General features: G+C 67.1%; 48 protein-coding genes, 1 pseudogene and 1 riboswitch (1 of these 50 running past the window's edge). Of the genes and pseudogenes, 25 read left to right on the forward strand and 24 right to left on the reverse strand.

Annotation, left to right across the window (positions count from 1 at the left end; genetic code table 11):
* Positions 1 to 213: 213 nt before the first annotated feature.
* Positions 214 to 5,064 (reverse strand): cation-translocating P-type ATPase, encoded by a 4,851-nt coding sequence (locus A5645_RS05360; protein WP_065128758.1) that lies wholly within the window; start codon positions 5,062 to 5,064, stop codon positions 214 to 216.
* 85 nt (positions 5,065 to 5,149) lie between these two features.
* The gene (locus A5645_RS05365) at positions 5,150 to 6,088 is read right to left on the reverse strand and encodes a sigma-70 family RNA polymerase sigma factor (RefSeq protein WP_065128940.1); all 939 of its coding nucleotides are present in this window, start codon (positions 6,086 to 6,088) and stop codon (positions 5,150 to 5,152) included.
* A 150-nt stretch (positions 6,089 to 6,238) separates the two neighbouring features.
* Between A5645_RS05365 and A5645_RS05370 the strand changes: the two genes are divergently transcribed.
* Positions 6,239 to 6,985 (forward strand): SDR family NAD(P)-dependent oxidoreductase, encoded by a 747-nt coding sequence (locus tag A5645_RS05370; RefSeq protein ID WP_065128941.1) that lies wholly within the window; start codon positions 6,239 to 6,241, stop codon positions 6,983 to 6,985.
* A gap of 29 nt (positions 6,986 to 7,014) precedes the next feature.
* Entirely contained in the window at positions 7,015 to 7,749 is a 735-nt protein-coding gene (locus A5645_RS05375; protein WP_065128760.1) for a DUF899 domain-containing protein, read from the forward strand.
* Between the two features lie 91 nt (positions 7,750 to 7,840).
* Here the strand turns inward: A5645_RS05375 and A5645_RS26860 are convergent, their stop codons facing one another.
* Positions 7,841 to 8,065, reverse strand: coding sequence for a hypothetical protein (locus A5645_RS26860; RefSeq protein ID WP_080697031.1), 225 nt, complete (start codon positions 8,063 to 8,065; stop codon positions 7,841 to 7,843).
* An 87-nt stretch (positions 8,066 to 8,152) separates the two neighbouring features.
* Here A5645_RS26860 and A5645_RS05385 point away from each other — a divergent pair, with 87 nt between their 5' ends.
* Entirely contained in the window at positions 8,153 to 9,004 is an 852-nt protein-coding gene (locus A5645_RS05385) for a rhomboid family intramembrane serine protease (protein ID WP_414467435.1), read from the forward strand.
* Between the two features lie 125 nt (positions 9,005 to 9,129).
* Complete coding sequence (locus A5645_RS05390) at positions 9,130 to 9,591, forward strand: SRPBCC family protein (protein ID WP_065128766.1); 462 nt, start codon at positions 9,130 to 9,132, stop codon at positions 9,589 to 9,591.
* A gap of 1 nt (position 9,592) precedes the next feature.
* On the opposite strand, the gene A5645_RS05395 is transcribed toward A5645_RS05390, so the two are convergent.
* Genes A5645_RS05395 through A5645_RS05410 form a run of 4 tightly spaced genes read right to left on the reverse strand, consistent with a single transcriptional unit; the run spans position 9,593 to position 14,301 of the window.
* The gene (locus A5645_RS05395; protein WP_065128768.1) at positions 9,593 to 10,366 is read right to left on the reverse strand and encodes an SDR family NAD(P)-dependent oxidoreductase; all 774 of its coding nucleotides are present in this window, start codon (positions 10,364 to 10,366) and stop codon (positions 9,593 to 9,595) included.
* A gap of 1 nt (position 10,367) precedes the next feature.
* Positions 10,368 to 11,960 carry an AMP-binding protein gene (locus A5645_RS05400; protein ID WP_065128769.1) on the reverse strand — a complete coding sequence of 531 codons (1,593 nt, stop codon included), beginning with the start codon at positions 11,958 to 11,960 and terminating at the stop codon, positions 10,368 to 10,370.
* Positions 11,953 to 12,702, reverse strand: coding sequence for a GntR family transcriptional regulator (locus A5645_RS05405; protein WP_065128771.1), 750 nt, complete (start codon positions 12,700 to 12,702; stop codon positions 11,953 to 11,955). Before A5645_RS05405 ends, A5645_RS05400 begins: the two co-directional genes overlap by 8 nt.
* A gap of 12 nt (positions 12,703 to 12,714) precedes the next feature.
* Positions 12,715 to 14,301 carry an NHL repeat-containing protein gene (locus A5645_RS05410; RefSeq protein ID WP_253866854.1) on the reverse strand — a complete coding sequence of 529 codons (1,587 nt, stop codon included), beginning with the start codon at positions 14,299 to 14,301 and terminating at the stop codon, positions 12,715 to 12,717.
* Positions 14,302 to 14,436: 135 nt separating this feature from the next.
* Between A5645_RS05410 and A5645_RS05415 the strand changes: the two genes are divergently transcribed.
* The 6 genes from A5645_RS05415 to A5645_RS05440 are packed head-to-tail and all read left to right on the forward strand — an operon-like array spanning position 14,437 to position 21,788.
* Positions 14,437 to 15,321 carry an SDR family NAD(P)-dependent oxidoreductase gene (locus tag A5645_RS05415; RefSeq protein ID WP_065037287.1) on the forward strand — a complete coding sequence of 295 codons (885 nt, stop codon included), beginning with the start codon at positions 14,437 to 14,439 and terminating at the stop codon, positions 15,319 to 15,321.
* The gene (locus A5645_RS05420; protein ID WP_065037288.1) at positions 15,314 to 16,687 is read left to right on the forward strand and encodes an aromatic ring-hydroxylating oxygenase subunit alpha; all 1,374 of its coding nucleotides are present in this window, start codon (positions 15,314 to 15,316) and stop codon (positions 16,685 to 16,687) included. The genes A5645_RS05415 and A5645_RS05420 overlap by 8 nt, the downstream gene beginning before the upstream one ends.
* Positions 16,684 to 17,862, forward strand: a complete 1,179-nt coding sequence (locus tag A5645_RS05425; protein ID WP_065037289.1) for an LLM class flavin-dependent oxidoreductase — start codon at positions 16,684 to 16,686, stop codon at positions 17,860 to 17,862. The genes A5645_RS05420 and A5645_RS05425 overlap by 4 nt, the downstream gene beginning before the upstream one ends.
* Entirely contained in the window at positions 17,859 to 19,700 is a 1,842-nt protein-coding gene (locus tag A5645_RS05430) for a flavin-containing monooxygenase (protein WP_065037290.1), read from the forward strand. The genes A5645_RS05425 and A5645_RS05430 overlap by 4 nt, the downstream gene beginning before the upstream one ends.
* Entirely contained in the window at positions 19,697 to 20,632 is a 936-nt protein-coding gene (locus tag A5645_RS05435; RefSeq protein WP_065128773.1) for an SDR family NAD(P)-dependent oxidoreductase, read from the forward strand. Before A5645_RS05430 ends, A5645_RS05435 begins: the two co-directional genes overlap by 4 nt.
* Positions 20,625 to 21,788: a CaiB/BaiF CoA transferase family protein gene (locus A5645_RS05440; protein WP_065128774.1), complete on the forward strand. Its 1,164-nt coding sequence runs from the start codon at positions 20,625 to 20,627 to the stop codon at positions 21,786 to 21,788. The genes A5645_RS05435 and A5645_RS05440 overlap by 8 nt, the downstream gene beginning before the upstream one ends.
* Position 21,789: 1 nt before the next feature.
* Here A5645_RS05440 and A5645_RS05445 read toward each other — a convergent pair whose 3' ends face one another.
* Positions 21,790 to 22,341, reverse strand: coding sequence for a hypothetical protein (locus A5645_RS05445; RefSeq protein WP_253866855.1), 552 nt, complete (start codon positions 22,339 to 22,341; stop codon positions 21,790 to 21,792).
* Positions 22,342 to 22,505: 164 nt separating this feature from the next.
* On the opposite strand from A5645_RS05445, the gene A5645_RS05450 reads away from it, so the two are divergent.
* Together A5645_RS05450 and A5645_RS05455 are read left to right on the forward strand one after the other, a co-directional pair.
* Entirely contained in the window at positions 22,506 to 23,279 is a 774-nt protein-coding gene (locus A5645_RS05450; protein WP_065037293.1) for an enoyl-CoA hydratase-related protein, read from the forward strand.
* A 263-nt stretch (positions 23,280 to 23,542) separates the two neighbouring features.
* Complete coding sequence (locus tag A5645_RS05455) at positions 23,543 to 25,546, forward strand: acyltransferase family protein (RefSeq protein ID WP_065128943.1); 2,004 nt, start codon at positions 23,543 to 23,545, stop codon at positions 25,544 to 25,546.
* Between the two features lie 9 nt (positions 25,547 to 25,555).
* On the opposite strand, the gene A5645_RS05460 is transcribed toward A5645_RS05455, so the two are convergent.
* Positions 25,556 to 26,215 (reverse strand): O-methyltransferase, encoded by a 660-nt coding sequence (locus A5645_RS05460; protein ID WP_065128776.1) that lies wholly within the window; start codon positions 26,213 to 26,215, stop codon positions 25,556 to 25,558.
* A gap of 73 nt (positions 26,216 to 26,288) precedes the next feature.
* Positions 26,289 to 26,462, forward strand: a riboswitch (M-box (ykoK) riboswitch).
* A 448-nt stretch (positions 26,463 to 26,910) separates the two neighbouring features.
* Here A5645_RS05460 and A5645_RS05465 point away from each other — a divergent pair.
* Positions 26,911 to 28,580: pseudogene (locus A5645_RS05465) on the forward strand (NRAMP family divalent metal transporter).
* 15 nt (positions 28,581 to 28,595) lie between these two features.
* Here A5645_RS05465 and car read toward each other — a convergent pair.
* Positions 28,596 to 32,111 carry a carboxylic acid reductase gene (gene car / locus A5645_RS05470; RefSeq protein WP_065128778.1) on the reverse strand — a complete coding sequence of 1,172 codons (3,516 nt, stop codon included), beginning with the start codon at positions 32,109 to 32,111 and terminating at the stop codon, positions 28,596 to 28,598.
* Between the two features lie 107 nt (positions 32,112 to 32,218).
* A complete protein-coding gene (locus A5645_RS05475) occupies positions 32,219 to 32,974 on the reverse strand; it encodes a L,D-transpeptidase (RefSeq protein ID WP_065037316.1) in 756 nt (251 codons plus the stop codon).
* A gap of 191 nt (positions 32,975 to 33,165) precedes the next feature.
* Between A5645_RS05475 and A5645_RS05480 the strand changes: the two genes are divergently transcribed.
* On the forward strand, positions 33,166 to 34,098 hold the full coding sequence (locus A5645_RS05480) for a LysR family transcriptional regulator (protein ID WP_065128944.1): 933 nt from the start codon (positions 33,166 to 33,168) through the stop codon (positions 34,096 to 34,098).
* Here A5645_RS05480 and oxc read toward each other — a convergent pair.
* Positions 34,082 to 35,776 carry an oxalyl-CoA decarboxylase gene (oxc, locus tag A5645_RS05485; RefSeq protein WP_065128780.1) on the reverse strand — a complete coding sequence of 565 codons (1,695 nt, stop codon included), beginning with the start codon at positions 35,774 to 35,776 and terminating at the stop codon, positions 34,082 to 34,084. The two genes, A5645_RS05480 and oxc, sit on opposite strands and share 17 nt — an antisense overlap.
* Before the next feature lie 173 nt (positions 35,777 to 35,949).
* Between oxc and A5645_RS05490 the strand changes: the two genes are divergently transcribed.
* The gene (locus A5645_RS05490) at positions 35,950 to 37,542 is read left to right on the forward strand and encodes a FadD7 family fatty acid--CoA ligase (RefSeq protein ID WP_065128782.1); all 1,593 of its coding nucleotides are present in this window, start codon (positions 35,950 to 35,952) and stop codon (positions 37,540 to 37,542) included.
* Here the strand turns inward: A5645_RS05490 and A5645_RS05495 are convergent.
* The 3 genes from A5645_RS05495 to A5645_RS05505 form a co-directional block, all read right to left on the reverse strand.
* Positions 37,523 to 38,008, reverse strand: a complete 486-nt coding sequence (locus tag A5645_RS05495) for a DUF2231 domain-containing protein (protein WP_065128784.1) — start codon at positions 38,006 to 38,008, stop codon at positions 37,523 to 37,525. The two genes, A5645_RS05490 and A5645_RS05495, sit on opposite strands and share 20 nt — an antisense overlap.
* Positions 38,009 to 38,014: 6 nt before the next feature.
* A complete protein-coding gene (locus A5645_RS05500) occupies positions 38,015 to 40,183 on the reverse strand; it encodes an elongation factor G-like protein EF-G2 (protein ID WP_065128786.1) in 2,169 nt (722 codons plus the stop codon).
* A gap of 129 nt (positions 40,184 to 40,312) precedes the next feature.
* Positions 40,313 to 40,729 (reverse strand): TIGR03668 family PPOX class F420-dependent oxidoreductase, encoded by a 417-nt coding sequence (locus A5645_RS05505; protein ID WP_065128788.1) that lies wholly within the window; start codon positions 40,727 to 40,729, stop codon positions 40,313 to 40,315.
* Between the two features lie 265 nt (positions 40,730 to 40,994).
* Here A5645_RS05505 and A5645_RS05510 point away from each other — a divergent pair, with 265 nt between their 5' ends.
* From A5645_RS05510 to A5645_RS05525, 4 genes are all read left to right on the forward strand, one after another.
* On the forward strand, positions 40,995 to 42,047 hold the full coding sequence (locus A5645_RS05510) for a S1C family serine protease (protein ID WP_065037301.1): 1,053 nt from the start codon (positions 40,995 to 40,997) through the stop codon (positions 42,045 to 42,047).
* A gap of 119 nt (positions 42,048 to 42,166) precedes the next feature.
* Positions 42,167 to 43,963, forward strand: coding sequence for a maltose alpha-D-glucosyltransferase (gene treS, locus A5645_RS05515; protein WP_065037318.1), 1,797 nt, complete (start codon positions 42,167 to 42,169; stop codon positions 43,961 to 43,963).
* Entirely contained in the window at positions 43,960 to 45,339 is a 1,380-nt protein-coding gene (locus tag A5645_RS05520) for a maltokinase N-terminal cap-like domain-containing protein (protein WP_065128790.1), read from the forward strand. The genes treS and A5645_RS05520 overlap by 4 nt, the downstream gene beginning before the upstream one ends.
* 38 nt (positions 45,340 to 45,377) lie before the next feature.
* Positions 45,378 to 46,058 (forward strand): YoaK family protein, encoded by a 681-nt coding sequence (locus tag A5645_RS05525; RefSeq protein ID WP_065128945.1) that lies wholly within the window; start codon positions 45,378 to 45,380, stop codon positions 46,056 to 46,058.
* Positions 46,059 to 46,198: 140 nt separating this feature from the next.
* Here the strand turns inward: A5645_RS05525 and ag85C are convergent, their stop codons facing one another.
* From ag85C to A5645_RS05550, 5 genes are all read right to left on the reverse strand, one after another.
* A complete protein-coding gene (gene ag85C / locus A5645_RS05530) occupies positions 46,199 to 47,242 on the reverse strand; it encodes a diacylglycerol acyltransferase/mycolyltransferase Ag85C (protein ID WP_065037303.1) in 1,044 nt (347 codons plus the stop codon).
* Positions 47,243 to 47,427: 185 nt separating this feature from the next.
* Positions 47,428 to 48,255, reverse strand: a complete 828-nt coding sequence (locus A5645_RS05535) for an ABC transporter permease (RefSeq protein WP_065037304.1) — start codon at positions 48,253 to 48,255, stop codon at positions 47,428 to 47,430.
* On the reverse strand, positions 48,255 to 49,046 hold the full coding sequence (locus A5645_RS05540) for an ATP-binding cassette domain-containing protein (protein ID WP_065128792.1): 792 nt from the start codon (positions 49,044 to 49,046) through the stop codon (positions 48,255 to 48,257). Before A5645_RS05540 ends, A5645_RS05535 begins: the two co-directional genes overlap by 1 nt.
* Complete coding sequence (locus A5645_RS05545) at positions 49,043 to 49,507, reverse strand: MarR family winged helix-turn-helix transcriptional regulator (RefSeq protein ID WP_231123270.1); 465 nt, start codon at positions 49,505 to 49,507, stop codon at positions 49,043 to 49,045. The genes A5645_RS05540 and A5645_RS05545 overlap by 4 nt, the downstream gene beginning before the upstream one ends.
* A gap of 31 nt (positions 49,508 to 49,538) precedes the next feature.
* Positions 49,539 to 50,480: a GlxA family transcriptional regulator gene (locus tag A5645_RS05550; protein ID WP_065037306.1), complete on the reverse strand. Its 942-nt coding sequence runs from the start codon at positions 50,478 to 50,480 to the stop codon at positions 49,539 to 49,541.
* A gap of 59 nt (positions 50,481 to 50,539) precedes the next feature.
* Here A5645_RS05550 and A5645_RS05555 point away from each other — a divergent pair, with 59 nt between their 5' ends.
* Positions 50,540 to 51,649 (forward strand): lipocalin-like domain-containing protein, encoded by a 1,110-nt coding sequence (locus tag A5645_RS05555; RefSeq protein ID WP_065128794.1) that lies wholly within the window; start codon positions 50,540 to 50,542, stop codon positions 51,647 to 51,649.
* Here the strand turns inward: A5645_RS05555 and A5645_RS05560 are convergent.
* A complete protein-coding gene (locus tag A5645_RS05560; RefSeq protein WP_065037308.1) occupies positions 51,630 to 52,133 on the reverse strand; it encodes a metallophosphoesterase family protein in 504 nt (167 codons plus the stop codon). The genes A5645_RS05555 and A5645_RS05560 overlap by 20 nt on opposite strands.
* A 34-nt stretch (positions 52,134 to 52,167) precedes the next feature.
* Here A5645_RS05560 and A5645_RS05565 point away from each other — a divergent pair, with 34 nt between their 5' ends.
* Positions 52,168 to 52,623 (forward strand): MaoC family dehydratase, encoded by a 456-nt coding sequence (locus A5645_RS05565; RefSeq protein ID WP_065037309.1) that lies wholly within the window; start codon positions 52,168 to 52,170, stop codon positions 52,621 to 52,623.
* A 79-nt stretch (positions 52,624 to 52,702) separates the two neighbouring features.
* Here the strand turns inward: A5645_RS05565 and A5645_RS05570 are convergent, their stop codons facing one another.
* On the reverse strand, positions 52,703 to 53,998 hold the full coding sequence (locus A5645_RS05570) for an acyl-CoA dehydrogenase family protein (RefSeq protein WP_065035749.1): 1,296 nt from the start codon (positions 53,996 to 53,998) through the stop codon (positions 52,703 to 52,705).
* A 140-nt stretch (positions 53,999 to 54,138) separates the two neighbouring features.
* Here A5645_RS05570 and A5645_RS05575 point away from each other — a divergent pair, with 140 nt between their 5' ends.
* Positions 54,139 to 54,582, forward strand: a complete 444-nt coding sequence (locus A5645_RS05575) for a hypothetical protein (protein ID WP_065128797.1) — start codon at positions 54,139 to 54,141, stop codon at positions 54,580 to 54,582.
* Here A5645_RS05575 and A5645_RS05580 read toward each other — a convergent pair.
* Complete coding sequence (locus A5645_RS05580; RefSeq protein ID WP_231123123.1) at positions 54,557 to 55,261, reverse strand: GAF and ANTAR domain-containing protein; 705 nt, start codon at positions 55,259 to 55,261, stop codon at positions 54,557 to 54,559. The genes A5645_RS05575 and A5645_RS05580 overlap by 26 nt on opposite strands.
* A gap of 151 nt (positions 55,262 to 55,412) precedes the next feature.
* Here A5645_RS05580 and A5645_RS05585 point away from each other — a divergent pair, with 151 nt between their 5' ends.
* From A5645_RS05585 to A5645_RS05595, 3 genes are all read left to right on the forward strand, one after another.
* Complete coding sequence (locus tag A5645_RS05585) at positions 55,413 to 56,018, forward strand: GNAT family N-acetyltransferase (protein ID WP_065128799.1); 606 nt, start codon at positions 55,413 to 55,415, stop codon at positions 56,016 to 56,018.
* A 21-nt stretch (positions 56,019 to 56,039) separates the two neighbouring features.
* A complete protein-coding gene (locus A5645_RS05590; RefSeq protein WP_065128800.1) occupies positions 56,040 to 56,645 on the forward strand; it encodes a GNAT family N-acetyltransferase in 606 nt (201 codons plus the stop codon).
* Positions 56,646 to 56,758: 113 nt separating this feature from the next.
* Complete coding sequence (locus A5645_RS05595) at positions 56,759 to 57,115, forward strand: hypothetical protein (RefSeq protein WP_065034331.1); 357 nt, start codon at positions 56,759 to 56,761, stop codon at positions 57,113 to 57,115.
* Here A5645_RS05595 and A5645_RS05600 read toward each other — a convergent pair whose 3' ends face one another.
* Positions 57,116 to 57,671 carry the 3' portion of a TetR family transcriptional regulator gene (locus A5645_RS05600; protein ID WP_065034330.1) on the reverse strand. 143 nt of this gene lie beyond the right edge of the window, so the window shows 556 of its 699 coding nt (coding positions 144-699); its start codon lies beyond the right edge, outside the window — the gene reads right to left on this strand; its stop codon occupies positions 57,116 to 57,118. It lies immediately after the preceding gene.

A 57,671-nucleotide genomic window follows, 5' to 3' on the forward strand; every position in this document is an offset into this window, starting at 1 on the left:
CCACCGCATGCCCGGGCACGCGCAACTTACGCACCACCCGCTGCATACCCTCGATGATCGACAGCAACTCACTCGTATCACAGGCGTCAAAATCCAACGCCCCCAAGCGATCCGCAAACGCCTCAAGCCCGCCGAGAAACTCGACGATCTCTTGCGGCGTGCTCGCTGACATACCCCTATCGTAGGGAGGGGCACTGACAACCCGGCCCAAAGCTATTGGGCCGCTGAGCCTTCCTCCGGTTCGGGTGTCACCGCGCCGACCGCCTTCGACAGCCATTGCGGTGCGAGCACCGAGACGGCGGTGGTGCCGGCGGTCGCGCCGATGACACCAGTCCAGGCGACCGGGCCCAGTGGCGTGCAACCGAAGAACTGGCTCAGCACGGGTGTTTGGATGATGCCGACCAGCACTCCGGCACTGCCCAACGCCGTGGCCACCACCAGCGGGCTGTGCCGGCGGGTCAGCAGCGTCTGGGCCAGCTGCGTGGTCACCAGCGCGGTCAGACCCATTGTGGCCGTTCGCCGTTCGGTGCCGGGAGTCCACCGTCCGATGGCCCACGCGGTGGTGGCGCCGGCGGCGGTGACGACCCCGCGGCTCACGATGTCGCGCATCAGCGAATCGCCGAGCGACGGTTTGGGCTGGGTGAGCACCTCGAGCTGACGGGTCAGGCGCGCGTCGTCGACCTGGTCCTCGGTGAGCCCCTCGTCCTCCTCGGGGTCGTCGTACTGCGAGGTGACCGCCACCGCCAGCGCCGGGAACATGTCGGTGAGCAGGTTGACCAGCAGCAACTGGCGGGTTCCGATCGGCGCACGGCCCTGGCCGAATGCCGTGCCGAGGATGGTGAACAGCACCTCACCCACATTCCCACCGACCAGGATGGTGACCGCGTCGCGCACGCCGGCCCACATGTTGCGACCCTCGACCAGCGCGTCCACCAGCACACCGAGGTCGTCGTCGGTCAGCACGATGTCGGCGGCGCTACGGGCGGCCGAGGAGCCGCGGCCACTGACCCCGATGCCAACGTCGGCCATCCGGATCGCGGCGGCGTCGTTGGCGCCGTCACCCACCATCGCGGTGACCCGGCCGCAGCGCTGCAGCGCCCCCACGATCTGCACCTTCTGCTCCGGGCTGACCCGGGCGAAGACCTGTACGTCGGCGGCGAGCTTGGCGTGCCCCTCCTCGTCGAGGCTGGCGAGCTCGGCCCCGGTCACCACGCGGACGTCCTCGGGCAGGCCCAGTTGCCGTGCGATGGCCCGTGCGGTGATGGGGTGGTCACCGGTGATCAGCACGACGTTGCGCTCGGCCGCCAACAGCGCCTCGATCAGCGGTCTGGCCGACTCCCGCGCGGTGTCGGCCAGGCCGACGTATCCCAGCAGTTCCAGATCATGGGCCTCGGCGTCGACGGCATCAGCGTCAGTCTCCTCTTCCTGGCTGGTCCCGTTCGCCCACGGGCGCTGCGCCACCGCCAGCACCCGCAGGCCTTGCTCGGCCAGGCTGCGTACCAGCGAATCCGCCTGGGCCTGATCGTATTCGGCATTGTCGAACCGGCAACGCGGCAGGATCACTTCGGGTGCGCCCTTGACCATCAGCATCGGTGCCGAGTCACTGGCGGTGCCAATGCCGATCGAGGCGGCGTAGCCGCGGCTCGATTCGAAGGGCACCTCGGCCAGGATCGTCCAGTCCCCGTTCTCGTGCCCGTTCAGCGACAGGGACGCGTTGATGATCGCTTCATCGGTGGCGTGCGCGTGACCCTCACCGTCCTGCGGCTGCGTCGACGCGCGCGCCGCGGCCCGCAGCACGTCGGCGTAGCTCTGATCGGTTGGCTCAGGGAACGGATCCTGCGGTGCCGAACCGCTCGGCACGGCGCGCACCACCCGCAACCGGTTTTCGGTGAGCGTGCCGGTCTTGTCGAAACATATGGTGTCGACCCGGCCCAAAGCCTCGATGGTGCGCGGCGAGCGCACCAGCACCCCGCGCGCGGTCAGCCGCTGCGCGGCGGCCAGTTGGGACAGGGTGGCCACCAACGGCAAGCCTTCCGGCACCGCGGCCACCGCAATCGCGACGCCGTCGGCCACCGCCTGACGCAGCGAGGCGCGCCGCAGCAACGCCAAACCGGTCACCGCAGCGCCGCCGGCCAGCGTGAGTGGCAGGACCTTGCTGGTCAGTTCCCGCAGCCGCGCCTGCACCCCGGCCGACGTCTCGACGTTGGCGACTGCCGAGATCGCGCGCTGCGCGGCGGTGCCGACCCCGGTGGCCACCACGATGGCGCGCGCACGTCCGGCGACGATGGTGCTGCCCTCGAACAGCATTGACGCCCGTTCCGGGTCGTTGACGGCGACGGGGTCGACCTGTTTGTCGACCGGCAGCGACTCGCCGGTCAGGAACGACTCGTCCACCTCGAGGTCCTCGGCCACCAGCAGGCGCGCATCGGCCGGCACCACTTCCGGTGCGGCCAGGTCGATGACATCGCCGGGCCGCAGCTTCTTGGCCGACACGGTGGCAGTGCGGGTGGCGTGCTGAGCGGCCTCCAGCCTCCGTCGCGTGGTCGCCACCGCCGGTACCACCACGCGACGCACCAGCTGGTCCTGCTCGGCGAACAACTCCGCGGCGGCGGCTTCGGCGCGCAGCCGCTGCACGCCGCCGGTCAGCGCGTTGACACCCATCACGCCGGCGACCAGCAGCGCGTCGACGTTGCTGCCGACGATCGCCGAGGCCGCGGCGCCGACCGCCAGGATCGGGGTCAGCGGGTCGCCGAGCTCGACCCGGGTGGCGGCCGCCAGCCGCGCCAGCATCTGAGCCGGCCCGCGCAGCGGCGCCACCAGCGGCTCGTAGGACAGGTCATCGAGGCGGCGCCGCCAGGTCGGGGTGGCGGACTCGACCGCCAGTGGGCGCTTGCCGCCGGCGAGGCGCGAGTACACGATCTCCGGATCCAGCGCATGCCAGGCGGTGAGCGGTTGCGGCGACGGGTCGGGTAGCCGCAGCACCCGGCTGGCCGACCAGAAGCCGGACAGCAGCGCCGTGGCCGCGGCGGCGTTGACCGGGTTCAGCCAGCGCCGCAGGGTTGCCGGGTTGCTGGTCCGGTTGTCCTCGCCGGTGACCAGTAGCAGGCCCGCCAGTGTGGTGCCGCCCTGCGCCAGGTGAACGCCTGATTCGCTGGCCGCGCGGGCCACCGGCAGCGCCGAGAGGATTCGCACCGCGGCGGCCAGGTCGGTCCCGGTGATGATGTCCGCGGTCCACGGCGTGGCCGCCCGCGGGTCATCGAGGGCAATGCCGACGTCGGCGATGGCCAATGCGGCCAGCGTGTCGGTCGACGCGAAGTCGCGGTGGAGCGCGGTGATCAGCAGCACCGGTCCGCGATCGGTGCGCAGGTCGCGCACCAGCTTGAGCAGTGGTGTTCCGGGCGGATGTGTGGAACCGACGCTGGCCGAGAGGTCTTCGGTGCCGGCCACATGCCGCAGCACCACCCTGGCGCCGGTGCGGTGCGCGGTCTGCAACAGCGGGATGGCGTAGGGGTCGACTTCCCACCCGACGTCGACCCGGCCCACCTGCCGGCCTTCGCAGACCAGTTCGGCGTGCTCCAGGCCCTGCGCGGGTGTCGCTGAAGATCCTTGCGCGCGTTGCCATTTCAACCGCGCCCCGGTGGCCGGCAGCTCGTCGGGATCGGGTTCGGGCGCCTCTTCGCCGTGCAGCAAGGCGTCGGCGACCTCGTAGACGCGGTCGTCGTCCCAGCCGGTTTCCTCGCCCTGGGCGCGCAAGACCGCGCGATGGTCGCCGCGCAAGGCGGCGCCGTCGATGACGACCACCTTCACCCGGTCCAGCCGACGCAGCGCACCGGGGTCGAGCACCAGCAGTCCGGAATTGGCCAGCCCGCGGCCGAGGGTGGTGGCGAACGCCTGACGGCTGAGGTGGGCGGCCTTGGGCACGCCGGCCAGGATGGCCTCGGCGGCCTCGGCGGCGCCCCCACCGGCGAACAGTGCACCCGCCGCGGCTATTACCGAGCCGCTGGCGGCCTGCGTCACGTAGTCCTCCACCGGGCCGTGCATCGAGCCCTTTTCGGTGTCGATGGCGGAGTCGATCGCGCCGTCGACCACCACGTGCGAGGCTTCACCGGCCGCGGCCGCCGCCCAATTGTGGCGGGGCACTTGAGATTCGGCTCCCGCCGAGGACAGGATCGGGACCACCGGCGCCTGCGGCCGGGTGGGGGAGGCCAGTTCGGGTTCGCGTTCCCGCCACCGCTGGCGGTGCGCCGCCGCCTCGGAGAGCTGCAGGCCCCGCTGCAGCAGGTCCAACACCGGCGTTCCCACCGACTGGCTCAGCCCGTAGGCCAGCGCCGTCGATCCGCTGAGCGCGATGTCGGTGCCGACGCGACCGAGCCGGGACTCCAGCACCGCTACGACACGGGGTTGGTAATTGATCAGCGCCGCCGCGGCGCGGGCACTGCGCGGTGCCACCGGCAGCCGCGTGAACCAACCTGTCACCGCGGCGCCCACGGCGACGACATCCATCGCGGCAGCGGTCAGCGGCACCAGGATCGCCAGCGGATTGCCTGGATCGGCGAATGGGGCGGCCTGCGGCGCCACGACATCGCCCGAGTCGCTGAGGTCGGCAGCCACCGCCGAGGCGGTGTCGCGCACCTCGTCCAGGACGGCGTCCGCGTCTGCGGCAGCGGCGATTTCCAGGACCAGCCGGCCCAGCGCCCCTTCGACATGGGCCTCGGCGACGCCCGGAATCCGGCGGACCGGCTCTTCGATCACGGCGGCGTATTCGTGCCAACTGGGGAAGGGCAGCAATGGGTCGAGGTCCAGATGCACGCGTCGCCCGCTTTGCCAACGCACCGGCGGAGTGACGGGTTCGGGAGCGCCGTCGAGGGACCCGCCCAGCCCGATCGCGCGGCCGGTGGTGTGCGCCACCGCTTGGGCCACCGGTCCGACCAGTTCCGTCATCGGGCTGGTCAGCGATTGCATGACGCCGGCTGCGCCGGCGGCGGTCTGCACGCCGGCACGCACGACCTGTGTGGCCCCTCCGGTGAGAGTGCCGACGATGTCGGCCACACCCGGAATCTTCATCCGTCACCCTTCGACTGCATCTACCGCGCCAATCCTTCCGGTGCCGTCGAGACCTGTCCACACGGCCCGCGGAGTTGCTTCTGGGCTACCCCGTCAGTGGCAACCCGAAAGCGGGAAAGAGCGTCGGATCGAGAAAGACGGTCAGCGCGGCCAGCCCCGCACCGCCGCCCCGGCGAACAGAGGTGAGCACCTGGATGGAGTGGGCTGCCATGATGCTATCGGTGTTGCACCGGTATTCGGCGACGGCGGGCTGGCCGTTGGCGGCCGTCTGGACCATCACGATGTCGCCGGGCGGGGCGAGGGCACGAGTAGTCAGGAAGTTCAGCACTGCGTCTCGGCCACTGAACCACATTGGCATCGGCGGCATTTCGAGCCTGACATCGTGCTGCAGCAAATCAGCCAGGGCGGCCATGTCCGCATTTTCAAAAGCCGCGCAGTAACGGTCGAGCAGTTTTCTGCGCGCGTCGTCATCGGGTTCGGCGGGTCGGTCCTGGTCGGCGGACACCTCGGCGAGGCGGGCGCGGGCCCGCTGCAAGGAACTGTTGACGGCCGCCGGTGTCGTCTCGAGGAGTTCGGCTACTTCGGCGGCGCTGAATTGGACGACCTCGCGCAGCACCAACACGGCGCGTTGCCGTGCCGGCAGTTCCTGCAGCGCCGTCATCACCGCTAGCCGGACGGTTTCGCGGGCGGCGACGATATCTTCCGGCGCTTTCGGTAGATAGGCGTCGGGGATGGGTTCGAGCCACTCATAAGCGGGGTCGGAGTCCGGGCCCACGCCGGCCGGCAACACCCGGCGGGCGCGGTTTTCCAAGGCGCGCAAACAGGCCGTCGTCGCGATCCGGTACAGCCAGGTGCGCAGCGCCGCGCGCTCCTCGAACGCCGAATAGCCGCGCCAGCCGCGCAGATAGGTCTCCTGCACCAGGTCCTCGGCGTCGTGCACCGACCCGAGCATCCGGTAGCAATGGGCAATCAGCTCGGCGCGATACGGCGCCGCGCGCTCCATGAACTCGTCCTGCTCCGGCACAGCCAACTCCTCGCGATTGCCCAACTAGATCGCCCTAATGGATAGATAACTCCTGCCGTCAAAAGTCATCGACCTGCGCGGCGATGAATCCTGGGGCCGCGACGTATCTGCATTGGGAGAACACCACCCGATACGGAAGTGAGCACCACCATGAACGAACTTGACGGCACCACGGCGATTGTGACCGGCGCCAGCCGCGGATTCGGCCGAGCCATCGCCGCGCAGCTGGCGGCGGCCGGCGCGCACGTCGTCGGCATCGCCCGTAACCGCGCTCATCTGGACCTGGTGCGCGAGGAACTGGGCGACAAATTCGAGGCGCTGGCAGCCGATGCCGCCGATCCGGCGGTGGCGGGCCGGGCCGTCGCGACGTATCGTCCCGGCACCATCGTGCTGGCTGCCGGGCTGGCGCCCCGGATGGCCGCCCTGACGGACCAGACCTGGGACACCTTCACCGAGAATTGGAATGTCGATGTCGCGCAGGCATTTCACTGGGTCCAAGCCGCGCTGCGACTTCCGCTCGCGCCGGGCAGCTCGGTGATCGCGATCTCCAGCGGCGCCGCGGTAAACGGGTCACCACTCAGCGGCGGCTATGCGGGCGCCAAGGCCACCGTCAGGTTCATCAGCGGCTACGCCGCGCAGGAATCGGCGCGCGCGGGGCTGGGCATCGACTTCGTCTCGTTGCTGCCGCGCCTGACCCCGGCGACCGATCTGGGCGCCAAGGCGGTGGCGGCCTACGCCGAGCGACAGGGTGTCGACATCGATGCCTATCTCGAGTCATTCGGGCCGATACTGACTCCTGAGCAGGTCGGGCAGTCGGTGCGCGACATCCTCGGTAAGGGAGCAGGAGATCAGGACGCCTACCTGCTCAGTGCGGCAGGCTTGGCGCCTCTGCGATGAGACGGTCCAACGGAAGAATGAGGAGCACAATGAAGACACCGGAGATCGTGTCCCCGCAGGAATGGGCCGCCGCCCACGCGCGATTGTTGGTCAAGGAGAAGGAGCTGACCCGCGCTCGTGACGCGCTGGCCGCCGAGCGCCGGCGTATGCCGTGGCTGCCGGTGGACAGGGACTACGTGTTCGACGGGCCCGACGGCAGGGCCGCCCTGCTGGACCTGTTCGCCGGCCGGCGCCAACTGCTGGTGTACCGCGCCTTCTTCGGGCCGGACATCCACGGCTGGCCCGATCACGGTTGCCGAGGGTGCTCGATGATGGCCGACCACGTCGGCAATCTGGCCCACCTCAACGCCCGGGACACCACGCTGGTCTACGCCTCGCGCGCGCCGCAGCCGGACATCGAGCGCCTCAAGGCGCGGATGGGTTGGCAGATGCCGTGGTACACGATCACCGACGACTTCGACGCCGACTTCGGTGTGGACGAATGGCACGGCACCAATGCGTTCATCCGCGACGGCGATCGGGTGTTCCGTACCTACTTCGTCAACAACCGGGGCGACGAGGCGCTGGGCACCACCTGGAGCTTCCTGGACATGACCGCGCTGGGACGGCAGGAGGACTGGGAGGACTCCCCGGAGGGCTACCCCCAGACCAAGCCGTACGAGTGGTGGGACTGGCACGACGAGTACGGCCAACACGAGCCGTCCCGGTGGTTCGGTGAGCCGGATCCGAATGATCCCAACGATCAACGGCCACCGCGAAATTGATTGTGGAATAACGTGACGTGAATGACTGGTAGCCGTCCGAAACGGCTACTGACGGCAATATCCTCCCGGCAATGCCGGTCCGCGGAATTGCCTACAGAATTCGGTGGTGAGCCCTTCCGACGTGGTATCCGGTCGGAAAGGATTTTTCGATGACCTGCAGCTGGTGATCGACCCTGGACTCCAGCTCAAGGACCACACAACTGTCGCCGACAGTCTTGGACTCGAGAACTATGTAGCGTTGACCGCCATCGGTGATGGGGTCACCGGAGTGCAAATGTTCGACGGGCACCAATTCAGGGTTTCCGTGTGATTCCACCCGAATCACAGTAGGTCAACTCGGCGGGTGAGGGAATAGCCTCGCCAGCGGGTCACCCGCGGCGGCAAACTGGCGAGGCGGGCAAGATTGGGTGCGATGAGTACACCCGACGCACCGACCTGTTACCGGCATCCGGACCGTCAGACCTACGTTCGGTGCACCCGCTGCGAGCGTCCGATCTGCGGTGACTGCATGCGCAGCGCGGCTGTCGGGCATCAGTGCGTGGAGTGCGTCCAGGCGGGTGCCCGCACCATCCGGGAGAAGCGGACGCCGTTCGGGGGACGGGAACGGTCGGGCGCGCCGGTGGTCACGATCGCGCTGATCGTTGTCAACGTGCTGGCGTTCATTGCCGAAGTGGCGGTGCCCGACGTGCAGAAGCAGTTCACGCTGTGGCCGCCGGCCGTCGCGGACGGACAGTACTACCGGCTGGTGACGTCGGCGTTCCTCCACTACGGCGCGCCGCACCTGCTGCTGAACATGTGGGCGCTGTACGTGGTGGGTGCACCCTTGGAGCGATGGCTGGGCCGGCTGCGCTTCGCGGCGCTGTACGCGGTGAGTGGCCTGGGCGGGTCGGTGTTGGTGTATCTGCTCGCGCCGTTGAACACCGCCACCGCGGGCGCCTCGGGCGCGGTGTTCGGTCTCTTCGCGGCCCTGTTCGTGGCGGCCAAGCGGCTCACCCTCGACGTCCGGGGCGTGGTTGCTGTGATCGTGATCAATCTGGTGTTCACCTTCCTGGTGCCGGCGGTCAGTTCCCACGCGATCAGCTGGCAGGCGCACGTGGGCGGGCTGGTCGCCGGTGGGCTGCTGGCGGCGGCCTACGTGTATGCGCCGCGCAAGCAGCGGGACACCGTCCAGGCCGCGGCGACGGCGGCGGCGTTGACGTTGTTCGCTGTGCTGGTCTGGTGGCGCACGGGTCAGCTGCTGGCTCAGTTCGCCTAGGCCTCCCTTTCGCCCCGGGAGCCCCCCGCGAGCAGACGCAAAAGCGCCCCAAGAAGGCACTTTTTGGGTGCTTTTGCGTCTGCTCGCGCTATGGGGTGACCCCTCGGCGCAGTAGGTTGGCTGCAATGAGCTGGTGGACTGCCCGCGCCGAGCGGACGCTGAGCGAAGAGGTGCCCGCGGCGCCGGAGCGGGTGCGCGACTACTACGTCGACCTGGACAACATCAGGCTCGTGCACCCGCTGATCGTTTCGGTCGAAGTGCTTTCGCGCACCGAGACGGCCGACGGCTATCAGCAGAGCTACCGCGTGGTGGACCGGATCCCACTGGGGCCGGTCACCATGAGGGTGACGTACCTTGCGCGGCTGCATGTTCCGGCCCACGGCGACGTGCTGACCGAAGCCGACCAGTCACCGGGGGTGCGGCTGCGCGGGACGGTGAGCTTCCTACCGATCGAGGGCGGCACCCGCATCACCGAACGGATCCGGTTCGAAGCGCCCCGTCCGCTGGCCGCGATCACCGTCCGGGAGGCGGTCAAGGCGCACGCCAAGATGCTCTACGGCATCCGGCGGCATTTCGAATCACGCTGAGCTAACGGACGTTCCACTCCGAGTTCAGGGCCCGATCCGACAGGTACTTCGTGGAGCTCCAGCCGCCGTCGACGACGATGGTCTGCCCATTGATGAACGCGCCCCCGGGCGAGCACAGGAACGCCACCGTGCTGGCGACATCCTCGACGGTGCCCAGGCGTTGATGCGGGGTCATCTCGGTGTTGATGCGCCGGAATCGCTCGTCGGCCAGCCGGTGCTCGGTCATAGCTGTCTGGATGACCCCGGGAGCCACGGCGTTGCAACGGATTCCCTGCGCGCCGTACTGGCAGGCGATATGTGTGGTCATCGCGGTCAGCCCGCCTTTGGCGGCCGAGTAGGCACCGCCGCGCATGCCGCCGACGACGGCGAACGTCGAGGTGATGTTGACAATGGCCGATCCGGGCTGCAGATGCGGCAGCACTTCGCGGATAAGCCGGAACGGCGCGCGCAGCATCAATCCGAGGAAATGGTCCAGGGATTCGTCGTCGGTCTCGTGCAGCGGTCTGGGGCTACCCACGCCGGCGGTGTTGACCAGGAAGTCGATGCGGCCCCAACGGGCCAGGGCGGCCTCGGTGATCCGCTCGGGCGCCGCGTCGTCGGTGAGATCGGCGGCGTGGGTGGCCACCCGCTGCGGATCGCCGATCGCCTCGGCCAGCGTGTCGAGCTTGGCTTGGTCGCGCCCGGTGGCGAAAACCGCGATACCGGACTCGGCAAGCTTTGCCGCGCAACCGGATCCGATGCCGCCGGTCGCCCCGGTCACAATCGCTACCTGCATGTCATTGCCCTGCCTTTTCCAGCGTCGCCTTGATCCGGTGCTTGAGCACCTTGCCGGCGTCGTTCTTCGGGAGGTCATCCCAGATGACCACCTGCTCGGGCGCTTTGAAGCGGGCAACGCCGGCGCTCTCCAGGAAGGCACGCAGCCCGGCGACATCGGGTGCCGCCGGGCCGGCCGCCACCACCACCGCGCACGCCCGCTCACCGGTACGGGCATCGGGCAGGCCGACCACGGCGACCTCGGCCACGTCGGGATGGTTCACCAGGACGTCCTCGATTTCCTTCGGTGAGATGTTCTCACCATTGCGGATGATGATGTCCTTGGCTCGCCCGGTGACGACGAGATAGTCACCGTCGACCCAGCGCGCCAGGTCGCCGGTGCGGAAGTAGCCTTCGGCGTCGAATGACCCGTCCTCGTCCTCCCGATGCAGGTAGCCGACCAGCATTTGGGGTCCGCGCACCCGGATCTCACCGTCGACCAGCTTGACCGCGGCCACACCAACGCGTCCGTCGGTATCGCAGGCGTGCTCGCGGTGCCCCGGGGAGCCGATCGTCGTCACCGGCACCTCGGTGGAGCCGTACACGCGCGTCACCACGGCCGACTCGAAATACGCTGCCGCGGAACGTATCAGCGACGGCGATACGGAGGCGCCGCCGCAAATGAACACCTTCAGATCCGGCAATCGGGTACCGGCACGCTGTGCCGCCGCCAGCAGTTGCGTCAGGAACGGTGTCGCGCCGGCCATGTGGGTGCAGTGTTCGGCCGTCATCAGGCGGACCGCCTCGTCCGCGTTCCAGCGCTCCATCAACACCGCGGTGGCGGAGAGCAGGTAAGGCGCCTCGAAAGCGTAGATGGAACCGCCGATGTGAGCTATCGGTGAGGCGACCAGGAACGAGTCGCCCGGCTCGGCCAGCCAATGCCGGTGAATCTGGCGCAGCAGCGCATAGATCGAGTTATGGCTGTGCAGAACCCCTTTGGGCCGGCCCGTGGTACCCGAGGTGTAGAGGATCATGCGCACCGCATCGGGATCGAGCGTGGGCAGCGGTAGGGACACTCCGCCGTTGTCGCTGACCGCCTCGAACGGGGTCTGGCCCGGCTCGCAATCTCCCCGCAGCACAATCACTTCTGGTGGCGACTCCAATTGCGCGGTGACCCGGCTCAGCATCGCGGGATAGTCGTACCCGCCGAAGCCGGCGGGAACGAAGATGATTCGGCTGTCGGCATCCTCCAGGATGAACCGCAGTTCCCGGTCGCGCAGCGACGGCAGGATCGGATTGGCCACCATGCCGGCCAGCGTGGTCGCCAGATAGATGACCGCGGCCTCGTGCCAGTTGGGCAGCATGAACGACACCACGCTGCTCGGCGGGACACGCTGCTGCAACGCGTGGGCCAACGCGGTGGCCCGCCGGTGCAGGTCGGCGCAGGTGATCCGAATATCGCCGTCGATCAACGCAATCCGGGCCGGGGTGTCCCGCGCGGCCGCATCGACGGCGTCGGCCAGCGTGGTCTGGGTCCACCAGCCGTGCGCGTAAGCCTCGGCGGCGCGCTCGTCGTCCCAACGAACCGATCGCCCGGCCTTGAGCCTCCTAGCCACGCACTCGTCGCATCGTCATCGAATGCCGGAACCGCGACGCCGGGTGGGTGTTGATCGTCACCTGGGCAACCTGGCCGTCGGAAGCCCGGTAGGTGCGTTGCACCTGCAGCGCCGGCGTGCCCGGGTCGGCGTCGAGACCAGCGGACAGTTCGCGCGTCAGCAGCACGGCGACGATCTCCTGGTGCACCTCAACGATATTGAGCCCGAACAGGTCCTCGATCAACGGGAAGATGGGGCCCTGGTGGCGCTGCAGCAACCTGCCCACCGCCGCGAATGCGCGGTTGATGTAGTACTCGGTGCGGCACAGCGCGGGGCCGGTGTCCTCGACGCCGTCGGTCTGCCGGAAGCCCCGCACCGTCAGCCACTGGTCACCGATCCCCAGACCGGTGCGCGCGGCAAGTTCGTCGTCGATGGTGACCATCGCGACCGATTCGATCGCGAACCTGGTACCGGTCGCGAACTCCAGCAGGTCGTTGATCGACATGACGTGCTGGACGTAGGAGTCCGCCGACGGCCGCGGCACCACCAGGGTGCCGGCACGCGGACGCGACGACACCAGATTGTCGTCGCGCAACCGTCGCAGTGCCTCCCGGACCGTGTAGCGGCTGACCGCGAATCGTTCGCATAACTCGTGTTCGGTGGGCAGCTGGGACCCCACCGGGTAGACCCCGTCGACGATCTCCTTGCGCAGCGTGCGCGCCACTTGCAGGTAGCGGTGGTCGGCGACCTTGGTATCGGACAACGCGGTGGCCCTTCAGAATTCCCGGTGCAGGGCCAAGACGCTGCCGTCGGCATCGGCCGAGACGTACAGGGTGCCGTCGGGTCCGGCGGCGATGCCGGCGAACGGTCCCTGCGGTCCGGAGAAGGGCGGCATGCCCCGCAGCGGTTTGGGGCTGACACCGGGCGGGGCGCCGACCGGCAGGTCGGTGGCGATGGTGCGCCGGGCGCCGCCGGTCAGGTCGACGGAGACGAGTTCCTTTGCGCCCGCGTCGACTACGTAGACCCGGCCGTCGAGCACCAGCAGACCCTGGGGTCGTTGCAGTCCCTCGATCAGCGGGGCGTTGTCGCCGACCCGCACCACGCGTCCGGCGCCGGCCTCGGAGACCAGGATCGTCCCGCCGGGTGCGACCGCCACTCCGATCGGCTCGGCCAGTCCCGTCGCCAACACTTCGACACCACCGGCGCCGATGCCCAGCACCCGCCCGGCGCCCAGTTCGGCCACCACGAAACTGTTCGGGCCGGCCACCGCCACCCCGTAGAGTTGGTCGAATCCCGTTGCCAGGAAATCGCTTTCGCTCGCCGCGGGCCGGTAGCGGGCTACCTCACCGTTGGAGGTCGTGACGACGAATTCGCCCGGCCCGGTGCTGGCCACCCCGCGCAGGAAGCCCGGGTAGCCGGGACTGAACAGCATGCCGGCGGGACGCAGAGTGCCATCGGCACCCAGCACGTAGAAGTAGGTGCCGTCCGCGACGTAGAGGTTGCCGTCGGCGGCCACAGTCAGGTCCAGCGGCCAGTTCAGCCCACCGGGCAGCACCGGCCGGGTGCTGCCGTCGCTGAGGATCTCGGTGATCTCGCCGGTGAAGTTGGACACGAACAGCCGCTCGCCGACGAAGGTCAGGTTGTCCAGCCCCGGGTTCAGATTGGCCAGCACGCTGCGCGCGCCGCTGCGCGGATCGATGCGCAGTACCTGACCGCTGTGTACCTGCGTCGAGACGATCTGGCCCGCGGCGTCGAACTTCACCGCGTCGGGGACCCCGAGATCAGCGGCAACGCATTCCGGTTCGCCGCCCTCGGGGTCGATGCGCCAGATCTCGTTGGCGCCCATCACCGGGAAGTACAGCAGCCCGTCGGAACCCACCTCCATCGCGTTCGGCGACGGGACCTCGTCCAGCAGCACGCGGGGTGCGCCGCCGTTGCGGTCGAGCTCGAGCAGGCGACCGCCCGCGCGGCATTCTCCGATGAACAGCCGGCCCCGGTGCACCGTGATGCCGTTGGCCGAGGGGACGTCGTCACGCAGCACGCGGGTGCGGCCGGCGGGGTCGCGCACGCTGACCCGCCCGTCCATCACCTCGGTCGCATAGAGGTTGCCCGCCGCGTCGAAGGCCACGTCGTCGGGCGCGATGATCTCGCCGCCCTTGGCGCTGACCGTGTCGAGTCGGCCGGTCTGAAGGTCCAGCGCACTGATCTGGCTGCCCGTCACCTGTGCGATGTACACCCGCCCGTCCGGGCCGGTACGCAGGCCGTTCGCCCCGAACAGCCGGCTGGGCTCGGTGAGGCGGGTCAGGGTCCAGCCTTCGGCGACGCCCGGGGGCCGTGCGGCGCGATAGCGAGCAGCCTCCACCGCTCGGACGATAGCAACCCTGCTTTGTCCAGACAATAGCCTTGCCGAAAGCGTCGGCGGCCTTGACGTGCAGCCAGCCGGTGGAGAATCATGCTCTCTAATGAATGCACGTCATTATCTTGTCCGGACAAATAGGTGACACGCGATTTCTTGGGACTGGCCGGGCGGGTCGTGGTGGTCGCCGGGGCCGCCGGGGGCGGGATTGGCACCACCGTCACGCGGACGGTGGCCGAGGCGGGGGCGACAGTGGTCGCGGTGAGCCGGGGCAAGGACAATCTCGACGAACACGTGGGCCCGCTGATCGCCGACGGCCTGCCGGTGGTGCCGGTGGCGGCCGACGTGTCCACTGACGACGGCGTCAGCGCGGCCCTCGAGGCGGCATGCCGCGCCGACGGCGAGTTGTACGGCCTGGTCAATGTCGCGGGCGGGGCGGACCCATCGACATGGATGCCGTCGACCCGGGTGACGCGCAGTGACTGGCGCGACCTGTTCAGCCGCAACCTCGAGACGATGTTCTTCATGAGCCAGGCGGTGGCGGCGGAATTGAAGCGTCGCAAACGGCCCGGCTCGATCGTGTCGATCTCCTCGATCAGCGGAATGAACACCGCGCCGTTCCACGTCGCCTACGGCACCGCCAAAGCCGCGATCGTGGCGGTCACCCGCACCATGGCCGCGGAGTTGGCATGCGACGACGGGGGTGCCATCCGGGTGAACGCCGTGGCTCCCGGCGTCACCGAGACACCGGCGTCGCGCACCTATACCGACGATGATCCCGAGCGTGACCGTCGTGCCATCGCGATGGGACGGCGCGGACGGCCCGACGAGGTGGCCGGCGCGATCCTGTTCCTGCTGTCGGACCTGTCGACCTACATCACCGGCCAGACATTGCTGGTGGACGGCGGTCTGAATCTGAAGTGGGGACACCTGGGGGCCGACAACACGTCGTTGTTCTTGAAGGACGAGTCCTTCCGCGCCGCGATACAGCGTTGGGAGCAGCAGGAGGAAGAAACCGGTGACTGACGATTTGACCGCCCCGGTGACGATCGGGGTCGAGGCCTACATCTCCGAGGAGTACGCCCGTGCCGAACGGGACAGGTTGTGGCGCAAGGTGTGGCAGCAGGTCGGGCGCGTCGAAGACCTACCCAAGGTGGGCAGCTATCTCACCTACGAGATTCTCGACGACTCAATCCTGGTTGTGCGCACCGGTTCCGACACCTTCGCGGCGCACCACAACGTCTGTGTGCACCGCGGCCGACGTCTGGTGGACACCCCCGTCGGCGCCAAAAGCGCTTGCGGGCACAAGAAGTCGTTCGTCTGCGGATTCCACGGCTGGACCTACGACCACGACGGCAATTGCATCCACATTCCCGAACGGGCGGACTGGCAGGGTGCGCTGACGCCGGAGAACACCCACCTGACCGGCGTGCAGGTGGACACCTGGGGCGGCTGGATCTGGATCAACATGGACCCCGCCGCGGAGCCGTTGCGCGACTACCTGGAACCCGCGGCCACCATGCTCGACCCGTTCAACCTGGCAGACATGCGCTGCAAGTGGCGCAAATGGCTGCATTTCCAGTGCAATTGGAAGGTTGCGATGGAGGCCTTCAACGAGACCTACCACGTCGCGACCACGCATCCGCAGTTCAACAAGTTCGGCAACTTCCGCGGCTGGGCCGCCGCCCACGGCAAACACAGCAACATCGGCTACGACGCGCCAAAGGACCTCGCCGAGACCAAGTCGAAGATCCGGCTCGGCACCGGGGCCGACGCGCGGGTGTCGACCGCCGAGATGCAGCTCTACACCTTGGAGGAGACCAACGCCACCACCACCCGGACGCTGGTGGATGCCGCGCTGCGGCTGGTCGACGAACTGCCCGAGGACGCGCCCGCGGACCAGGTGCTCAGTCATTGGCTCAGCGCGGCGCGCCGGGATGACGAAGCGCGCGGGGTGATCTGGCCGACCATCGACCCCGAGCACCTGGCCAACAGCGGGACGGCGTGGCAGATCTTCCCGAACTTCCAGATCGGGCAGGGCCTGACAACCGCGCTGTGCTACAGCGCCCGCCCGCACGGCTACAACCCGGACCAGTGCATCTTCGAAGCATCATGCTACGAGCTGTACCCGAAAGGTGAAGAACCGCAGACGGAGTGGGTGTACGCACCGCCCGATGACCCGAACTGGCGCAGTGTGCTGCCGCAGGACTTCTCCAACATGGCCGCTGTTCAGCAAGGGATGAAATCGCTGGGTTTCCGCGGGCCCAAGCCCAACCCCTACATGGAGCGCAGCACCGCGAACCTGCACCGCAATCTTGCCGAGTACATGGGGACGGGAGCCCCGCGGCAACTGGCTTCCGAATTGGAAAGAGATACGGAGACGCAACAATGAAGGTCAATCTTGGGTTCGGAGCACACAACTCCAAGGACTGGGACCGGGTGCTGGCCGAGGACTTCAGCCGGCCGCCCGCGACACCGGACTGGGAGTGCGTGCAGGGCACGCTGGCGATCGCCGACCTGGCCGAACCGCTGGGGTTCGACGGCGTGTGGATGCCCGAGCACTGCGGGACGCCGTATGGCATGACGCCCAACCCGATTCAGGCGTTGAGCTACTTCGCCGGGCGCACCGAACGGATCAGCCTGGGCACCTTTGTGGTGGTCGCACCCTGGTGGCACCCGGTCCGGCTGGCGCACCAGATCGCCTATCTCGACATCCTTTCCAACGGCCGCTACGACACCATCGGGATCGGCCGGGGCGTGTCGAAGGGCGAATTCGACGCGGTCGGCGTCCCGCGCGAGGAGAGCCGGCAACGGTTCAACGAGACCCTGGACATCCTGCAGCTGGCGTTCTCCGGCGAACGGTTCTCCTACGACGGCGAGATTTTCAAGGTGCCGGAAATGTCGCTGCGTCCCGAACCGCGCAGCAACGACCTGTTCTCCCGCATCTACAGCTCGTCGTCCACGGCGGAGTCGCTCGAGATCCTGTCCCGCCGCGGCATGGTGCCACTTTTCGTGGGCAACAAGCCCATCGAGGATGCCGGCCGGGAAGTGCAGAAGGTCAACACCTTCCGCCAGGAGGAAGGCCTACCGCCGTGCCAGCCGAAGAACGTCATGTTCATGTACTGCACGGCCGACCCGGAGGACGCGGCCAGGTCCGAAGAGTGGATCTGGACGGCGAACCGCGACGTCACGGTCCACTATGGCTTCGCTGACGCCTCGAACTTCAAAGGCGTCAAGGGATATGAGGCCTATGCGGCCCGGGAGGCCACGGCGACCGCGGTTTTGGCGTCCTCAGTCTCGGGAGATACCAAAGGGCCGTCGAAGACGCCGGGTTACCACGCTTCCAATCTGCTGATCGGCACACCGGAGGAAATCTTCACCCGTATCAAAGCGGCCCAGGAGGCCTGCTCGTTCTGTGAGCTGACGATCGTCCCCCAGTTCGGCACCATGCCCTACGAGGATGCGATGGCCAGCACGCGACTGTTCGCCAACGAGGTGTTGCCGGCCGTGCAGAAAATGGACGCGCCGCTGCATCCCGCCGCTCTTCCGGAGAACGCCCTGGCATGACTGGAATTTCCGACTGCCCCCCGACGACGACGCCGGACGACATCGACATCGAGGCGCTGCGGGAGAAGTACCGTCTGGAACGCGAGAAGCGACTGCGCCCAGAGGGTTCCAAGCAGTACATCGAACTCTCCGACGAATTCGCGGACTACTACGAGACTGACCCCCACTCGCCGCCGCTGATCCGGGAGCCGATTTCGGCGGACATCGACGTCGCGGTGCTCGGCGGTGGCTTCGGCGGTCTGCTGTGTGCCGCCTACCTGAAGAAGGCAGGCGTCGAGGACGTCCGGATCATCGAGCTGGGTGGCGACTTCGGCGGGGTGTGGTACTGGAACCGCTATCCCGGGCTGCAGTGCGACAACGAATCGTATTGCTACATACCGTTGCTGGAAGAGCTCAACTACATACCGAGCAAGAAGTTCGCCGACGGGACCGAGATCTACGAACACTGCCGCCGGATCGGGAAGCACTACGGCCTTTACGATTCCGCGATCTTCTCGACCCAGGTGCGGGCCCTGCACTGGAACGACGAGACCAAGCGGTGGCGGGTCAGCACCAACCGGGACGACGACATCCGGGCCCGGTTCGTGGTGATGGCATCCGGCCCGTTCCACCGGCCGAAGCTGCCGGGTATCCCGGACATCAAGAACTTCCGCGGGCACAGCTTCCACTCGTCGCGCTGGGACTACGCCTACACCGGAGGTGACAGCACCGGCGGGATGCACAAGCTGGCCGACAAGCGGGTCGCCGTGGTGGGCACCGGCGCAACAGCGGTCCAGATCGTGCCGTTCCTCGGCCGGGATGCCAAGCACCTCTACGTGTTCCAGCGCACACCGTCCTCGGTCGGAGCGCGCAATAACACGCCGACGGACCCCGTGTGGGCGAAGTCGCTGCAGCCGGGCTGGCAGAAAGAACGCCAACGCAATTTCCACTCCTGGACGTTCGAGGGCATGGCGCCCGGCCAGCCCGATTACGTGTGCGACTTCTGGACCGAACTCGGCCGTAACACCGCGGCACGCGTTCTCGAGCTCGACGATCCCGCGTCGATGACCCCCGAGCAGTTCATGGCCATCAACGAGGAAGAGGACTACAAGCTGATGGAGCGGCTGCGGCGCCGCATCGAAAGCATCGTCGACGACCCCGCGACGGCCGAGGCGCTCAAGCCCTACTACCGATTTTTGTGCAAGCGGCCGTGCACCAACGACGACTATCTGCCTACCTTCAACCGGCCGAACGTCACGCTGGTCGACGTGTCGTCAAGCAAGGGCATCGAGCGTGCCACCGAGAAGGGCCTGATCGCCAACGGCATTGAGTTCGAACTCGATTGCATCATCTACGCCAGTGGTTTCGAGATCTCGACCGAGATCAGCCGCCGGTACTCGATTGACGCGATCGAGGGCCGCGGTGGCCGTTCGCTTTTCGATTATTGGCACGACGGATACCAAACCCTGCACGGGATGACCAGCCGAGGCTTCCCCAACCAGTTCTATACCGGGTTCACCCAGGTCGGCATCTCCGCGAACATCGCCGCGAACTACGAGCTGCAGGGCGAGCACATCGCCTACATCATCGCCGAAGCCCTGCGCCGCGGGGCCGAGACCGTCGAGCCTTCGCAAGAAGCGCAAGACCAGTGGTGTAAAACCATCAGGGACACCGCGATCGACAACACTGCGTTCATCGGGGAGTGCACGCCGGGCTATTACAACAACGAGGGCGGCGGCGGAGGTGAAGGTATCCGGTTCTACCTGGGCGAACCCTACGGGCCGGGTTTCTACGCCTTCGGTGACCTGCTCGCCGAGTGGCGGGCCAAAGGCGATCTGGACGGGCTCGAATTGGAATGACCGAACGAAGATTCGACAACCGGGTCGCCGTGGTGACCGGCGCCGGCCGCGGGCTGGGCCGCGCCTACGCGCTGATGCTGGCGGCCCGGGGTGCCAGAGTGGTGGTCAACGACACCGGCAGCACGCTGACCGGAGATGGCGCGGATTCGGGTCCGGCGCACGAGGTTGTGGCCGAAATAGCGGCGGGCGGAGGAGAAGCCGTCGCCTGTGCCGAATCGGTGACCACCTCGGCCGGGGGCCGCGCGATCATCGAGTCCGCCCTCGAGAATTTCGGGCGCCTCGACATCTTGATCCACAACGCCGGCACCGTGCGGCGCGCGTCGTTGAAGGAGATGAGCTATGCCGACTTCGACGCCGTGCTCGATGTGCACCTGCGCGGCGCGTTCCATGTGGTGCGACCGGCGTTTCCGGTCATGTGCGATGCCGGCTACGGCCGGATCGTCCTGACCTCGTCGATTGGCGGGCTGTACGGCAACCACGCGGTCGCCAACTACGCCGCGGCGAAGGCCGGACTGATGGGCCTGGCCAACGTGGTCGCCCTCGAAGGTGCCGCCGAAGGTGTGTTGTGCAATGTCATCGTGCCCTCGGCGGTGACCAGAATGGCTGAGGGACTGGATATTTCGGCGTATCCGCCGATGGGCACCGACCTGGTGGCGCCGGTGGTGGGCATGCTGGCGCATGAGTCCTGCCCAATCAACGGCGAGATGCTGATCGCCATCGCGGGCCGGGTCGCCAGGGCCGTCGTCGCCGAAAGCCCAGGGGTGCAGCGGTTGTCGTGGACGATCGAGGACGTCGCCGAACAGCTCTACGCCATCCGGGATCTGACGGCGCCGCTGGTCTTTCCGCCCGTCCCCAGCGGGCATGCCGACCACATCCGCTACAGCTTCGAGTCGGCGCAGTGGGCCGGCCGGGACAGCGCATCTCATGTCTAGCGCCGGGCCGCTGGCGGGCGTGCGCGTCGTCGACCTCACCGCGATGGTGATGGGGCCCTACTGCACCCAGATCATGGCCGATATGGGCGCCGACGTAGTCAAAATCGAGCCGCCGCAAGGTGATGACACGCGGTACATCTCGGTGGGGCCGGCCCCCGGAATGAGCGGGGTGTTCGTCAACGTCAATCGGGGCAAGCGGGGCATGGCCATCGACCTCAAGTCCGAAGCCGGCCGGACCGCGCTGCGCACGCTGATCGAACGGGCCGACGTGTTCATCCACTCCATGCGCGCCAAGGCGATCGCTCGGCTCGGATTCAGCTACACCGATGTCGCCGCCATCAATCCGGCCATCGTCTACACCAACTGCTACGGGTACGGCCGCCGCGGACCCAACCGCGACTTGCCCGCCTACGACGACACGATCCAAGCCGCGTGTGGGCTGCCCTCGGTGCAGGAGCAGCTGACCGGCGAGGCCAACTTCGTCGGAACTATATTGGCCGACAAGGTCGCCGGGCTCACCGCGCTGTACGCGACGATGATGGCGTTGTTCCATCGCGAGCGCACCGGCGAGGGGCAGGAAGTGGAGATCGGCATGTTCGAAGCGATGGCGTCGTTCATGCTCGTCGAGCACGCCAACGGCGCCATGTTCGAACCGCCCTTGGGGCCGGCGGTCTACCCGCGCACGGTGGCGCCCAATCGACGACCGTACCGCACCAGCGACGGCTACATCGCCGCGCTGATCTACAACGACAAGCATTGGGCCGCATTCATCGACGCCGTCCAGCCGCCTTGGACCACTGACCTGTACGCCACGCTCGAGGGCAGGGCCCGCCAGATAGACACCGTTTACTCGCTACTGGCCGAGACCTTCGCCCAGCGCACCACCGATGAATGGCTGAAGCTCCTGCGCGAGCTGGAAATTCCGGCCTCGCCGATCTCCAGTCCGGCCGCGCTGTTCGACGATGAGCAACTCGACGCCGTCGGATTCTTCGAGACGGTCGACAGCCCGCACGGCCCGGTGCGGTTCCCGGGCGTGCCGACCTGGTTCTCCCGCACCCCGGGCCGCGTGGCGGGCCCGGCTCCCGAACTCGGCGCGCACACCGACGAGGTGCTCGACGAATTGGGATTGCGCTCCGCCGAAGCAAATCCCGCCTGAGCTATCCGGCGGCGTACACCCGGTAGAAGTAGGGCAGGTTGTCCGGCTCGCCGTAGTCGACGCGCTTGAAGGCCTTGCTGATCGGGTTGGCATGGGCGCCGGTGTCGGGGTGGTAAACCGTCAGGGCGCCCAGGTGCTGGGCCAGGTGATCAGGTGTGTCCACCCACACGTAACCGGCATTGCGGACCATCACCTCGCCGACGTAGCAGCCGAACAGAAAAATCGACTCGGCCATGATGTCCGAACCCGGCTCGCGGAACACTTCCAGCATGGCGTCGACGTACTCGAGCGAATCCGGGCTGTAGTCGAGTTCGACGCCGGAGACGGTACGCGCGGCATCGGCGGCGTGTCCGGCCAGTTCGGCGGCCGCGGCCGGCGTCGGCAGAATCGGGAGCCGCAGGGCCCGACCGACCCACGGCGGCCCGGCGTGGGTCTTCGGCGGGACGTAGTCGCGGGTGGCCCGGGTGGGAGAAACAGGCTCTGAACCGGACTCCGAAACGGGCTCCGAAGAAGCCGTCGCGACGGCCTTGTCGCGCCGGGAGAACCACCCCATTTTCCGTTGCCTTCTGTTCGTTCTTCTTCAAACCGCATCCACGATACGGCGTTACCATCCGCTACGTTGATATATCAAATACATTTATGTATATTATCACCGCGAGCGATAACGGTGCCGGAGTCGAGCGATAACGATGCTGGAGTGATGAAAGGAGGCGCGGAGTGGACGAACTCTCGGCTACCGTCGCGGGTGGTGTGCTGTCGGTGACGATCAACCGGCCCGAGCACCTCAACACGTTGACGGTTCCCGTCCTGGCCGGCCTCGCCGATGTCCTGGAAGCCGCGGCCGCCGACCAGCGGGTAAAGGTGGTGCGCCTGAGCGGGGCGGGTCGCAGCTTCAGCGCCGGGGCCAGCATGAAAGTCGACGACTGGCACGGGGCCGGCGCGGCAATCGACATCACCGTGCAGGCCAACCGCGCGGTGCGCGCGGTCACCGCGATGCCGCAGCCGGTGGTCGCCGTCGTGCAGGGCCCGGTGGCGGGCAACGGTGTCTCCCTGGCCCTGGCGTGTGACCTCGTGGTCGCCTCCGAGCGGGCGGTCTTCACCATGGGCGTCACCAAGGTCGGGCTGATGCCCGACGCCGGCGCTTCGGCGCTGCTGGCCGCCGCGGCGGGGCGGGCCCGGGCTATGCGGATGGTGCTACTGAACGAACGCCTGACGGCGGCTCAAGTAGCGGCCTGGGGTCTGATCGCTGCTGTCTGTCCGCACGGTGAGCTGGAGGCCGAGACGAACCGCATCATTGAGCTGTTGCTGTCGGGTCCTGCGCCGGCGTTCGCCAAGACGAAAGCGGCGATCAACGCCGTGGCGCTGGCCGACCTCGAGCCCGCACTTCAACGGGAGATGACGGGTCAGGCCGAATTGGTGCGAACGAACGACTTCATCGAGGGCGCGACAGCATTTCTGCAACGCCGTCCGGCTGCCTTCACCGGCACCTGAGCGGACCGGTTCGCCGAAGCAAATCCGTTGCGCGTCTTCGGTATCCCGCGTGTCGTACGCGTTTCCGGGCGCCTCGCCTTTAAACTTTCTCGGATCAAGAGGAGGGGCAGCGACGTATCGGCATCAAATACGGCGCCGGACGGCAAGGCGGTCAGGGCGCGCTGACAGCGAGCACTGAGTCGGGCGGAAACAACCCCGCACCGGCGCTTTCCGCATCAAAACGTGCAGCCAAGCGTGCGGCGAAACCGCGCTGGGTGACGCCGGTGCGCCGGGTCGGCCGGCTTGCGGTCTGGGACCGGCCGGAGCGGCAAAACGGCATTCCCGCCCTGGATGGGCTGCGCGCCATCGCCGTTGCGCTGGTTCTGGTCGGGCACGGCGGCATCCCGGGTGTCGGCGGCGGATTCATCGGTGTCGACGTCTTCTTCGTCCTGTCCGGGTTCCTGATCACCTCCCTGCTACTCGACGAGCTGGGACGCTCCGGGCGCATCGACCTCACCGGCTTCTGGATCCGCCGCGCCCGCCGGTTGCTGCCGGCGCTACTGCTGATGGTGCTCACCGTTGGAGTAGCCCGCGAGTTTCTGCCTTACCAGGCGCAGAACGGATTGCGCGGCGACGCGATCGCGGCGTTCCTGTGGGTCGCCAACTGGCGGTTCGTGGCCCAGCAGACCGACTACTTCACCCAGGGCGCCCCGCCCTCGCCACTGCAACACACCTGGTCTCTAGGCGTGGAAGAGCAGTATTACTTTGTCTGGCCGCTGCTGCTGATCGGTGTGACGCTGTTGCTGGCCGCGCGCGCCAAGCGCTACTTCGCCAAGATCACCGTGGGACACGTGCGGTTAGCCGCGTTCCTCATCGCCACCCTGGGCGCCCTGGCGTCAGCCGCCGCCGCGATCGTGTTCACCTCGGACGCCACCCGCGACCGGATCTACTTCGGCACCGACACCCGTGCGCAGGCGTTGCTGGTCGGTGCCGCCGCGTCGGCTCTGCTGGTTCGGGACTGGCCGTCGCTGAACCGGGGCTGGTGTCTGATCCGCAGCCGATGGGGGCGGCGGATCGCCCGGGTGCTGCCGCTGGTCGGTTTGGCCGCGCTGGCCGCGATCACCCACTTCGCGACCGGCAGCGCCGGCGAGTTCCGCCATGGCCTGCTGATCGCGGTGGCCATCGCCGCCGTCCTGGTGGTCGCTCCCGTCGCGCTCGAACAGCGTGGCGCGGTGTCCCGGGTGTTGGCCTGGGGCCCGCTGGTGTGGCTGGGCACCATCTCTTACGGCGTCTACCTCTGGCACTGGCCGATCTTCCTCGCGCTCAACGGCGAGCGCACCGGATGGTCGGGGCTGAGCCTGTTCAGCGCGCGCTGTGCCGCCACCGTCGTTGTGGCGGCGGTGTCCTGGTGGGCAATCGAACAACCGATCCGGCGCTGGCGGCCGCAACGGGTGCCGCTGTTGCCGCTCGCCGCGGCCACCGTGGCAAGCGCCGCCGCGGCGACGATCATGGTGGTCCCGGTCGGCACGGGACTGCGCGAAGTCGGCCTGCCGCCGGGCGTGTCGGCGGTGGCCGCGGTGTCCCCGTCGCCGCCGGGCGCCGTCCTGGCACCGCCACCCGGGCCGCGAGACCCCAACCAGCCGTTCACCGTTTCGGTGTTCGGCGACTCGATCGGGTGGACGATGATGCACTACCTGCCGCCGACGCCCGGCTTCAAGTTTCTCGACCACACCGTCATCGGCTGCAGCCTGGTGCGCGGCACGCCGTACCGGTACATCGGTCAAACCCTGGAGCAGCGACCGGAATGCGACGGCTGGCCGGGCCGCTGGGCGACACAGATCAGCCAGGACCGCCCCGACGTCGCGCTGCTCGTGATCGGCCGCTGGGAGACCGTTGACCGGGTCAACGAAGGCAAGTGGACCCACATCGGCGACCCGACCTTCGACGCCTACCTCGAATTCGAGCTGAACCGCGCACTGGACATCGTGGGCTCCACCGGCGTGCGCGTCATGGTCGCCACCGTGCCCTACAGTCGGGGCGGGGAGAAGCCCGACGGCCGGCTGTACCCCGAGGACCAGCCCGATCGGGTCAACCAGTGGAACACCATGCTGCGCAACGCGATCGGACAGCGCCCCAACGTCGGGATCGTGGATCTGAACAAAAAGCTGTGCCCCGACGGCGTTTACACCGCGAAGGTCGACGGCATCAAGGTGCGCAGCGACGGCGTGCACCTCACCCCGGAAGGGGTGAAATGGTTGTTGCCGTGGCTGGAGGAGTCAGTCCGATGACAAGTGGGCCTAGGCGCCTGTCCAGCAGCTGAGTTCCATGCTGTCACTGGCCCGTGCCGGGAAGTTGAAGCTCACGTAGCCGTTGTCCGGATTCCGGACGTGGTCGAGATAGCTGCGCGTGTCCGCGGCCTCGGTGTTGTCCGCAATGACCAGCGCACCGGGTGACAGCGACGGCTCGAGCAGCTGGATTACCTTCAGGTACAGGTCTTTCCAGCCGTCCAGCAACACGAAATCGATAGTTCCGTCCAACTCGGCCAGGGTGGCCAGTGCATCGCCTTCCAGAATCGTGATGACGTCGTCGAGCCCGGTGTCGGCGAAAGTCTGCTTCGCCGCTGCGATCTTGGTCTCGCTGAGTTCGGTGGTGACGACTCGACCGGTGCCGTTGTCTCGCACCCCGGCGGCCAGGTGCAGCGCCGAGATGCCGAACGACATGCCGAACTCGACGATCGTGCCGGGGCGGGTGGCGCGGACCAGTCCGTAGAGCAACCGGCCGGCCTCGGGCGTCACCGGGATGTAGAACTCGCTCATCGCTTCGGTGCGCTCCTGCACGGTCATCGGCCGGCTGAACTCGCCCTGTCTGTCCCGCAGCAGCGTCATCTGGTCCTGGGCGGCGGTGTACATCCGGTCGAGCATCGAGGCGACCCTGGGGTCTCGCAATGTGTTGGCCATGGCCACGACAGTAGGCCTGTGTGCGACGGCTGCGTTTGACGAGTGTGCATCCCGGTGCCAACATGGGAGGCTGCAAGCACCTCGGTAGGTGAGGCGTCTGCACGGATACAGGCCACTGACCCCGAACGTCGAAAGACGCCCCGGGTCAGGACAGCTCTTCCCGGCCTAAGGGTTGAGCCCAAGTGGCTTCCGGTCCCCGGGCCGGATACGCCGTGCAGTGCCAAAGCTCCGACGAGAGGGGTGCGTCCGCTCGGCGGCTGTGGCTGCCGAGTGTCGCCCCTTTCGTTCAGGTGATAGTGGTGACACCCCCGTGTGTCCTGGCCGTGAGGAGGTGAGGGCGAGATGAGCGTGCCTTGTCCAGGCGATAGTCCCCATGCCATATCCATCGCGTCCCGATCCGGCTCCGGCCTTCCTGCTGCCTGAGTTCCTGCCTCCCATGCCTGCACTGTTGCGGGAATGACGCACGCCGGTCGGGCTTTCCGTCAGGAGCAGACCTATGACCACAGCGACAACAGCGACGACAGCCACACTCCACCTCGTTCCGGCACCCCGTCCCGCGCTGCGCCGCCGCGCAATTCGCCGCCTGTGTCGTCGCTTGGGCGAGGCCTGGACCGCAGCACTCGAGATGACGCCGCAGGACCGGGCCAACGCATACGTGGCCCGGATGCCGGTCGCGATGATCGCCGACTTATTCCATGACTGCGATCTCGAGCGAGAGCCGGTTACTGCCAACCCTTTCCGAGCCGCTGGACTCGGCACACACGGGAGACATCGTCGGGGCGTTCGGCCGCATCGGCCGGGATGCCGCCGTCGCCGGTCGTTGGCGCCGCCTGCGCACGCTGATGGTGATCAGCGGTCCCGGGCTGATCGCAATGGTCGGTGACAACGACGCCGGTGGTGTCGCGACGTACGCGCAGGCCGGGCAGAACTACGGGATGGCCCTGCTGTGGACGCTGGCATTGATGATTCCCGTGCTCTATGTCAACCAGGAGATGGTGTTACGGCTGGGCGCGGTCACCCGGGTCGGGCACGCGCGCCTGGTATTCGAACGGTTCGGCAAATTCTGGGGCGCGTTCAGCGTCATCGATCTGTTAGTCCTGAACGCTTTGACGATCGTCACCGAATTCATCGGCGTCGCATTGGCGTTGGGGTTCCTGGGCTGCCCGAAGATCGTGGCGATCCCCGTCGCGGCCGTGCTGTTGTTCGCCGTGGTGGCCGGTGGCTCGTTCCGGCGCTGGGAGGCACTGATGTTCGTGCTGATCGCGGTGAACGTGGTGATGATCCCGATGATCCTGTTCGTGCATCCCACCTGGAAAGAGACGGTGCACGGACTGGCCCCGCAGTTCCGGGCGGGCTCAACTCCACGGTGCTGTTGCTGGTCGTGGCGATCGTGGGCACCACGGTGGCGCCCTGGCAGTTGTTCTTCCAGCAGTCCAATGTGGTGGACAAGCGCATCACCACCCGTTGGATTCCCTATGCGCGAGCCGATTTGGTGCTGGGCATCGTCGTGGTGATGGCCGGGGCGACAGCGCTGATGGCGGTGACCGCGTTCGGATTGTCCGGCGACGCCGACGTGGGCGCCTTCACCGACGCCGGCGCCGTGGCATCGGGTCTGGCGCACCGGTTCGGCAGCACGGTGGGAGTCCTGTTCGCGATCATCCTGCTGGACGCATCCCTGATCGGCGCCAACGCCATTGGACTGGCCACCACCTACGCCGTGGGTGACGCGATGGGCAGGCGGCACTCCCTGCACTGGAAGATCGGCGAGGCCCCGTTGTTCTATGGTGCCTACGCCCTGCTGCTAGCAGTGTCCGCGGCTATCGCGTTCAGCCCCGACCACGTGCTGGGCTTGGTGACCCAGGGCGTGCAGGCGCTCGCCGGTGTGTTGCTGCCCTCGGCGACGGTGTTCCTAGTCCTGTTGTGCAACGACCGCGATGTGCTGGGCCCGTGGGTGAACACATTGCGGCAGAACATCTTCGCGTGGACAACCGTGTGGTGCCTGGTGCTGCTGTCCTTGGCGTTGACGGCGGCAACCTTCTTCCCGAAGCTGTCCACGGCGACCATCGAGATCGGGCTCATTGCCGGCGCGGCCGCCGGAGTCGTGGGCGGTGCCGTGGTGGTCCTGGCCGGCCGCCGTTATGACCGGCCGATCGGCGGTGACCATTTTACTGTGAAGCTGAGGCGTGCCGAGCGTCGCGAAATTCGCCGACGGGAACTCGCCGACTGGCGCACTCCCGCGCTTGCGACACTTGCCCGGCCGGCCATGTCACCGGCGCGGCGGGCCGGTTTGTTGACGCTGCGCGGCTATCTGGTCCTGGCCGTGGTGCTGGTGGTGGTCAAGGTGATCCAGACCGGGGTGGCCTGAAGGCCGCGGTTTCGCTCAGACGAGACCGAGCAGCTTCAGATCGGCGACGTACTTGTCGATCAGGGCCGCGGAAAGGTGTGGAATGTCCTTGTCCGAACCGATTTTCGCGTCCTGCACCGCGGTGCGGAATACGTCGGTAGGCGCCGGCGCTCCGGGCAAGGGTTGCTGGGGAATGCGGTAGGAATCCAGCAACGGCAGTAGCGAGTATTGGCGCTGGCCCTCGGGCAACGCCCGTAGCGCGGTCTCGAAGCGGCTCAGCCACTCGTCGTAGTCGGCGATACGCCGGATGTCATTGCCGCCCTTGATCAGCCAGTCCACGAACACATCGAGCGAGATGCCGTCGTCGTGCGGGTTCATCACGTCGAACGAATGGTAGGCGTCGGTCGCCTGCGCGCCGAGCGTGGTGACCGCCTCGGCCACGAAGTCGGCCGGCAACCCGTCGTAGTGGGCGCGCGGACGGGGACCTCCCGGGACGGTCCGGTAGAAACTCTCCGGCGCGATACCGGTTACCAGCAAGCTGAAGATCAACCGGGTGAACGCATCCGGGACGTTCAACTGACCCGGGAAGTCACTGTGGGCCAGAATCATGTCCGAGCGGAACACCGCCGCCGGCAGGCCGCACAAATCGTGTGCTTCGCGCAGCAGCACCTCACCGGCCCACTTGCTGTTCGCGTATCCGTTGGCGTAGCTGTCGTCGATGGTGCGCACCGGGCTGACGGTCCGGATGTCGCCGTCTTCGTCGAACGTGTCGACGGTCATGGCGACCGCCACCGTCGACAGGTAGGTGATCGGCTTGATTCGGCCGGTGATCGCCAGGCGGATCACCTCGGCGGTACCGACCACGTTGGGCCCAAACAACTGATCGTAGGGCAGCACGTGGTTGACCAGCGCGGCCGGATGCACGATCAGATCCACGGTATCGGCGAGCCGCTGCCAAACCTCCTCGGACAGGCCGAGATTGGGTTCGCCGATGTCGCCGACGACGATCTCGAGATGGTCGGCCGCCAGTGCCCGGAACTTCTCCAGCAGCTCGGGATCCCCGGCGCGGTACGCATCCTCGAGTCGCTGCCGGGCCGCTGTTTCGTCGGCGCCCCGCAGGACTGAGATAAGACGTCCGCCGGTCTCGGCGAGCCGCTCCAGCCATTCCAGCGCCAGGAAACGCCCGAGGTACCCGTTGGCTCCGGTCAGCAGCACCGTCTGCCGCGTCCCGGTGATGTGGGGCAGCGAGCCGGCAACGGCCAGGGTGGCCGCATCGATGAACTTGTCCAGCGTCAGGTCGGCAGCCCGGGCCTGTGCCGCGCCCCGGCCATGCACGTTGGCGAAAGTGGGTCGCTTCGAGGCTGATTCACGTTCGGCCGCCACGTAGTCGGCGATCTGGGCCAGATTGCTGGTTGGCCCGATGATCAAACCCACTGGAACCTCGACGTTAAAGATGTCGCGCAGCAGGTTGGAGAACGTCAGTGCCGACAGGGAATCGCCGCCGAGATCGGTGAAGTGCTCATCGGGCCCGGGTGCACCGCCGACCAGGCCAAGCAGGGCCTCGGCCCCGCGTGCCACGGTATCGATAACCGGCCGCTCGCCCGCACTTTCGCGCAACGACCGCAACTCGGCCACCCGGGTATCGGCCAGCTCGGCATACCGCCGCTCGAGCCGTTCGCCGTAGTGCTCCTTGAGCTTGGGGCGCAGCAGCTTGCCGACCCCGGACAGCAGCCCGTTGTCGGAGCTGAACGGCTCGAGCTCGACCAGGAAATCCGCGGGCACCTCGTAGGATTGCAGCTCCGCGGATTTGGCTGTCTGGCGCAGGGATTCACTCAACGCGGCCTTGAGGGCGGCGTCGTCATCGCCGAACCGCTGCAGTGCCTCGGTGGTGGGTACCACTACGGCCAGCAGATACGGGCGTTCGCTGTTGCCGTAGACGAAAATCTGCCGGACCAGCGGCGCGCTGGCGAAGATCGCCTCCAGTCGGGCCACGGCGACGAACTCGCCCTGCGCCAGCTTCAAGACGTTGTTGCGCCGGTCGACATAGGCCAGTCGGTCCGGTTCGAGTTCGGCCATCACATCGCCGGTCCGGTAATACCCGTCCGGGTCGAATGCGTTGGCGGTCACGTCGGGCCGCTTGTAGTACCCGGAGAAGGACGTCGCCGACTTCACCAGCAGCTCACCGCGTGGAAACGGTTTGTCGGTAAGGAAATAACCGAGCTCGGGGACGTCGATCAGCTTGTAGTCGATCACCGGTGGCTTGGTCACCAGGCCGTCCTTGGCGACCATGCCGACTTCGGTCAGGCCGTAGCCGTCCAGCAGATGCACGTCGAGGCAGGTCTCGATGAAGGTTCGCATCTCCGCCGCCAGCGGGGCGGTACCGGTGAAGCTCGTGACTACCCGCCCCCCGAGTACCTGCTCGCGCAATTCTTCCCGGGCCGCCGCCTCGGCCGCATCGACGTCGGCTCCGTCGAAGACTCGCCGGTCCACGGCGCTCTGGTAGCTCTGATAGAGCATCTCGGCGACCCTCGGGACCAAACCCATCTCGGTGGGACGCACCAGGTTCCAGTCCTCGAACAGCGTGGACAGGTCGCTTTCCGGGACGAAGTAGCTGGTGCCGCCGGCCTGGAACGCCGAGGACAGCGGGATGCGGCCGCCGAGGTGATTCAGCGGCATGAAGTTCACGTTGAACACCGGAATGTGGTCGTATCTCGGCATCAACTCGTTGGTCCAGATCTTGACCACCATTCGCTCGGAATACATTGCGCCCTTGGGCAACCCGGTGCTGCCGGAGGTGTACATGATCATGGCCAGCCGTTGGTCGGTGTCGCCGGTGTACATCGTTGCGGGTGACAATGCGCGTCCGTGCGCGATCACGTCGGTCAGGATCTCGATGGTCACAGTCAGGCCGGCCTCGGCGAACCTGGCGCGGGCCCGCTCCAATCCGTCCCGGTGGTCGTCGATCTCGGGCCGGTAGTCGAAGACCACCAGGCGGCGTACGGACTTGATGCCGGCGGCGGCTTCGGTGGCCAGGTCCAGGTAATCGGCACTGGCCGCCAATGTCTGCGGTTCGACCTCGGCCAGGATGGGCTGCAATCGCGACGCGGTGGTGTTGTGCTGCAACGGCACGGCCACCAGCCCCAGATAGCCACAGACCAGATCGACGGTCAGGTACTCCACACTTGCGAACCCGACGGTCGCCACGAAATCCCCGGGCGCGCTCGGATTGACCGGGTCGTGCTGCCAGGCCGCCGCAATCGCCTGCACGTTGGCCCACAGGTCGCGGTAGGTGATGGTGTCGAATCGGGGCAGCAGTCGCGCGACCGTGCGGCCGGTGGCCGGATCGGTGGTGAGTTCCGATGCCCGCCAGCCCATCGCGGGACGGTCGGCGTAGCCGTCGACCAACGTCTGGATCACCTGCGGCAACCGCAACCCGGGCTGCCGTGCCGCGGCGCGGATCGCGGGATCGGGTTCGGCCCGCCGGAACTGCTCGTCCTCTGCGAAAAGTCGCTGAATGCGTTGGTTGAGTCGATGTTCCTGCGGACCGGTCATGGTCAGCCTTTCGTTCGCTTCGCTATCTAGCGCAAACCGATCGACCGCAGTCCGTCTTCCGGGTCAAGGGTGTGACCGTCGCCACACCCGCGTTATCGCGAGTGGATTCAGGCCACCACGTTGATCGGGTCGCCGATCGTGACCATGTTGAAGTACCAGGCCGCGTTGTCCGGGCTCAGGTTGATGCAGCCGTGACTGACATTGGCATAGCCCTGCGAGTTCACCGACCACGGCGCCGAGTGGACGTACACCCCACTGCCGGTGACCCGCACCGCGTATTGGGCGGTGATCAGGTAACCGTCCGAGGAATTCAGCGGGATGCCGATGGTGCGGGAGTCCATCACGACCGAGCGTTCCTTCGACATGGCGTTGAAATTGCCGATCGGCGTGGGCCGGCTCGGCTTGCCCATCGAGGCCGGCATGGTGCGCAGCACTTCGCCGTTGCGGCTGACGGTGAATGTGTGAGCGGAGATGCTGGCGACCCCCAGCAGGGCGTCACCCGTCTCGAAACCCTCGGTCAACTCCTGCACACCTACCGAGATCCGGGTGTGCGCGGGCCAGTACTGATCCGGGATCCATTGCACGACATTGCCATCCAGCCACTGGTAGTGACCGGTGATGTTGGCCGGTGCGCCGACGTGGATGGCTCGTTCGGCGGCGCGACGGTCGATTACCGGCGCGGCGAACATCACCTCGACCGGGGCGCCCACGCCCACAACGGCCCCATCGGACGGGAAGATCGATGCCACCGCGGGCAACGGATGTGGCACCGGGACGGCGCCGGTGGCCGGACTGCCGGACCCGGCCGCGGCCATCGTCGTGATTGCCACCACCACGAATAGATACCGAACCGCTCGACGCATGGCGTTCACCCTTCGGGTTGGTGCGACAAACACACCCAATATTCTAGTGGTTATCCGTTCGGGGCGGGCCATAGCAAACAATTTCGGCGTAGCCCACGCGGGTTGGTCAGCGGGCTGGCCGGGCCGGGATGGACGCGTTAGCCTCAGCGGGAGCCGGGGCCGGGCCGGGCCCGCCGCCAAAGGAGGTGCGGGTGCTCTTTCGCCAGCTGGAGTACTTCGTCGCCGTGGCCCAGGAGCGCCACTTCGCTCGCGCCGCCGAGAAGTGTTTCGTGTCCCAGCCGGCGCTGTCCGCGGCTATCGCCAAGCTGGAACGCGAACTGAATGTGACGCTGATCCACCGGGGTCACAGCTTCGAGGGCCTGACGCCCGAGGGGGAGCGGTTGGTGGTGTGGGCCAAGCGGATTCTGGCCGAGCATGACGCGTTCAAGGCCGAGGTGCACGCGGTGCAGTCGGGCATCGCCGGAACCCTGCGCCTGGGCACCGTGCCGACCGCCTCGACGACCGCTTCGCTGGTGTTGTCGGCGTTCTGCTCGGCGCACCCCTTGGCAAAGGTGCAAATCAGCTCACGGCTGGCCGCAACCGAGCTGTACCGGCGGCTGCACGAGTTCGAGTTGGACGCGGTGATCGTCCATCCGGCTCCCGAGGCGGGCCAGGACGTGGCATTGGTGCCGCTCTACGACGAACACTATGTGTTGTTGGCCCGCGCGGACATGCTGCCGCCCGGGGCCTCCGGAATGCGGTGGCCGGAGGCGGCGCAACTACCGCTGGCGTTGCTCACGCCGGATATGCGGGACCGACAGGTCATCGACGGGGCCTTCGCCGACCACGGCATCACCGTCCGGCCCCAGGTCGAAACGGACTCGGTGGCCTCCCTGTTCGCGCAGGTGGCCAACGGGAACTGGGCAACCATTGTTCCGCATACCTGGTTGTGGATGACGCCGGCCCGCGGCGAGATCCGGGCGGTCGAGCTGATCGATCCGGCCCTGCGCGCCCCGATTGCGTTGGCCACCATTGCAACCGGGCCGGGATCACCCGTTGCCCGTGCGCTCGTCGCCTCGGCGCAGCAGCTCGCGCTCGACGAGTTCTTCGACGCCCAGTTGCGCGGGCTCACGCAGGGGCGTTAGCCCGGGCCGGGTTGAGGCTGGCGAGATGCCCGCTCTCCACCCCCGCGGCGGGGTCGAGTTCGCAGTCGATGAGTGCGGGCCCCCGCGCGGCCAATGCCTCGGTCAGCGCGGCCTCGAGTTCGGCCGGCTTGGTCACGTGATATCCCTTGCCGCCGAACGCTTCTGCCAGCAGCTCGTGCCGGGCGCCGGCGTTGAGCACGGTGGGTGCCGGGTCGGTCCCGGAGACGGCCTCGTCGCCGCGGTAGACGCCGCCGTTGTTGAGCACGACGACGATGACCGGTAACCGGTAGCGGCAGATGGTCTCGATCTCCATGCCGCTGAAGCCGAATGCGCTGTCGCCCTCGATGGCCACCACGGGCCGCCCGGTCTCGACCGCCGCGGCGATCGCATAGCCCATTCCGATGCCCATCACGCCCCAGGTGCCGGTGTCGAGCCGGTGCCGCGGCAACTCCATCTCGATGACGTTGCGAGCCAGGTCAAGCGCATTGGCTCCCTCGTTGACCACATAGACATCCGGGTTGCTCTGCAGCACAGTCCGAATGGCGCCCAGCGCGTTGTAGAACCGCATCGGGTGCGGATTCTCGGCCAGCCGCTCCCGCATCTTCGCGTCGTTGCGGGCCTTGCGTTCGGCGATCTCGTCAGTCCACGCCGCCGGGGCGCTCACCGGTTGCACGCTCACGGCCTCGAGCAGAGCAGTCATGACCGAGCCGATGTCTCCGGTCAACGGTGCGGCGATCGGCTGATTGCTGTCGAACTCCGACGCGGCGATATCGATCTGGATGAACTCGGCGCCCTCCGACCATTGCGGTGAGTCGCCATGCCCGAGAAGCCAATTCAACCGCGCACCGACCAGTAACACCGCGTCGGCCCGGGCGATCGCCAGGGAGCGCGCGGCGGCAGCCGACTGCGGGTGCGAGTCCGGTAACAGGCCTTTGGCCATCGACATCGGCAGGAAGGGGAACCCGGTGGTCTCGACGAACTGCCGAATCGCGTTGTCGGCCTGGGCATATGCGGCACCCTTGCCCAGCACGATCAGCGGTCGGGAGGCGCGGCCCAGGATGCCCAGCGCACGCTCGACCGCCTCGGGTGCCGGCAGCTGGCGCGGCGCGGGATCCACGACCTGCCAGATCGACGCGGCACCGGCCGCTGCCGGCATGACCTGGCCCAGCACCTCACCTGGGATGTCGAGGTAGACCCCGCCCGGCCGGCCGGAGATCGCGGTGCGGATCGCCCGCGCGACGCCCCGGCCGATGTCCTCGACCCGGCCGATCCGGTACGCCGCCTTGGCGAATGGGCGCGCGGCGTTGAGCTGGTCGAGGTCCTGGTACTCACCGCGTTGCAGGTCCACCAGCGGCCGGGCACTCGACCCGGAGATCTGGATCATCGGGAAACAGTTCGTGGTGGCGTTGGCCAGCGCAGGCAGACCGTTGAGGAACCCGGGCCCGGACGTCGTCAGGCACACGCCGGGCCGTTGGCTCAAGAACCCCGCGGCGGCGGCGGCGTTGCCGGCGGAACCCTCGTGGCGGAAGCCGATGTAGCGGATGCCCGCGGCCTGCGCGGTGCGCGCGAGGTCGGTGATCGGGATTCCGACGACTCCGTAGATGGTGTCGACGCCGTTGGCTTGCAGCGCGTCCACCACGAGCTGAAAGCCGTCGGTCAGGCTGGATTGCGTGGTCATGGTTCCTCACTGTTGTCGCGACACTCGACTATGTCCAAGACCGGATCCTTATTCGACGATTCATGCCGTCTATTGACCATTAGCGGATGGGTATTGGACAGCCCCTGTCGATCACCGGCAGGGTTTCGTTTAGGACACCGGCACGACGCAGGTGCAGCCGGAAGGAGCGAGGGATGACATCGGAACAGATCACCAGCAACCAGGCGCTCGTCGAGCCGACCTCCGGCATCGCCGATCTGATCGCGAGCACGGCCGCACACCTGCCCGACGCGCCCGCCGTCGTCGTCACTGCCGAGCGCGTCCCGGTCAGCTACCGGGACCTGATGCGACTGGTCGACGACCTGGCCGGGCAGCTGACCGCGGCCGGCCTGGCCCAGGGTGACCGGGTGGCGCTGCGGGCGGCCAGCAACGCCGAGTTCGTCGTTGCCCTGTTGGCGGCGTTGCGCGCGAAACTGGTCGTGGTCCCGCTCGACCCGGCGCTGCCGGTCGGTGACCAACGGGCCCGCAGTGAGGCGGTCGGCGCCCGGGTGGTGCTTGTCGACGGCGAGGGTCCGGGAGACAAATCCGAACCGTCGATGCCGTGGTGGCCGATCGCGGTGACCGTCGGCCGCGATGCCGTCAAGCGCGAGCTGTCCGTGCATCTGGACTCGGCCACCGCCGCCAACCCGAGCAGCTCCTCTCCAGAGGGATTGCGGGTGGACGACGCGATGATCATGTTCACCGGCGGGACCACCGGGTTGCCCAAGATGGTCCCGTGGACACACGACAACATCGTCGCCTCGGTCCAGGCGATCATCGCCGGATACGAGTTGGGACCGCAGGACGCGACGGTCGCGGTGATGCCGCTGTACCACGGCCACGGGCTGGTCGCCGCGCTGCTGTCGACGCTGGCGTCGGGTGGTGCGGTGTTGCTGCCGGCTCGCGGACGGTTTTCGGCGCACACCTTTTGGGACGACATCGAGACCGTCAAGGCCACCTGGTACACCGCCGTTCCGACGATTCACCAGATTCTGTTGGAGCGGGTGACGGACGGTGGAGCCGAAAACATCGAGGCCGCTTTGCGTTTCATCCGCAGCTGCAGTGCGCCGTTGACGCCCGAGGTGGCCAAGGCGCTGCAAACCCAATTCTGCGCGCCGGTGTTGTGCGCATTCGGCATGACCGAGGCTACCCATCAGGTCGCCACCACCGGCATCGACCAGGAGGTGAACCCCGCCGCTGCAACGGGTTTGGTGGGCCGCTCCACTGGCCCCGAGATCCGCATCGCCGGCCCGGATGGACAGCCCGTTGCGCCGGGCGCCGTCGGGGAGGTGTGGCTGCGCGGCCGCACCGTGGTGCGCGGTTACCTGGGTGACCCGAAGATCACCGCGGCAAACTTCACCGACGGTTGGCTGCGCACCGGGGACCTGGGAACGCTGTCGCAGGACGGGGATCTGAGCATCCGCGGCCGGATCAAGGAACTCATCAACCGGGGCGGGGAGAAGATTTCGCCCGAACGGGTCGAGGGTGTGCTGGCCACCCACCCGAACGTGCTGGAAGTCGGGGTGTTCGGGGTGCCGCACCCGATGTACGGGGAAGCGGTCGCCGCGGTCATCGTGCCCCGGGACAGTGCCCCGAGCGCCGACGAACTCATCGAGTTCTGCCGGGACCGGCTGGCGCCCTTCGAAATCCCGGCAATCTTCCAGGTGGCCGACGAGCTGCCGCACACCGCCAAAGGCTCGCTGGACCGCCGCGCCGTCGCGCAGCGCTTCAGCCCGGGGACCGACTGACGGACGCGGCCGCGACGCTGCCCCACGCGGCCCGCGCGCCCGAATCCCCGACCCGGTAGGTCTGTACCAGCGTCGCGGCCGCGGCGGCGACCACGAGCACGGCGATCACTGCGTGCGCAGCGGGTTTCACGGTTCGGCCGCGGGCCAGGCGTAGATGCACGACGGCCAACAGGGTGACGGCGACGACCAGTGCCGAGGCGAAGTAGGCCAGCGTCTCACCCAGCGCCGCGTGCCGGGCCAGCGACGGTGAATCGCCGACTTTGCCGGCCAGCCAGCTACCCGAGGACGTGGTCAACGGCGTGACGGCCAGGGTTACGGCCGCCAGCACCAGGGTTAGCCAGATGAACCGTCGGCGCGCCGCCGCCCACACCGCACACAGGATCGCCAGGATCGCCGCCAGCGGACCGAGCACCACAACGAGGTGATTGAGCAGGATGTGCGCCGGGAGTCCGTCGACCGTCGACATCGGCGGCTACGCCGTGGCCTTCACCCGGGCAGCTGCGGATTCGGGCATCGGTTCATAGCGGGCGAACAAGCGGGTGAACGACGCCGCGCCGTGCGCGAGCGAACGCAGGTCGATGGCGTAGCGGGTCAGTTCCACCTGCGGCACTTCGGCATTGACCACGGTGCGCTCATTACCGGCCGTGTCGGTGCCAAGCACCCGGCCACGCCGGCCGGAGAGGTCACCCATGACCGCGCCGACGAAATCGTCGGGCACCAGCACCGAGATCTCGTCGATCGGCTCCAGCAGCACGACCCGCGTCGCCGCGGCGGCTTCGCGCAGCGCCAGCGCGCCGGCCATCTGGAACGCGAAGTCCGACGAGTCCACGCTGTGCGCCTTGCCGTCGAGCAGGGTGACGCGGATGTCTACCACCGGATATCCGGCATGCACGCCCTTCTCCATCTGCGCGCGGACGCCCTTCTCCACACTGGGGATGAACTGGCGCGGCACGGCGCCCCCGACGACCTTGTCCAGGAACTCGAATCCCGAACCTTCCGGCAGCGGCTCCACCTCGATGTCGCACACCGCATACTGGCCGTGCCCGCCGGACTGTTTGACGTGCCGGCCATGCCCTTTCGCCTTGCCGCCGAACGTCTCCCGCAGCGGCACCCGCAGTTGGACGGTGTCGACAGTGACGCCGTAGCGGTTGGCCAGCGCATCGAGCACCACGCCGACATGCGCCTCGCCCATGCACCAGAGCACCACCTGATGGGTCTCCGGATTCTGTTCGATCCGCAGCGTCGGGTCTTCGGCGGCCAGCCTGCCCAGCCCGACCGACAGCTTGTCCTCGTCGGTCTTGGCGTGTGCGGCAATGGCGACCGGCAGCAGCGGTTCCGGCATCGTCCAGGGCCTGAGCACCAGCGGCTCGGACTTGTCCGACAGCGTGTCCCCGGTTTCGGCGCGGCTCAGCTTGCCGATCGCGCAGATGTCCCCGGCGACCACGGCCGGGGCGGGCCGTTGCTGCTTGCCCAGCGGGAAGGACAGGACGCCGATGCGCTCGTCCTCGTCGTGGTCGGGGTGGGAGTGAGTGGCTCCACCGTTGGTGTCGCCGCCTCCGAAGAAGGACGAGAAATGGCCTGACACATGGACGGTCGCGTCCGGCTTGATCATCCCGGAGAACACCCGGACCAGGCTGACCCGTCCGACGTAGGGATCGGACGTCGTCTTGACCACTTCGGCCAGCAACGGCGAATTGACGTCGCAGGCCAGCTCTTCGTGGGCCGCGCCTTGGGGGGTGAACACCTCGGGCAGCGGGTGTTCCATCGGCGACGGGAAGCCGCGGGTGATCACCTCGAGCAGTTCCTGCGTGCCCACGCCCGTGCTGCTGCACACCGGGATCACCGGGAAGAACGAGCCGCGCGCGACTGCCTTCTCCAGATCCTCGATCAGCACGGACTCGTCGATCGACTCGCCGCCGAGGTAGCGCTCCATCAGCGACTCGTCCTCGGACTCCTCGATGATCCCTTCGATAAGGGTGCCGCGCTCTTCCTCGATCAGTTCGGCATCGTCGGCCTCGGGTGACGACGTGGTGCGCTTGCCGTCGGCATAGGTGTACCTGGTTTGCGAGAGCAAGCCGATCAGGCCGGCGCAGTCGGTCGCCGAGGTCGGCAGGTAGAGGGGTAATACCTTGTCGCCAAATGCATTCTGCGCCGCCGCCAACGCCTCCTGGTAGTTAGCGCGGGCGTGGTCGAGCTTGGTGATGACCACCGCCCGCGGCATCCCGACCTGGCTGCACTCCTGCCAGAGCGATTTGGTCGGTTCGTCGACGTCCTCGTTCGCCGCGATGACGAACAGTGCGCAGTCGGCGGCGCGCAGCCCGGCCCGCAATTCACCCACGAAGTCGGCGTACCCGGGCGTGTCGACCAGGTTGATCTTGATGCCGCCGTGGGCCAGCGACGCCACCGCCACACCCACCGAGCGTTGTTGGCGGATCTCGGCGTCGTCGAAGTCGCAGACCGTGCTCCCGTCGACGACGGAGCCGGGCCGGGACAACACTCCGCCGGCGACCAGCAGTGCTTCGACGAGGGTGGTCTTGCCGCCTCCGGACGGGCCGACAAGCACGACATTGCGGATGCCGTCCGGCGCGCTCGCGGTCGGGGCAGCGCCCGCGCCCTGGGAAGTACTCACTCTGTCGGCCATGACGTTCCTCCAGTTCTTCCTGGGTGCGTGGCCGCCGACTCCCGTACGCGGCGTGATCCAGCCCACAGGACGCAACGCCAACTTTTCCCCCAACGGCCGTTCAGCACAAGGGCCGGCGGCGCCGGAAAGTCAGGCGTGCCAGCTGGACCAGCGGGTCACGGTGATCGCTATCACCGGGCCATTCAACGAAACGGATTGATACTGGTCGTATTTCGCCCGCAGTAATCGGTATCCGGTGGTTAAGGCGGCGCCGTCCTGCGCGATCGTTGCGGTGCCGTCCACGCGAACCCACCACAATTGAGCCCAGTCGTCGGCGTAGTGGTCCACCAGCAGACTGACCGCCGCATTGGCTTTGATGTTCTTTAGCCGGCGCAGCCGCTGGGTGCTCTTCGGCTTGGCGTCCACCGCGGTGTAGACGACACCGTTGTTCTGGTCGAACTGCACAGCGAATACCACCGGCACCAGGTGCGGCCGGCCAGACGAGGTGACCGTGGCCAGCCGCGCGACCGGCGAGGTCGCGAACGCCGACCGTGGTTCGAAGTCCACCGCACCACCCTAAGGCGGGGCGCTAAAAGAGTGTCGCTGCTCACACATTCGCGATAACGGCGCAATCCGACGACATTTTCGCGTTTTCGCGGGCAGGATTCGGAGCGGTTTCTGGACGGTGCTCGGGGGAGGATTTCGCCATTTCGGGGTCTGACCACCGCATTAGTGGGTATCTGGATTACGGTGGTGGCAACAACGTCCGCCATCATCCGGCGCTTACGGCCGGGTTAATTGAATTCTTCATTCGACGCAGGAGGATTACCGGATGAGCAAATCGCGCCACCGCACTATCAGGTGGGCATGGTTGGTCGCCGTATTGACCCTGATCGGGTTGACCTCCGGCGTCGGTCCGGCGGCGCCGGCCCTGGCGACGCCGCTGAAAGAGTTTCCCAAGGTTCCGCTCGACCCGGCCGCGGCCGTGGCGCAGGTCGGCCCGCAGGTGGTCAACATCAACACCAAGCTGGGCTACAACAACGCGGTGGGTGCCGGAACCGGCATCGTCATCGACCCCAACGGCGTGATCCTGACCAACAACCACGTCATCTCCGGCGCTACCGACATCAGCGCGTTCAGCGTCGGCGACGGCCGCACCTACGGGGTCGACGTCGTCGGTTACGACCGTACGCAGGACGTCGCGGTGCTGCAGTTGCGCGGCGCCGGCGGTCTCCCCACCGCGGCGATCGGCGGCCCGGTGAGTGTCGGTGAGCCCGTCGTGGCGCTGGGCAACACCGGCGGCCAGGGCGGTGCCCCCCGGGCTGTTCCGGGCCGGGTGATTGCCGTCGGGCAGACCGTGCAGGCTTCCGACGCCCTGACCGGCGCCGAGGAGACCCTGAACGGGCTGATCCAGTTCGACGGCGCGATCCAGCCGGGCGACTCGGGTGGTCCGGTTGTCAACGCTGCCGGTCAGGTGGTCGGCATGAACACCGCTGCCACCGAGAACTTCCAGCTGTCCGGCGGGCAGGGCTTCGCCATCCCGGTCGGCACCGCGATCGGCATTGCGAACCAGATCCGCTCCGGCGGCGGTTCGCCCACCGTGCACGTCGGGCCGACGGCATTCCTCGGCCTCGGCGTCGTCGACAACAACGGTGCCGGTGCCCGGGTGCAACGTGTGGTGGGCACGGCTCCGGCCGCGTCGGTCGGAATCGCCGTCGGTGATGTGATCACCGCCATCGACGGGGTGCCGATCAACTCGGCGACCGCGCTGTCGGACGCGCTCACACCGCACCACCCTGGCGACTCGATCGCGATCAGCTTCACCTCCAAGTCCGGCGTCGCCCGTACCGAAAACGTCACGCTGGCCGAGGGGCCGCCGGCCTGATCCGACCGCATGAACTTCCCGGCACGCGAAATGCAATGGTGTGAGCGGGAATTCAGGATCGGTACGCTTAGGGTGATTCTTCGACAGGCCTCTCGGGTACACGTGGCATCGTGGATTTGATGAATGACGCGACGCAGACCTCGAGGCAGGATCCCGCGCACCATCCCGCCGAGGGCAGTCACGTCGAAGGAGGCGTGGTCGAACACCCGACCGCGCAGGACTTCGACAACGCCGCTGCCCTGCCCGCAGATCCCACCTGGTTCAAGCACGCGGTGTTCTACGAGGTGCTGGTGCGGGCATTCTTCGACTCGAATGCCGACGGGTCCGGCGACCTGCGTGGCCTGATCGACCGCCTGGATTACCTGCAGTGGCTCGGCGTCGACTGCCTCTGGCTGCCCCCGTTCTACGACTCACCGCTGCGCGATGGCGGCTATGACATCCGCGACTTCTACAAGGTGCTGCCCGAGTTCGGCACCGTGGAGGACTTCGTCGCGCTGATCGACGAGGCCCACCAGCGCGGCATCCGCGTCATCACCGACCTGGTGATGAACCACACCTCCGAGTCCCACCCATGGTTTCAGGAATCCCGGCACGACCCGGACGGTCCGTACGGGGACTTCTACGTGTGGAGCGACACCAGCGAGAAGTACACCGATGCGCGGATCATCTTCGTCGACACCGAGGAATCCAACTGGACGTTCGACCCGGTACGGCGCCAGTTCTACTGGCACCGGTTCTTCTCCCACCAGCCGGATCTGAACTACGACAACCCCGCCGTGCAGGAGGCGATGATCGACGTCCTGCGGTTCTGGCTCGGGCTGGGCATCGACGGTTTCCGGCTGGACGCGGTGCCCTACCTGTTCGAGCGGGAGGGCACCAACTGCGAGAACCTGCCCGAGACACACGCCTTCCTGAAGCGGTGCCGCAAGGTGGTCGACGACGAGTTTCCGGGCCGGGTGCTGCTGGCCGAGGCCAACCAGTGGCCCGCCGACGTCGTCGAATACTTCGGCGACCCCACTACCGGCGGCGACGAATGCCACATGGCATTTCACTTCCCGCTGATGCCGCGGATCTTCATGGCGGTTCGGCGGGAATCGCGGTTTCCGATCTCCGAGATTCTGGCCCAGACGCCGGGCATTCCGGACATGGCGCAGTGGGGCATCTTCCTGCGCAACCATGACGAGCTCACGCTGGAAATGGTCAGCGACGAAGAACGCGACTACATGTATGCGGAGTACGCCAAGGACCCGCGGATGAAGGCCAACGTCGGCATCCGGCGCCGACTGGCGCCGCTGCTGGAAAACGACTTCAACCAGATGCGATTGTTCAACGCGCTGCTGCTGTCCCTGCCTGGTTCGCCGGTGCTGTATTACGGCGACGAGATCGGAATGGGTGATGTCATCTGGTTGGGCGACCGGGATGGGGTGCGGACACCCATGCAATGGACGCCGGACCGCAATGCCGGTTTTTCCACCGCCAATCCGGGCCGGCTCTTCCTGCCGGCCAGCCAGGACTCGGTCTACGGCTACCAGGCGGTCAACGTCGAGGCACAGCGCGATACTTCCACCTCGCTGCTCAACTGGACCCGCACGATGCTGGCGGTGCGACGCCGACACGAGGCCTTCGCCGTGGGATCGTTTCAGGAACTGGGCGGGTCCAACCCGTCGGTCCTTGCGTACGTGCGCGAAACCCGGGGCGAAAATGGTGAGGAAGACGATGTGGTGCTGTGCGTGAACAACCTGTCACGGTTCCCGCAGCCCATCGAGCTGAACTTGCAACAGTGGAACAACTACACGCCGGTTGAACTGACCGGGCAGGTCGAGTTTCCCCGCATCGGTCACCTGCCGTACCTACTGACCCTTCCCGGGCACGGGTTCTACTGGTTCCAGTTGTCCGCTTCGGAGGAGGAACGATGAACGCGCCATTCTCGGCCACGCAGCCGGCCAAGCTGCCCTGGGCGGAGTGGCTGCCGCAGCAACGCTGGTACGCCGGCCGCAATCGGGAACTGGTCAGCGCCGACGTCGCGGTTGTGGTGCCGCTGCGCGAGGCGCTGGACCTGGTGCTCATCGACGTCGGCTACGCCGACGGCTTCAGCGAGCGCTACCAGGTGCTGGTCCGGTGGGACTCCGAACCGGTTCCCGAGTTCAGCACCCAGGCCACCATCGGCTCGGCCGACGACCACATCGGGTTCGACGCGCTGTACGACTCCAAGGCGCCCCGATTTCTGCTGTCGCTGATCGACGAGTCGGCGACGCGTGCCGCATCCGGCGCGTCGCCGGGCACGGAGCTGAACTTCACCAAGGAGCCAGACGTCGAACTGCCGCTGGACGCCTATCCACGCGTGTCCGACGCCGAGCAGAGCAACACCAGCGTGATCTTCGACCGCCCGCCGGCCGCGATCTTCAAGGTGTTCCGGCGGGTCAGCCAGGGCATCAATCCCGATATCGAGCTCAACCGGGTGCTCGGCCGGGCCGGCAACCCGCATGTGGCCCGGCTGCTGGGCGCCTACGAGGTCGCCGGATCCGGCCAGGACGACGGGTCTCCGCTGGGCATGGTGACCGCCTTCGCGGCCAACGCGGCCGAAGGCTGGGCGATGGCCACCGCCAGTGTTCGTGACCTGTTCGCCGAGGGCGACCTGTACGCCTACGAAGTGGGTGGTGACTTCGCCGGGGAGTCGTACCGGCTCGGCGAGGCCGTCGCGTCGGTGCACGCCACCCTGGCCGAGCAGCTCGGGACGCGGCAGGCGACGTTCCCGGTGGACACGGTGCTGTCACGCCTGTCGTCAGCGGCGGCTACCGTGCCCGAGTTGAGCGACTACGTGGTGACCATCGAAGAACGCTTCGGCAAGCTCGCCGACGAACCGATCACCGTGCAGCGCGTGCACGGTGACCTGCATCTGGGGCAGGTGTTGCGCACCCCGGAAAGCTGGGTGCTGATCGACTTCGAAGGGGAGCCGGGTCAACCGTTGGCCGAGCGCCGGGCACCGGATTCGCCGCTGCGCGACGTGGCCGGTGTGTTGCGGTCGTTCGAGTACGCAGCCTATGGGCCGCTGGTCGATCAGGGCGGGGACAAGCAGCTCGCCGCCCGCGCCCGAGAATGGGTCGAGCGCAATCGCGCCGCGTTCTGTGACGGCTACGCGGCCGCCTCAGGAACCGACCCGCGGGACTCGGCGCTGGTGCTCGCCGCCTACGAACTGGACAAGGCGGTGTACGAAACGGGTTACGAGTCCCGGCACCGGCCTACCTGGTTGCCCATCCCGCTGCGATCGATCGCCCGTCTGACGATGGGCTGATCCCCAGCAGCCGGCCACGGCATGATGTGACGGTGCCCCTGCAAAAAGAGATCTACGACAGCGAAGCAAGACTGTCATGGGTGCTGGCCGGCCTGGCCGGCGTGCTGGGGGCCACCGCTTTCAGCCACTCCGCCGGCTACTTCGTCACTTTTATGACCGGCAACGCCCAACGAGCCGTGCTGGGCGTCTTCCGCGATGACGTGGCGTTGTCCGTGAGCGCGGCCGCGTTGCTGCTGTGCTTCGTCGTCGGCGTCGTGGTCTCGTCGGTGTGCCGCCGCCGTTTCTGGGCGGAGCATCCCCACGGTCCCACCGTGTTGACCACTTTCAGCCTGGTGTTCGCCACCGGCCTGGACATAGTGCTGGGTGGCTGGGAGGAGTCCCTGCTGGATTTCGTGCCAATTATGTTTGTGGTCTTCGGGATTGGCGCGCTGAACACCTCCTTCGTCAAGGACGGTGAGGTGTCGGTGCCGCTGAGTTATGTCACCGGCACCCTGGTCAAGATGGGCCAGGGCATCGAACGGCACGTCGCCGGTGGACGGGTGGAGGACTGGCTGGGCTACTTCCTGTTGTTCGCCAGCTTTGTCTCGGGCGCGGCAATCGGCGGCGCCATCAGCACTACGGTCAGCGGTACCCAGATGCTGGGTGTGGCGGCCTTCGTGTGCGCGCTGACAACCTGCTACACCTACCTGCACGCCGACCGGCGTGGGCTGCTGAGCTGAAACACGGGCTGAATCTGCCTCCGAAAAATGAACATCGGCAGCAGCGCTGGCCGTTGCGCTGCTGCCTCCGAAAAATGAACATCGGCAGCAGCGCTGGCCGTTGCGCTGCTGCCGATGTGGTCCATCGGTGACCGGCTGGGTCAGGTGGCGGGCCCGGTGACCGGGGCCGGTGCGGCGGCGGGCGCGGGCGCCGGTGCCGGTGCGTTGACCGCGTTGATCACCTGCAGCATGTCCGGCTTCATCGCCATCAGCTGCTGGTTCCAGTAGTTCCACGAGTGGGTGCCGTTGTTCGGGAACTGGAAGACGCCGTTGCGTCCGCCCGAGGCGGCGTAGGTCTGCTGGAACTGCTGGTTGGTGCGCAACGTCAGGCCCTCCAGGAACTTGGCCGGCATGTTGTCGCCACCCAGGTCACTCGGTGTGCCGTTGCCGCAGTAGACCCAGATCCGGGTGTTGTTGGCGACCAGCCGCGGGATCTGCAGCATCGGGTCGTTGCGCTTCCACGCCGGGTCGGTGGACGGGCCCCACATGCTGTTGGCGTTGTAGCCGCCGGCGTCGTTCATCGCCAGTCCGATCAGCGTCGGCCACCAGCCGTCGGCCGGGTTCAGGAAGCCCGACAGTGACGCGGCATACGGGAACATCTGTGGGTAGTAGGCGGCCAGGATCAGCGCCGAACCACCGGACATCGACAGCCCCACCGCCGCGTTGCCGGCGGGCGATACACCCTTTTGGGCCTGCAGGTAGGCGGGCATCTCCCGGGTCAGGAAGGTCTCCCATTTGTAGGTGTAGTTCTGCCCGTTCCCCTGTGAAGGCTGGTACCAGTCGCTGTAGAAACTGGACTGACCGCCCACCGGCATGACCACCGACAGCCCGGACTGGTAGAACTCCTCGAAGACCGGGGTGTTGATGTCCCAGCCGCTGTAGTCGTCCTGTGCGCGCAATCCGTCGAGCAGGTAGACCGCGTGCGGTCCGCCGTTCTGGAATTCGACCCTGATGTTGCGTCCCATCGACGGCGACGGAATCTGCAGATATTCCACCGGAAGCCCCGGCCGGGAGAACGCCCCCGCGGTCGCCGATCCGCCGACGGCGCCGATGAGACCCGTCAGCAGGGCAGCCCCCATAGCAGCGATCGCCAGCCTGCGGGGCATGGTTGCCGCTGCGCCACGCAGCTTTTCAACGAACTTCATCGCTTGACCCGTCCCAACTTTCATCTGCCGCTCGTGCGGAGAAATCTTGTTCTGGGCGAGTGAAACACAAGTGACCGACGCCACCCGGCCGTCACGGCCGACGGCACATGTCGCGGTTGGCTAACGATTAGGCTTCGGGCCGGACTCCGCGGCGAGACGGTCGCGATCCGGTCACAATGCGATAACTAGGCGACCAGCCGTCGCAAAAAGGTTGACGCCGTGATGATTCCGATCACCGGTGCTACCAGGAGCACGACGATGTCCACCGCGTGGAACGGGGCGCCGATCAGCAGCGCCCGCAACACGTCGACCTCGTAGCTCAGCGGGTTGATCTTGCTCAGCGCATGCAACCAGGCCGGCATCACGTCGACCGGGTACAGCGCGTTGGACGCGAAGAACAGCGGCATGGTGATGGCCTGACCGATGCCCATCAGGCGGTCCCGGTTGCGCACCAGTCCGGCCAATGTCATTGACAGGCAGGCGAAGAACGCCGCACCCAGCATGACCGCAACCATCGCGGCCAGGATCCGCAGCGGGTTGACCGTCAGGCCGATCCCCATCACATACGCCAGGACAAGAACACCCACAACCTGCGCCACCGAGCGCACCCCCGCGGCGAACGACTTGCCCGTGATCAGTGCCGACGCCGGTGCGGGCGTCACCATGAGTTTGGCCAGCACGCCCGCGTCGCGATCCCAAATGATCTGGATGCCATAGAAAATCGAGATGAACAACGCCGATTGGGCGATGATGCCCGGCGCCAGGAACGCCTGATACGAGACCGGCCCGGTATCGATGACGTGCAGGTGGCTGAACGTGGTACCGAAGATGAGCAACCACAACGCGGGCTGCACCATGCGCATGACGAGCTCGGTGCGGTCGTGCCGCAACTTCTGCAGTTCCACGATCGCGAATGCGCCGACGCGGCCCAAAGTTGCTCCGACGCGGTCGATTCCGCGGGGCGCACGGACCAGCTGCACCTCGACGGGCTGGCAGTCTCGATCAACCGTCATTACGCTGGCGCCCTTCTGCTAGACCGGAGTTCGCGCATATCGGCCGACGGCTGGTCGAGATCCGATGCGGCGTAGTGGCGGAACACGTCTTCGAGGGAGGCGTCCGGCGACACCGTCTCCTTCAACTCATCCGGCGTGCCGACCGCTTGCAGCGCGCCCTTGTGCATCAGCGCGACCCGGTCGCACAGCGCGTCCGCCTCTTCCATGTAGTGGGTGGTGAGCAGCACGGTCATACCGAACTGTTGCTGCATCTGCTGGACCTGCCGCCAGACGCCGTCGCGCGCTATCGGGTCCAGGCCCACCGTCGGTTCGTCGAGCACCAGCAGCGAGGGCCGGTTCACCAGCGCCTGGGCCACTTCCAGCCGGCGGACCATCCCACCGGAATAGCTCGACGCGAGCCGGTCGGCGACGTCGAGCAGATCCATCGCGGCCAGCGCCTGGTCGACACGTTCGGCGCGCTCGGCGCGCGGCACCCCGTACAGGCGGGCGAACCAAGCTACGTTCTGCCGGCCGGTGAGCGCTGTCTCGATCGAAAGCTGTTGTGGCACATAGCCGATGTTGCTACGGATGTCCACAGTCTGGTGCCGCGCGTCCAGCCCGAAGATACGCAGCTCGCCCTGCTGGACCGGCGCGAGCGTGGTCAGCACCCGCACCACCGTCGTCTTGCCGGCGCCGTTGGGGCCCAGCAGACCCATCGTCTCGCCCGGCCTGACCGAGAACGTCACGTCGTCGACGGCCGTGTGCGGGCCGTAGCGGTAGGTCAGCCGACGACAGTCGATCGCGTCAGTCATGTGTATCGCTCCTGCAGTTTCCTGGTGATCCCCTCGAGGACCTCCAACCCTTTGGCCAATACCCCGATCTGGTGGTCGTCAAGCTCATCGAGCAGGTCGATCAGCACGGCGCGCCGGGTCGCGGCAGTGGCATCCATCACGTGCTGTGCCGATTCGGTGAGCCGCAACCGGCTGATCCGCCGGTCGGCGGTGTCGGCGGTACGTTCCAGCAAGCCCGCGCAGCACAGCTTGGACACCAGGGTGGAGGCGGTGTTGGGTACCAGTCCGAGTTCAGCGGCCGCGACGCTCACCGAGACGCCAGGTCGGCGCGAGACCAGGCGCAACAGCTCGGCCTGCGATTCGGACAGCTGACCGGGCGGGTAGCCGGTGCCGGTGGCGCGGCGCAGCTGCCGGCGGAACCGGCCCAGGGTGCGGGGCAGTTCGGCGGCGAGATCGGCAGCGGTGGTCACTCCATTGGTCACTCCACCCAGAATACCTCTGTAGGCGAGCTATCTATGTAACCCTGCGCATGGCGTCGCGCAACGACGACGCCGAGCCGTAGCCGACCATGCCCGCGATCTGGTTCAGCGTCAGCGGCGTGGTCTGGCGCAGATGCCTGGCCCGCTCGACGCGGATGCGCTGCACAAACGCGTACGGCGTAATGCCCAGCTGTTGCCGCACCCGGCGTTCTAGGGTGCGGCGAGTGGTGTCCAGGTCCAGTGCGGCACGGGCGATGGAGACATCGGCATCGAGGTTGTTGCGAACCCACGCCTCGAAGTCGACGACCAGGCGGTCGGTGTTGGCCAGGTAACCGTGGGCGGCCCGCACGCTCGGCGCGGGCCGCTGGTCGAAAAGCAGAATGGCGCCCGCGGCATCGGCCAATTGCGGGCTGATACCCGCCACGATGTGCATCGCGAGGTCGATGTGCGCGAATGCGGCGCCGGCCGTGGTGATATGGCCGTCCGTGATGACCATTCGGGACATGTCCAGATTGACCCGCGGGAAGCGCCGGGCGAACTCGGCGGCGAGCCACCAGCTGGTCGTGGCGTGCCGGGAATCGAGCACACCGGCATCGGCGAGCACAAATGTCCCGGTACACGCGGCGGCCACCGGTCGGTCGGCACGCACCCAATCGCGCACGGCACCACGCGCGGCGCGGATCTCGTCGCGCAGCAGTGCGTCGATGACTCCCGTCGGAGTGTTCATGGTCAACGCCGGCACCACCAGCAGATCGAGCCCGTCCATCGCGGGGTCGTCGACCGTCACCTCGACCGGCACCGAAAGGCCGCCCGCCGTCCGGACCGGCTCCAAATCGATACCGACGGTGCGCACCCCGATCTCAGGAATAGCGCCGGGCAGCTGAATCCGCGCCGCGTTGGCGCCGCGCAGCACGTCGAGGATGGTCACCAGCCCGGAGTCCCAGCAGCCCGGCAGCGCCATCACTCCGACAAACATGTCGCAAATGGTATGCCCACTGTCGTAATCTCGGCGGTTCGCGCGCCTAGCGTCGCGCCATGACCTTCTCCGACAAGCACGCCCTCATCGGTACTCACGCACGGCACTACACGCGTCTCGGGTTGACTCCCAACCAGATTCAGACATGGGAAGACGGTTGGCGGACCAGCACAGCCGATCAGACACGTGGGACGTTCGAGTGGTGGTACTTCGACGCCCATCTCGACGACGGATCGACGGTGACCGTGGAAATGCACACCAAGCCGCCCTACGTCTCTCCGAAGACCCCGCTGACCCCCTTTGTCCTGCTGACGATCACCGCGTCGGACGGGACGCGTACCGACCGCACCCTCATCACCGAACCGGAGCTGTTCAGCGCGTCCATCGAGGACTGCGATGTGCGGATCGGCGCGAACTTCTTCCGCCGTACCGCGGGCGGTTACCGGATTCACGTCGAAATCGACGACACCACAGCGGATTTCATGCTTACGCCGGAAACGCCAGCGTGGCGCCCGGCTACCGGCCATGTCTTCTTCGGCGCCGAGGAGCAGCACTACATCGCCTGGCTGCCGATGGCCCCCCGCGGCGCGGTGCAGGCGACCATCACCGTGGACGGCCGTACCCGCCGGCTCACCGGCGCCGGTTATCACGACCACAATTGGGGCAATGTCGCCCCGCGCAAGGTGCTCGATCACTGGTATTGGGGCCGGGCACGGGTGGGGGAGTACACCGTCGTCACGTTGATGTTCGTCAGCCACGCCGACTACGACACGGCGCCGCTGCCGGCGGTCATGGTGGCGAAGGGCGACCAGATCGTCGCCTCGGCCGTTGGCGCCGAGGCGGTCGTGTTCAGCGGATCAGAAGTCGACACGCACGCGCAGACCGGCATCCCGGTGGCGCACCGGCTGCAATACCGGGTCTCGGCCGGTGCCGACACCTTCACCGTGACCTTTCGCCAGCAGCGGGAGGTGTCCACCCTCGACTTCGGTGCGGCCGGCGCCTACCTACGGTTCCTCGGCGAGGTCACGCTCGAGCACCAACACGGCGGCGCGGTCGACGTCGCGAGCGGCCGAACGTTGTGGGAGTTGCTCTATTTCGGCGCGCGGGTCGCGGCCCCGGGTTGTGCGCCCGGTCCCGCCGACGGCATGCTCATCGGTCACCAGGCCTGAGTCGCTCGAGGGAGACGTCCACGGACCCGTCCCGCAGCAGCACGGTCATGTAAGTGCAGAAGGGTTGGCGCCGGCGGTCCGTGGGTGACCCGGGGTTGAGCAGGCGCAGGCCGGTCGGCGTCGTGGTGTCCCAGGGGATATGGCTGTGGCCGAACACCAGCACGTCGGTGTCGGGATAGAGCCGCGACATCCGCGCCTCGCGCCCGGCGGCGGCACCGGTCTCGTGCACCACGGTGAAGCGCACCCCGGCCAGCTCGGCGTCGGCGCGTTCGGGCAGGCGGGACCGCAGTTCGTCACCGTCGTTATTGCCCCAGCAGGCGATCAGCCGCTTGGCCCTGGCTTCGAGCGAGTCGAGCAACTCGGGGACCACCCAGTCGCCGGCGTGGATGACGACGTCGGCCGCCGCGACCTCGTCCCAGACCCGCGCGGGCAGGTCGCGGGCCCGTTTCGGGATGTGCGTGTCGGCGATCAGAAGGAGCCGCATAAGTTCTATGCATACCCCCAGCAGAGGAGAGACCATGCGCACTTTCGAGTCAGTCACTGACCTCGCCGCCGCCGCGGGCGAAACGATCGGGCAGAGCGACTGGGTGACGATCAGTCAGGAAGAGGTCAACCTGTTCGCCGACGCGACGGGTGATCACCAGTGGATCCACGTGGACCCGGAACGGGCCGCCAAGGGTCCGTTCGGCACGACCATCGCCCACGGGTTCATGACGTTGTCGTTGCTGCCGCGACTGCAGCACGACATGTACACGGTCAAGGGCATCAAGCTGGCAATCAACTACGGCCTGAACAAGGTTCGCTTCCCGGCGCCGGTGCCGGTGGGTTCGCGGGTGCGGGCGACCAGCTCGCTGGTCAGTGTCGATGACGTGGGCAACGGTGCCGTGCAGGCGGTGGTGTCGACCACCGTCGAGATCGAGGGTTCCGCCAAGCCGGCATGTGTGGCCGAAAGCATCGTGCGGTACGTCACCTAGTTGGCGCGAGCAGACGCAAAAGCCCCCGCACGCACGGCGTGTCGGGGGCTTTTGCGTCTGCTCGCGCCGGTAACCGGCGTCAGAACTCGGCGATTGAGTGTTCCAGCCGCGCGGCCAGGCGCGCCTCGGCCTCGGCCTTGCGGGTTGGAATGTGCTGTGACGGGAAAGGCGTTGTGACGGGCTGATATTCGCGCAGGGTGCGGCGCGCCACCGTCATCTTGTGCAACTCGGTGGCCCCGTCGGCGATGCCCAGTGACTCCGCGGCGATCAGCATCTTGACGAACGGCATCTCGTCGGAGACTCCCAGGGCGCCGTGCAGATGCAGCGCGCGCTGAGCCACGTCGTGCAACACCTGCGGCATGGCCACCTTTACCGCCGCGATGTCACGACGCACCTTCTGGTAGTCGTGGTGCTTGTCGATCAGCCACGCCGTGCGTAGCACCAGCAGCCGGAACTGCTCGATCTGGATCCAGCTGTCGGCAATCTTCTCCTGCGTCATCTGGAAGTCTGACAGCCGCCCGTGCCGGGTCTGGCGCGACACCGCGCGCTCGCACATCATGTCAAATGCCCTGCGTGCCAACGCGATCGTACGCATGGCGTGATGGATCCGCCCGCCGCCGAGCCGGGTCTGGGCGATCATGAACGCCTGGCCCTCACCGCCGAGCACATGATCGGCGGGAACTCGCACGTCCTTATAGCGGACGTAGCCGTGGCTGGCGCGCTTGGCGGATTCGGCTCCCACACCGACGTTGCGCACGATCTCGATGCCCGGCGTCTCGGCCGGCACGATGAACAGCGACATCTTCTCGTAGGTACGGCCTTCGGGATTGGTGACGGCCATGACGATGAAGAACGACGCGTGTTTGGCATTGGTGGAGAACCATTTTTCGCCGTTGATGACCCAGTCGTCACCGTCCCGGGTGGCGGCGGTGACGAAAAGCCCCGGGTCCGAGCCGCCCTGCGGTTCGGTCATCGAGTAGCAGGAGGTGATCTCACCGTCGAGCAACGGTTGCAGGTACCGAGCCTTTTGCTCGTCGGTGCCGAACAGCGCCAGGATCTCGGCATTGCCCGAATCCGGTGCCTGGCAGCCGAACACCGACGGCGCCCAGCGCGATCGCCCGAGGATCTCGTTGAGCAGCGCCAGCTTCACCTGGCCGAAGCCCTGGCCGCCGAGTTCGGGCCGCAGGTGCGCGGCCCACAACCCCTGGTCTTTGACCTGTTGCTGCAGCGGCCGCAGCACGGCCATCATCTCGGCGTTCTTCTTGTCGTACGGGTCAAGCGCGACCAGGTCGAGGGGCTCGAGCTCCTCGACCATGAATTTCTCCACCCAGTCCAGCTTGGCCTGGTATTCCGGGTCTGTCTCGAAGTCCCACATTGTCGGCACCGTTCCCCGGTGCACCGTCGCACCGGCATCGTTTCAGGAGCGACACCATCGTATGTGCCTTGTCTGCGACCGTTAGTAGTACTACGATGCGTAGTAACAAGGGCGGGGTCCAGCGGAGCGGAGCGCAGCCGATGACCAACCAACCGAAGTCCGACCGGTACGGTGCCGAGCGCCGGTTTTACTGGGCCGCAATGGTTTTCGCTGTTGCCCTGGCGCTGCATGCCGCTGACCACTTTCGGCGAGGTATGAATGTCATCCCGCCGGCGGTGATGATGGCGGGCAACATTCAGATTGTTGCGGCCGTGATCACCCTCGCGCTGGTGGTGCGGCGAGACCGGTGGGCGCCGCATGCGGCGGTCACGCTCGGCCTGACCAGTGCGGTGGGCTTCGGTGCCGCGCATCTGCTGCCCAGGTGGGGACCGTTCAGCGACAGTTTCATCAATCCCGCTGCGGGCTCGGGAGTCACGTGGTTCTCCTGGGTGACGGCGGTCGGTGAAATAGGCACTGCCCTGGTGGTGGCCGCCGCCGGGATCGCCTTGCTGCGCGCCGTTATGTTTCGGCGATCTGTCGCCTGAGTTCGACCACCGCACGCGCGATATTCACCAGCGGCGTATTGGATTCCTGGGAAAGCCGCTTGAGCAGTTCGAAGGCGCGCACCGCGTCGATGTCGAACTGATGCATCAACATCCCTTTGGCCTGACCGATGATGTCCCGACTGGCCAGCGCGCTCTGGAAGTTGCGTTCACGCTGCACGCTGTCCCACACCAGCGCCGCATGTGTGGCAAAGACAAAGCCGATCTCCACGGCCTCGTCATCGAACGCGTGGGGTACCTCCGCATACACGTTCAGCGCACCCAGGGTGTGGGTGCTGGTGAACAATTCGAACGACAGGATCGACCGTATCGGTGTCTCGGCGAGCGCCGCGTGCCGATACCGCGGCCATCGCGCGTCGGCTACCAGGTCATCGACCCGCACGGTGTGGTGTTCCCACGCGGCGATCAGACACGGTCCCTCTTGATATCGCTGTTGAATCTGGTCGAGCCACCTGGGCCACTGGTGGGTGCTCGCCTGCGTTGAGATCTGACCGTGCCGGGTGGCCACGGTAAGCCCCGCGTACTGGGCGCCGGGAATCGTATGTGCGGCTTCGGCGATCAATTGGTCGATCACGACCTCGCTGTCGGTGCCGGGCCGATTGTGCAGGTCACGCGCCAGATCCGCGATCTGCTGATGGAGGAGGCTGATGTCCTGGTTCACGAGGCGTCCTTTCAACACACCCGATGGCGCGCCGTGTTCCATCTTACGAGCGATGCAAGGTAACCCGAAACACCATCGAATCCTACTGTTGCACAATGTCTTTGCGAATCGCCCGGAATTTATCCGATCATGCCGTCTAGCCTCATGGCCCATGGGACCTCGGGTACGTCCGGCGCAGCAAGCAGATATCGGTGGATTGGCGCAAACCATGGCCCGGGCGTTCTATCACGACCCGATCATGACCTGGATCCTTCCGGACGCTAAAGCACGGTTGGCCAAATTGAATCGGTTGTTCGCGACCATGACGCGTCACCACCATCTGGCCGGCGGTGGCGTGGAAGTGGCTTGCCAAGGCTCGGCGATCGGTGCGGCGGCGCTGTGGGATCCGCCTCATCGCTGGCGGGAATCCCGCTGGACGCTGCTTGCCCAGACCCCGGATTTCCTGCGGGTGTTCGGCTTTCGCAGCGGGCGGGGCCGAGCACTGCAGGAAGCGATGCACCGAGTGCACCCCGAAGAACCGCACTGGTATCTGTCCGCCATCGGCAGCGATCCCGCATTGCGCGCCAAAGGTTTCGGGCAGGCGCTGATGCGGTCCCGTCTCGAACGTTGCGATGCCGAATACTGTCCGGCCTACCTGGAATCGACCAAAGCCGAAAACCTGCCGTACTACGCCCGTTTCGGCTTCGTGGTCACCGGTGAAATAGTGCTGCCGGGTGGCGGTCCGACGATGTGGCCGATGTGGCGCGGTCCGCGCTGACCGGGCTATTAACCTGTTGGCATGACCCCGCAGGCGCGCGCGGCGCAGCAGGCAGATCTTCGCGAACTGGGACGCACCCTGGGCCGGGCGTTCTTCGACGATCCGGTTTCGGTCTGGTTGCTGCCCGACGCCGATAAGCGCCGCGCGCACCTGTCGCGGCTGTTCACGACCATGACACGCCATCACCATCTGGGTGCCGGCGGCGTGGAGGTGGCCTGCGACGGCCCCGGGATCGGCGCGGCCGCGCTGTGGGATCCGCCGAATCGATGGCAGGAGTCGCGCCGCGCGCAGCTGGCCCAGACGCCGACGTTCTTGCGGGTGTTCGGCTTCCGGACGGCCAAGGCACGGGGCCTGCAGGAGCTGATGAAGAGCAAGCACCCGGAGGAACCGCACTGGTATCTCGCCGTCATCGGCAGCGATCCGGACGTCCGCGGGCGCGGCTTCGGCCAGGTCCTCATGCGGTCTCGGTTGGACCGCTGCGATGCCGAATACTGTCCTGCCTACCTCGAGTCCAGCAAAGCCGAAAATGTGCCGTACTACGAGCGTTTCGGCTTCCGTGTCACCGGCGAGATCGTCTTGCCCGGCGGTGGGCCGACGTTGTGGCCGATGTGGCGAGACCCGCGTTGAACGGTCCGCGCTTCGCGCACGACGACGCGTCATTCGTCACCGGCGAACGCTGGAGGTCAGCGAAGGCTATCTGAGCGGGTTTAGCGGCCATATCTTGCGGGCAACCGTGGCCAATGGCTACCGATGACGCAGGTTCTGTCGATGCCGCCGACTTCCCCGAGGAAGGCGGACCCGGTGACACCCTGAACGCGGAAGAGTCCACCGACTCCGACGAGCTGCGGAACAACGACGGGGACATCGTCGTCGACCCGCCCGAGGATTGGAGCGGTGCCGACAAGTTCGGCATGACCGCGCGCGAAGAACGAGAGGGCGAATCGCTCGACGCGCGACTCGCCGCGGAACAACCCGACGTCACTGAGCAGGCGGCCACCAGCCCGATCCCGGACGACGAAACAGGCCGAGCCCATCGGGGCCAGATCGACGGCGCCCCAGAAGACGGCGATTCGCTGTACCAGGTGGTCGACGAGTAGTCAGGGATTGCTTTTCCAGCCGGCCACCCCGATTGCGATCATGCGCAGCTGCTTGACCGCGATCCGGTGAATGTCCTGCAACGCCTCGGTGCTCTGCGCGTCTTCGATGGCTTCGGCGATCACGATCATCGAGTTCACGAAGAGGCTGGCCAGCACGTTGAGGTCCTCGGTGCTCCATTCGTTGAGCCGCGGGAAACGCGCCAGGTCGGTGGCCAGTTCGGAAGTGATCAGCCGAATCTCGGTCCGGATCGCATACCGGAGCACCGAGACTCCGGTGGAGCGTTCGCGGGCGATGAAGCGCCAGTGTTCGCGCTGTTCGGCGACGCTGCCAACCAGGATCTCGACCGACGATTCGATCACCCGGTTCGGGTCCAGCTTTCCGGCGCGCGCGCCGCGCAGCGTGTCCCGCAGGCTGCGGAACGATTCGTCGATGAGCACCAGGCCGAGCGCCTCCATCGACTCGAAGTGCCGGTAGAAGGCCGCGGGCACGATCCCGGCCTCCCGGGTCACCTCCCGCAGGCTCAGCCCGCTGAAGCTGCGATCGTTGAGTGCCTTT

The sequence above is a fragment of the Mycobacterium asiaticum genome (assembly GCF_001673635.1).
Classification (GTDB): Bacteria; Actinomycetota; Actinomycetes; order Mycobacteriales; family Mycobacteriaceae; genus Mycobacterium; species Mycobacterium asiaticum_C.

Bases quoted from the DNA above. Each gene is read 5' to 3' on its own strand.
- A5645_RS05360 (WP_065128758.1), bottom strand. From the start codon at position 5,064: ATGAAGATTCCGGGTGTGGCCGACATCGTCGGCACTCTCACCGGAGGG.
- A5645_RS05370 (WP_065128941.1), top strand. From the start codon at position 6,239: ATGAACGAACTTGACGGCACCACGGCGATTGTGACCGGCGCCAGCCGC.
- A5645_RS05375 (WP_065128760.1), top strand. From the start codon at position 7,015: ATGAAGACACCGGAGATCGTGTCCCCGCAGGAATGGGCCGCCGCCCAC.
- A5645_RS05390 (WP_065128766.1), top strand. From the start codon at position 9,130: ATGAGCTGGTGGACTGCCCGCGCCGAGCGGACGCTGAGCGAAGAGGTG.
- A5645_RS05395 (WP_065128768.1), bottom strand. From the start codon at position 10,366: ATGCAGGTAGCGATTGTGACCGGGGCGACCGGCGGCATCGGATCCGGT.
- A5645_RS05425 (WP_065037289.1), top strand. From the start codon at position 16,684: ATGAAGGTCAATCTTGGGTTCGGAGCACACAACTCCAAGGACTGGGAC.
- A5645_RS05430 (WP_065037290.1), top strand. From the start codon at position 17,859: ATGACTGGAATTTCCGACTGCCCCCCGACGACGACGCCGGACGACATC.
- A5645_RS05435 (WP_065128773.1), top strand. From the start codon at position 19,697: ATGACCGAACGAAGATTCGACAACCGGGTCGCCGTGGTGACCGGCGCC.
- A5645_RS05440 (WP_065128774.1), top strand. From the start codon at position 20,625: ATGTCTAGCGCCGGGCCGCTGGCGGGCGTGCGCGTCGTCGACCTCACC.
- A5645_RS05445 (WP_253866855.1), bottom strand. From the start codon at position 22,341: ATGGGGTGGTTCTCCCGGCGCGACAAGGCCGTCGCGACGGCTTCTTCG.
- A5645_RS05460 (WP_065128776.1), bottom strand. From the start codon at position 26,215: ATGGCCAACACATTGCGAGACCCCAGGGTCGCCTCGATGCTCGACCGG.
- car (WP_065128778.1), bottom strand. From the start codon at position 32,111: ATGACCGGTCCGCAGGAACATCGACTCAACCAACGCATTCAGCGACTT.
- A5645_RS05475 (WP_065037316.1), bottom strand. From the start codon at position 32,974: ATGCGTCGAGCGGTTCGGTATCTATTCGTGGTGGTGGCAATCACGACG.
- oxc (WP_065128780.1), bottom strand. From the start codon at position 35,776: ATGACCACGCAATCCAGCCTGACCGACGGCTTTCAGCTCGTGGTGGAC.
- A5645_RS05490 (WP_065128782.1), top strand. From the start codon at position 35,950: ATGACATCGGAACAGATCACCAGCAACCAGGCGCTCGTCGAGCCGACC.
- A5645_RS05495 (WP_065128784.1), bottom strand. From the start codon at position 38,008: ATGTCGACGGTCGACGGACTCCCGGCGCACATCCTGCTCAATCACCTC.
- A5645_RS05500 (WP_065128786.1), bottom strand. From the start codon at position 40,183: ATGGCCGACAGAGTGAGTACTTCCCAGGGCGCGGGCGCTGCCCCGACC.
- A5645_RS05510 (WP_065037301.1), top strand. From the start codon at position 40,995: ATGAGCAAATCGCGCCACCGCACTATCAGGTGGGCATGGTTGGTCGCC.
- treS (WP_065037318.1), top strand. From the start codon at position 42,167: ATGAATGACGCGACGCAGACCTCGAGGCAGGATCCCGCGCACCATCCC.
- A5645_RS05520 (WP_065128790.1), top strand. From the start codon at position 43,960: ATGAACGCGCCATTCTCGGCCACGCAGCCGGCCAAGCTGCCCTGGGCG.
- ag85C (WP_065037303.1), bottom strand. From the start codon at position 47,242: ATGAAGTTCGTTGAAAAGCTGCGTGGCGCAGCGGCAACCATGCCCCGC.
- A5645_RS05535 (WP_065037304.1), bottom strand. From the start codon at position 48,255: ATGACGGTTGATCGAGACTGCCAGCCCGTCGAGGTGCAGCTGGTCCGT.
- A5645_RS05540 (WP_065128792.1), bottom strand. From the start codon at position 49,046: ATGACTGACGCGATCGACTGTCGTCGGCTGACCTACCGCTACGGCCCG.
- A5645_RS05550 (WP_065037306.1), bottom strand. From the start codon at position 50,480: ATGTTTGTCGGAGTGATGGCGCTGCCGGGCTGCTGGGACTCCGGGCTG.
- A5645_RS05555 (WP_065128794.1), top strand. From the start codon at position 50,540: ATGACCTTCTCCGACAAGCACGCCCTCATCGGTACTCACGCACGGCAC.
- A5645_RS05560 (WP_065037308.1), bottom strand. From the start codon at position 52,133: ATGCGGCTCCTTCTGATCGCCGACACGCACATCCCGAAACGGGCCCGC.
- A5645_RS05565 (WP_065037309.1), top strand. From the start codon at position 52,168: ATGCGCACTTTCGAGTCAGTCACTGACCTCGCCGCCGCCGCGGGCGAA.
- A5645_RS05570 (WP_065035749.1), bottom strand. From the start codon at position 53,998: ATGTGGGACTTCGAGACAGACCCGGAATACCAGGCCAAGCTGGACTGG.
- A5645_RS05575 (WP_065128797.1), top strand. From the start codon at position 54,139: ATGACCAACCAACCGAAGTCCGACCGGTACGGTGCCGAGCGCCGGTTT.
- A5645_RS05585 (WP_065128799.1), top strand. From the start codon at position 55,413: ATGGGACCTCGGGTACGTCCGGCGCAGCAAGCAGATATCGGTGGATTG.
- A5645_RS05590 (WP_065128800.1), top strand. From the start codon at position 56,040: ATGACCCCGCAGGCGCGCGCGGCGCAGCAGGCAGATCTTCGCGAACTG.
- A5645_RS05595 (WP_065034331.1), top strand. From the start codon at position 56,759: ATGGCTACCGATGACGCAGGTTCTGTCGATGCCGCCGACTTCCCCGAG.